The 55,968-nt window shown below is 69.3% G+C and carries 54 protein-coding genes (1 of these 54 only partly in view); 25 read left to right on the forward strand and 29 right to left on the reverse strand.

Features of this window, described 5'->3' with window-relative positions; translation table 11 throughout:
* Positions 1–212 precede the first annotated feature (212 nt).
* Positions 213–1,292 carry a trypsin-like serine peptidase gene (locus tag TR33_RS10645; RefSeq protein WP_042282938.1) on the forward strand — a complete coding sequence of 360 codons (1,080 nt, stop codon included), beginning with the start codon at positions 213–215 and terminating at the stop codon, positions 1,290–1,292.
* Positions 1,293–1,387: 95 nt separating this feature from the next.
* Here the strand turns inward: TR33_RS10645 and TR33_RS10650 are convergent, their stop codons facing one another.
* The gene (locus TR33_RS10650; protein ID WP_042282940.1) at positions 1,388–2,812 is read right to left on the reverse strand and encodes an aldehyde dehydrogenase family protein; all 1,425 of its coding nucleotides are present in this window, start codon (positions 2,810–2,812) and stop codon (positions 1,388–1,390) included.
* A 161-nt stretch (positions 2,813–2,973) separates the two neighbouring features.
* Between TR33_RS10650 and TR33_RS10655 the strand changes: the two genes are divergently transcribed.
* Both TR33_RS10655 and TR33_RS10660 read left to right on the forward strand, forming a co-directional pair.
* Positions 2,974–3,393 (forward strand): hypothetical protein, encoded by a 420-nt coding sequence (locus TR33_RS10655; RefSeq protein WP_042282941.1) that lies wholly within the window; start codon positions 2,974–2,976, stop codon positions 3,391–3,393.
* Between the two features lie 136 nt (positions 3,394–3,529).
* Positions 3,530–5,302, forward strand: a complete 1,773-nt coding sequence (locus tag TR33_RS10660; protein WP_042282943.1) for a hypothetical protein — start codon at positions 3,530–3,532, stop codon at positions 5,300–5,302.
* A gap of 7 nt (positions 5,303–5,309) precedes the next feature.
* Here TR33_RS10660 and TR33_RS10665 read toward each other — a convergent pair whose 3' ends face one another.
* Positions 5,310–5,906 carry an HD domain-containing protein gene (locus TR33_RS10665; protein WP_042282945.1) on the reverse strand — a complete coding sequence of 199 codons (597 nt, stop codon included), beginning with the start codon at positions 5,904–5,906 and terminating at the stop codon, positions 5,310–5,312.
* Between the two features lie 59 nt (positions 5,907–5,965).
* Between TR33_RS10665 and TR33_RS10670 the strand changes: the two genes are divergently transcribed.
* A complete protein-coding gene (locus TR33_RS10670; protein WP_394296998.1) occupies positions 5,966–6,901 on the forward strand; it encodes a 3-methyladenine DNA glycosylase in 936 nt (311 codons plus the stop codon).
* A 4-nt stretch (positions 6,902–6,905) separates the two neighbouring features.
* Here TR33_RS10670 and TR33_RS10675 read toward each other — a convergent pair whose 3' ends face one another.
* Both TR33_RS10675 and TR33_RS10680 read right to left on the reverse strand, forming a co-directional pair.
* Complete coding sequence (locus TR33_RS10675) at positions 6,906–7,298, reverse strand: SdpI family protein (RefSeq protein ID WP_042282948.1); 393 nt, start codon at positions 7,296–7,298, stop codon at positions 6,906–6,908.
* A gap of 17 nt (positions 7,299–7,315) precedes the next feature.
* On the reverse strand, positions 7,316–7,723 hold the full coding sequence (locus TR33_RS10680; protein WP_014912584.1) for a thiol-disulfide oxidoreductase DCC family protein: 408 nt from the start codon (positions 7,721–7,723) through the stop codon (positions 7,316–7,318).
* A gap of 135 nt (positions 7,724–7,858) precedes the next feature.
* Between TR33_RS10680 and TR33_RS10685 the strand changes: the two genes are divergently transcribed.
* Both TR33_RS10685 and TR33_RS10690 read left to right on the forward strand, forming a co-directional pair.
* Complete coding sequence (locus tag TR33_RS10685) at positions 7,859–9,145, forward strand: sensor histidine kinase (protein ID WP_042282950.1); 1,287 nt, start codon at positions 7,859–7,861, stop codon at positions 9,143–9,145.
* A complete protein-coding gene (locus tag TR33_RS10690) occupies positions 9,142–9,819 on the forward strand; it encodes a response regulator (protein WP_042282952.1) in 678 nt (225 codons plus the stop codon). The genes TR33_RS10685 and TR33_RS10690 overlap by 4 nt, the downstream gene beginning before the upstream one ends.
* Before the next feature lie 15 nt (positions 9,820–9,834).
* On the opposite strand, the gene TR33_RS10695 is transcribed toward TR33_RS10690, so the two are convergent.
* From TR33_RS10695 to TR33_RS10710, 4 genes are all read right to left on the reverse strand, one after another.
* Positions 9,835–11,439: a serine hydrolase domain-containing protein gene (locus TR33_RS10695; RefSeq protein ID WP_042282954.1), complete on the reverse strand. Its 1,605-nt coding sequence runs from the start codon at positions 11,437–11,439 to the stop codon at positions 9,835–9,837.
* Positions 11,440–11,563: 124 nt separating this feature from the next.
* Positions 11,564–13,201 (reverse strand): serine hydrolase domain-containing protein, encoded by a 1,638-nt coding sequence (locus tag TR33_RS10700; RefSeq protein ID WP_042282956.1) that lies wholly within the window; start codon positions 13,199–13,201, stop codon positions 11,564–11,566.
* Positions 13,202–13,362: 161 nt separating this feature from the next.
* On the reverse strand, positions 13,363–14,475 hold the full coding sequence (locus TR33_RS10705) for an ABC transporter ATP-binding protein (protein ID WP_014911026.1): 1,113 nt from the start codon (positions 14,473–14,475) through the stop codon (positions 13,363–13,365).
* Positions 14,472–15,548 (reverse strand): ABC transporter ATP-binding protein, encoded by a 1,077-nt coding sequence (locus tag TR33_RS10710; RefSeq protein ID WP_042283222.1) that lies wholly within the window; start codon positions 15,546–15,548, stop codon positions 14,472–14,474. Before TR33_RS10710 ends, TR33_RS10705 begins: the two co-directional genes overlap by 4 nt.
* Positions 15,549–15,668: 120 nt before the next feature.
* Between TR33_RS10710 and TR33_RS10715 the strand changes: the two genes are divergently transcribed.
* Positions 15,669–16,919 carry an RNA-guided endonuclease InsQ/TnpB family protein gene (locus TR33_RS10715; protein WP_014913477.1) on the forward strand — a complete coding sequence of 417 codons (1,251 nt, stop codon included), beginning with the start codon at positions 15,669–15,671 and terminating at the stop codon, positions 16,917–16,919.
* Positions 16,920–16,979: 60 nt separating this feature from the next.
* On the opposite strand, the gene TR33_RS10720 is transcribed toward TR33_RS10715, so the two are convergent.
* From TR33_RS10720 to TR33_RS10740, 5 genes are all read right to left on the reverse strand, one after another.
* Positions 16,980–18,041: an ABC transporter permease gene (locus tag TR33_RS10720; protein ID WP_026124832.1), complete on the reverse strand. Its 1,062-nt coding sequence runs from the start codon at positions 18,039–18,041 to the stop codon at positions 16,980–16,982.
* Positions 18,041–19,045 (reverse strand): ABC transporter permease, encoded by a 1,005-nt coding sequence (locus tag TR33_RS10725; protein ID WP_014910880.1) that lies wholly within the window; start codon positions 19,043–19,045, stop codon positions 18,041–18,043. Before TR33_RS10725 ends, TR33_RS10720 begins: the two co-directional genes overlap by 1 nt.
* A gap of 254 nt (positions 19,046–19,299) precedes the next feature.
* Positions 19,300–20,961, reverse strand: coding sequence for an ABC transporter substrate-binding protein (locus TR33_RS10730; RefSeq protein ID WP_014910343.1), 1,662 nt, complete (start codon positions 20,959–20,961; stop codon positions 19,300–19,302).
* Between the two features lie 392 nt (positions 20,962–21,353).
* Positions 21,354–21,845 carry a hypothetical protein gene (locus TR33_RS10735; RefSeq protein ID WP_234305821.1) on the reverse strand — a complete coding sequence of 164 codons (492 nt, stop codon included), beginning with the start codon at positions 21,843–21,845 and terminating at the stop codon, positions 21,354–21,356.
* A gap of 106 nt (positions 21,846–21,951) precedes the next feature.
* Entirely contained in the window at positions 21,952–22,467 is a 516-nt protein-coding gene (locus TR33_RS10740; RefSeq protein WP_014910156.1) for a gluconokinase, read from the reverse strand.
* Positions 22,468–22,602: 135 nt separating this feature from the next.
* Between TR33_RS10740 and TR33_RS10745 the strand changes: the two genes are divergently transcribed.
* A complete protein-coding gene (locus TR33_RS10745) occupies positions 22,603–23,313 on the forward strand; it encodes a FadR/GntR family transcriptional regulator (RefSeq protein WP_014908581.1) in 711 nt (236 codons plus the stop codon).
* Positions 23,314–23,341: 28 nt separating this feature from the next.
* Here the strand turns inward: TR33_RS10745 and TR33_RS10750 are convergent, their stop codons facing one another.
* The 4 genes from TR33_RS10750 to TR33_RS10765 form a co-directional block, all read right to left on the reverse strand.
* On the reverse strand, positions 23,342–24,718 hold the full coding sequence (locus TR33_RS10750; protein ID WP_042282958.1) for a GntP family permease: 1,377 nt from the start codon (positions 24,716–24,718) through the stop codon (positions 23,342–23,344).
* Between the two features lie 186 nt (positions 24,719–24,904).
* Positions 24,905–25,711: an aminoglycoside phosphotransferase family protein gene (locus TR33_RS10755; protein ID WP_042283224.1), complete on the reverse strand. Its 807-nt coding sequence runs from the start codon at positions 25,709–25,711 to the stop codon at positions 24,905–24,907.
* 163 nt (positions 25,712–25,874) lie between these two features.
* A complete protein-coding gene (locus tag TR33_RS10760) occupies positions 25,875–26,435 on the reverse strand; it encodes a dienelactone hydrolase family protein (RefSeq protein WP_042282960.1) in 561 nt (186 codons plus the stop codon).
* 51 nt (positions 26,436–26,486) lie between these two features.
* A complete protein-coding gene (locus tag TR33_RS10765) occupies positions 26,487–27,179 on the reverse strand; it encodes a haloacid dehalogenase type II (RefSeq protein WP_042282962.1) in 693 nt (230 codons plus the stop codon).
* A gap of 81 nt (positions 27,180–27,260) precedes the next feature.
* Here TR33_RS10765 and TR33_RS10770 point away from each other — a divergent pair, with 81 nt between their 5' ends.
* From TR33_RS10770 to TR33_RS10785, 4 genes are all read left to right on the forward strand, one after another.
* Positions 27,261–27,815, forward strand: a complete 555-nt coding sequence (locus TR33_RS10770; protein ID WP_042282963.1) for a CGNR zinc finger domain-containing protein — start codon at positions 27,261–27,263, stop codon at positions 27,813–27,815.
* 128 nt (positions 27,816–27,943) lie between these two features.
* On the forward strand, positions 27,944–29,257 hold the full coding sequence (locus TR33_RS10775) for a PQQ-binding-like beta-propeller repeat protein (RefSeq protein WP_042282965.1): 1,314 nt from the start codon (positions 27,944–27,946) through the stop codon (positions 29,255–29,257).
* A gap of 106 nt (positions 29,258–29,363) precedes the next feature.
* On the forward strand, positions 29,364–30,491 hold the full coding sequence (locus TR33_RS10780; RefSeq protein WP_042282967.1) for a PQQ-binding-like beta-propeller repeat protein: 1,128 nt from the start codon (positions 29,364–29,366) through the stop codon (positions 30,489–30,491).
* A gap of 90 nt (positions 30,492–30,581) precedes the next feature.
* Positions 30,582–31,730, forward strand: coding sequence for a hypothetical protein (locus tag TR33_RS10785; RefSeq protein WP_152472782.1), 1,149 nt, complete (start codon positions 30,582–30,584; stop codon positions 31,728–31,730).
* Between the two features lie 13 nt (positions 31,731–31,743).
* Here the strand turns inward: TR33_RS10785 and TR33_RS27420 are convergent, their stop codons facing one another.
* Positions 31,744–31,869, reverse strand: a complete 126-nt coding sequence (locus tag TR33_RS27420) for a hypothetical protein (RefSeq protein WP_017533591.1) — start codon at positions 31,867–31,869, stop codon at positions 31,744–31,746.
* A 507-nt stretch (positions 31,870–32,376) separates the two neighbouring features.
* On the opposite strand from TR33_RS27420, the gene TR33_RS10790 reads away from it, so the two are divergent.
* The 3 genes from TR33_RS10790 to TR33_RS10800 all read left to right on the forward strand — a co-directional run bounded on the left by TR33_RS10790 (position 32,377) and on the right by TR33_RS10800 (position 35,601).
* Complete coding sequence (locus TR33_RS10790) at positions 32,377–32,832, forward strand: hypothetical protein (protein ID WP_042282970.1); 456 nt, start codon at positions 32,377–32,379, stop codon at positions 32,830–32,832.
* 81 nt (positions 32,833–32,913) lie between these two features.
* Positions 32,914–34,827 (forward strand): YncE family protein, encoded by a 1,914-nt coding sequence (locus TR33_RS10795; RefSeq protein ID WP_042282972.1) that lies wholly within the window; start codon positions 32,914–32,916, stop codon positions 34,825–34,827.
* 222 nt (positions 34,828–35,049) lie between these two features.
* The gene (locus TR33_RS10800; protein ID WP_042282974.1) at positions 35,050–35,601 is read left to right on the forward strand and encodes a hypothetical protein; all 552 of its coding nucleotides are present in this window, start codon (positions 35,050–35,052) and stop codon (positions 35,599–35,601) included.
* A gap of 79 nt (positions 35,602–35,680) precedes the next feature.
* Here the strand turns inward: TR33_RS10800 and TR33_RS10805 are convergent, their stop codons facing one another.
* On the reverse strand, positions 35,681–36,433 hold the full coding sequence (locus tag TR33_RS10805; RefSeq protein WP_199806131.1) for an SDR family NAD(P)-dependent oxidoreductase: 753 nt from the start codon (positions 36,431–36,433) through the stop codon (positions 35,681–35,683).
* A 382-nt stretch (positions 36,434–36,815) separates the two neighbouring features.
* On the opposite strand from TR33_RS10805, the gene TR33_RS10810 reads away from it, so the two are divergent.
* The gene (locus tag TR33_RS10810; RefSeq protein ID WP_042282975.1) at positions 36,816–37,358 is read left to right on the forward strand and encodes an NUDIX hydrolase; all 543 of its coding nucleotides are present in this window, start codon (positions 36,816–36,818) and stop codon (positions 37,356–37,358) included.
* A gap of 422 nt (positions 37,359–37,780) precedes the next feature.
* Here the strand turns inward: TR33_RS10810 and TR33_RS10820 are convergent, their stop codons facing one another.
* From TR33_RS10820 to TR33_RS10830, 3 genes are all read right to left on the reverse strand, one after another.
* Positions 37,781–38,143, reverse strand: a complete 363-nt coding sequence (locus tag TR33_RS10820) for an HU family DNA-binding protein (RefSeq protein ID WP_369386042.1) — start codon at positions 38,141–38,143, stop codon at positions 37,781–37,783.
* A 157-nt stretch (positions 38,144–38,300) separates the two neighbouring features.
* On the reverse strand, positions 38,301–38,648 hold the full coding sequence (locus tag TR33_RS10825) for a hypothetical protein (RefSeq protein ID WP_042282978.1): 348 nt from the start codon (positions 38,646–38,648) through the stop codon (positions 38,301–38,303).
* Positions 38,649–38,761: 113 nt separating this feature from the next.
* On the reverse strand, positions 38,762–39,325 hold the full coding sequence (locus TR33_RS10830) for an ATP-binding protein (RefSeq protein WP_042282980.1): 564 nt from the start codon (positions 39,323–39,325) through the stop codon (positions 38,762–38,764).
* Positions 39,326–39,557: 232 nt separating this feature from the next.
* Between TR33_RS10830 and TR33_RS10835 the strand changes: the two genes are divergently transcribed.
* From TR33_RS10835 to TR33_RS10865, 8 genes are all read left to right on the forward strand, one after another.
* A complete protein-coding gene (locus TR33_RS10835) occupies positions 39,558–40,418 on the forward strand; it encodes a helix-turn-helix domain-containing protein (protein ID WP_084570243.1) in 861 nt (286 codons plus the stop codon).
* Positions 40,415–40,591 carry a DUF397 domain-containing protein gene (locus TR33_RS25990; RefSeq protein ID WP_084570244.1) on the forward strand — a complete coding sequence of 59 codons (177 nt, stop codon included), beginning with the start codon at positions 40,415–40,417 and terminating at the stop codon, positions 40,589–40,591. The genes TR33_RS10835 and TR33_RS25990 overlap by 4 nt, the downstream gene beginning before the upstream one ends.
* A 240-nt stretch (positions 40,592–40,831) precedes the next feature.
* A complete protein-coding gene (locus TR33_RS10840) occupies positions 40,832–41,143 on the forward strand; it encodes a DUF397 domain-containing protein (protein ID WP_084570245.1) in 312 nt (103 codons plus the stop codon).
* Positions 41,144–41,312: 169 nt separating this feature from the next.
* On the forward strand, positions 41,313–41,945 hold the full coding sequence (locus tag TR33_RS10845) for a DJ-1/PfpI family protein (RefSeq protein ID WP_026124830.1): 633 nt from the start codon (positions 41,313–41,315) through the stop codon (positions 41,943–41,945).
* A gap of 75 nt (positions 41,946–42,020) precedes the next feature.
* On the forward strand, positions 42,021–43,025 hold the full coding sequence (locus TR33_RS10850; RefSeq protein ID WP_042282982.1) for a threonine aldolase family protein: 1,005 nt from the start codon (positions 42,021–42,023) through the stop codon (positions 43,023–43,025).
* A gap of 150 nt (positions 43,026–43,175) precedes the next feature.
* Positions 43,176–43,964 (forward strand): IclR family transcriptional regulator, encoded by a 789-nt coding sequence (locus TR33_RS10855; protein ID WP_014908277.1) that lies wholly within the window; start codon positions 43,176–43,178, stop codon positions 43,962–43,964.
* Between the two features lie 275 nt (positions 43,965–44,239).
* A complete protein-coding gene (glpK, locus tag TR33_RS10860) occupies positions 44,240–45,739 on the forward strand; it encodes a glycerol kinase GlpK (RefSeq protein WP_042282984.1) in 1,500 nt (499 codons plus the stop codon).
* 221 nt (positions 45,740–45,960) lie between these two features.
* Complete coding sequence (locus TR33_RS10865; RefSeq protein WP_042282986.1) at positions 45,961–46,710, forward strand: MIP/aquaporin family protein; 750 nt, start codon at positions 45,961–45,963, stop codon at positions 46,708–46,710.
* An 81-nt stretch (positions 46,711–46,791) separates the two neighbouring features.
* Here the strand turns inward: TR33_RS10865 and TR33_RS10870 are convergent, their stop codons facing one another.
* Positions 46,792–47,646: a helix-turn-helix domain-containing protein gene (locus TR33_RS10870; RefSeq protein ID WP_042282989.1), complete on the reverse strand. Its 855-nt coding sequence runs from the start codon at positions 47,644–47,646 to the stop codon at positions 46,792–46,794.
* 425 nt (positions 47,647–48,071) lie between these two features.
* Here TR33_RS10870 and TR33_RS10875 point away from each other — a divergent pair, with 425 nt between their 5' ends.
* Positions 48,072–49,640: a glycerol-3-phosphate dehydrogenase/oxidase gene (locus tag TR33_RS10875; RefSeq protein ID WP_042282991.1), complete on the forward strand. Its 1,569-nt coding sequence runs from the start codon at positions 48,072–48,074 to the stop codon at positions 49,638–49,640.
* Positions 49,641–49,896: 256 nt separating this feature from the next.
* Here the strand turns inward: TR33_RS10875 and TR33_RS10880 are convergent, their stop codons facing one another.
* The 6 genes from TR33_RS10880 to TR33_RS10905 all read right to left on the reverse strand — a co-directional run.
* Positions 49,897–50,100 carry a cold-shock protein gene (locus TR33_RS10880; protein WP_014912876.1) on the reverse strand — a complete coding sequence of 68 codons (204 nt, stop codon included), beginning with the start codon at positions 50,098–50,100 and terminating at the stop codon, positions 49,897–49,899.
* 276 nt (positions 50,101–50,376) lie between these two features.
* The gene (locus tag TR33_RS10885; protein WP_042282992.1) at positions 50,377–52,863 is read right to left on the reverse strand and encodes a glycoside hydrolase family 2 protein; all 2,487 of its coding nucleotides are present in this window, start codon (positions 52,861–52,863) and stop codon (positions 50,377–50,379) included.
* Between the two features lie 35 nt (positions 52,864–52,898).
* Positions 52,899–53,810 (reverse strand): ATP-binding cassette domain-containing protein, encoded by a 912-nt coding sequence (locus TR33_RS10890; RefSeq protein WP_014912448.1) that lies wholly within the window; start codon positions 53,808–53,810, stop codon positions 52,899–52,901.
* A 4-nt stretch (positions 53,811–53,814) separates the two neighbouring features.
* On the reverse strand, positions 53,815–54,768 hold the full coding sequence (locus TR33_RS10895) for an ABC transporter ATP-binding protein (RefSeq protein WP_014913533.1): 954 nt from the start codon (positions 54,766–54,768) through the stop codon (positions 53,815–53,817).
* On the reverse strand, positions 54,768–55,676 hold the full coding sequence (locus TR33_RS10900; RefSeq protein ID WP_017533573.1) for an ABC transporter permease: 909 nt from the start codon (positions 55,674–55,676) through the stop codon (positions 54,768–54,770). Before TR33_RS10900 ends, TR33_RS10895 begins: the two co-directional genes overlap by 1 nt.
* On the reverse strand, positions 55,673–55,968 hold the end of the coding sequence (locus TR33_RS10905) for an ABC transporter permease (RefSeq protein WP_014908617.1). It continues 700 nt past the right edge of the window; only the last 296 of its 996 coding nucleotides appear in the window; the start codon falls outside the window, past its right edge; the stop codon is at positions 55,673–55,675. The genes TR33_RS10900 and TR33_RS10905 overlap by 4 nt, the downstream gene beginning before the upstream one ends.

Below are 55,968 nucleotides of genomic sequence, written 5' to 3' on the forward strand. Positions count from 1 at the left end.
AGCAGGGTGTAAGGGTGACACGCCCTCCCACCCCGACCACAGGGGGTGACGGGGTACCTGCCCTCCCCCTCACCCCCTCGAGGGCCCTCGTTCAAGAGAAGAGCCAGAACGAACACGGCCGGGCCAAAACCGGACACTCGGGTGCCCGAAAAACCTGCGACACAAACCCGAAGTAGCTAAAGGGTTACTCCGGGTATGGAAAGATCGTGGGCATGACCTCGTCCACCACATACAAGATCCTCGCCCCGTTGGCCGCGGCCGCGGTGGCCCTCGGGGGGCTGGCGATGATCGACCGGCTCCCCGAGCCCGCATCGGCCGTCACACAGGCCCTCTACACCTCGTCCGAAACCCCGACCGAATCCTCGGACCCCTCCGACGATCCGGCCCGTTCCCCCCAGGCCGCCGCCACTCGTGTGGACGGGGTCGCCCACCAGACCGGGGCCCTCACCGAGGCCCAGAACACCCGCGTCCTCGACTACTGGACCAGCGAGCGGATGGCGTCGGCCCAGCCGATCACCAGCCTGCTCGACTCCACCCTCGACCTGGCCTCTCCGGGCGGCGCCACCGAGACCGAACCGCAGGCCTCCCGCCCCGACAGCGACGGCGAGCGCTGGAACGACGGCGGTCTGGTCACCCGCACCACCGGCAAGGTGTACCTGACCATGGACGGACGCGACTTCACGTGTTCGGCCTCGGTGGTGGACTCGGCCAACAAGAGCACGCTGGTCACCGCCGGCCACTGCGCCAAGGACGGCCGCGGATCCTGGGCCCGCAACTGGACCTTCGTGCCCGGCTACGCCGACGGTGAGAGCCCCCATGGCAAGTACACCGCCCGTGACCTGATGGTCCCGCCGCGGTGGGCCGACAAGGCCGACGACAGCTACGACTTCGCGATGGTCGTGCTGAACAAGAACGGTTCCACCGCGGTGCAGGACGAGGTCGGCGCGCAGCGGATCTCCTTCGACACCTGGACCGACGAGCGCGCCCGGCAGGGGGTCCAGGTGTACACCTTCGGCTACCCCTCGGCCTCCCCGTTCGACGGCAGCTCGCTGCACTACTGCTCGGGCCGGACCGTTCCGGACACCGGCGGCACCACCGCCAACGGCGTGCGCTGCACGATGACGCAGGGCTCCAGTGGCGGCCCCTGGTTCTCCGACTTCGACCCGGCCACCGGGCAGGGCACCATCTCCTCGGTGGTGAGCTTCAAGTACGCCGACGACCGCAACACCCAGTACGGCCCCCGGTTGGGAGCCGAGGCCCGGCAGCTGTTCGAGCACGCGAGCGGGGTCTGAACCGCCCTCCTCTCGAACGGCGTGAACACGGCCGGCGGCCACCCTCCCCGGGTGACCGCCGGCCGTTCGTCGTCCGCCCTCAGGCCGGATCGCCCCTACAGGTCGATGCCGGTGAGGACCATGACGCGCTCGTCGGTGAGGTCGGTCATCGCGGCGCGCACGCCCTCCTTGCCCACGCCCGAACCCTTGACGCCGCCGTAGGGCATCTGGTCGGCGCGGAAGGTCGGCACGTCGCCGATGACCACGCCGCCCACCTCCAGCTCGCGGTGGGCCCGGAAGGCGGTGGGCAGGTCGCGGGTGAACACCCCGGCCTGGAGGCCGTAGTCGCTGTCGTTGACGGCGGCGAAGGCGGCGTCGGTGTCGGCGACGCGCTGGACGACCAGGACCGGCCCGAAGACCTCCTGACGCACCACCTTGGCGTCGGCGGGGGCGTCGGCCACGACAGTGGGGGCGACGGTCACCCCGTCGCGGGCACCTCCGGTGAGCACGCGGGCGCCTCCGGCGACCGCCTCCTCGACCCAGGAGACGACGCGCTCGGCGGAGACCTCGTCGATCAGCGGGCCGACGTCGGTCTTGGGGTCGGCGGGGTCGCCGGTCCCGAGCGTCTCCACCTCGGCGACCAGGCGCGCCACGAAGTCGTCGTGGACGGCGTCGGTGACCACGACGCGCTGTACGCCGATGCACACCTGCCCGGCCTGGTTGTTGCCGAACAGCGCGATGCGCTTGGCGGCGTGCTCCAGGTCGGCGTCGTCCAGCACCACGGCGGCGGCGTTACCGCCCAGTTCGAGGGTGACGTGCTTGTGCGGAGCGCGTCGCTGGATCTCCCAGCCGAAGGCGCCGCCGGTGAAGGAGACCACGGGCAGGCGCTCGTCGACGATCAGGGAGGCGGCCGACTCGTTGGGCATGGGCAGCACCGAGACCATGCCGCGGGGCAGGTCGGTCTCGGCGATGATCTCGCCGAGGATGAGCGCGGTCATCGGGGTGGCGGGCGCCGGCTTGAGGATGATGGGGGCGCCCACGGCGATGGCGGGGGCGATCTTGTGCGCGACCAGGTTGATCGGGAAGTTGAACGGCGAGATGCCCAGGATCGGGCCCTTGGGCACGCGCCGGATCAGGGCCATGCGGCCGACGCCGCCGGCGTCGGTGTCCAGACGCTGGAGCTCTCCACTGTCCCGGCGGGCCTCCTCGGCGGCCCAGCGGAAGACCGACACGGCGCGTCCGGCCTCGGCGCGGGCCCACTTGATGGGTTTGCCGCTCTCGGCGGTGATCACCTGGGCGATCTCCTCGGCGCGTTCGCCGATCCGCCGCTGGATGTGGTCCAGGGCGGAGGCCCGCACGTGCGCGGGCAGGGCCGCGGCCTCGGCGGCGACCGCGTGGGCGGCGGCCACGGCCTCCTCGACCTGCTCCGGGGTGGGCACGGAGACGGTGCCCGCGGCCTCGCCGGTGTAGGGGTTGAGAACGGTCATCTCGGTGTCGCCGGTCGCGGCGGTGCCGGCCAGCCAGAACGGGTGCGTGGTCATGTCGGCGACGCTAACCGCCGCTCCGGCCGGTCCGCCTTGTCCACCCTTGCCAAACGAGGGCCCGCTCTTGGCCACAGTGGAGTAGTGGCCGGTCTCCGAGGCCGGATCGTCGGTGCTCGGCGGCATGATGGCCGTCCACGACCCGGGAAGGGACCCACAGGATGAGCGTCGGCCTCTACTACACCGCCCATCGCGACACCCCGCTGTCCGACGACGAGCACGCCGTCCTGACGAGGATCGTGGACGAGGGAGAACGGGCCCTGTTGGAGGAGGCCCGCCACAGGCTCGCGGAGTGGTGGGAGAGCGGTGAGGTCCCCGAGGACCTCGTCGGCCCCGGGGAGATCTTCGAACCCCTGGCCCCGTACTCGATCGGTGAGCGCCCTCGCGAGCTGTTCGCCGGGTCGAGCAGACTCTCCTCGCCACGCGCGGGGTTCGAGACGCTGATGGCGCAGGTCCGCCACTACCTGGCCGCCCTCACCCGGCTCCGCGAGGCCCTGCCCGACGCGGAGTGGCGGGTGCACGTCGACGACCTGGACGTCCCCTGGGTCGAGGGACGCTACGTCCTGGAGGCGAAGATGTGAGCGTCGGGCGATGATCTTCGGTCAACCGCTGGCGTCCGGGCGATCCTTGGTGGACAGTGGTGGGTGAGGGTCCCGTCGAGGTGTTCGGTCGGACCCTCGGGTCCACCGCAGTCGACGGGAAACCCGGGAGTGCCCATTGCCGCTGGTCCACCGCACGCTCGTCACCGTCCCGGGGGACGACGGAGACCTGGTCGCCGTCACCTCCTCCGTCCTCTCACGGTGGTTGAGCAAGCGCGGTAGTTCCGGCGCGCGCGTGGGTTTCGACGTCTCGGGGCGGCACGATCTCAGCAACCGTTCCCGCGCTCTGGTGGTACGGCACGACAACGCCGACGAAGGCCTCACCTTCCTGCGTCTGACCACCGAATCCGAGAAACCCGACGGGCTGTGGCGCACCCTGATCACCGTGGTGGTCGACCCGGCCCTGTCCCCGAAACGGCACCTGTGGCTGGACATGACGGTCGACCCGGACCCCGGCACGCCCTCGGAGATCTCCCGGTTGGACGTGATGCCTCCCGAGGCGGCGCGCATGCTGTTGGACGCGGTCGACGCCCACGACGGCGCGTGCCCGATGCCGTCCGTGCCGCGCATCGTGCGCGGTCGTGACGAGGCCGACGTGGCCGCGCTGCACGCCTCCGTGCTCGATCCCCTTCGGCGGGCGGCGATCGTGGCGACCGGGGCTCCCCCGGACGTGACCGTCGCCGACTGGCGCGACTCCATGGCCGGGGCCCTGGCCCGATGTACCGGCATGTGCGCCGGATACGTGCTGGACGCGGCCGCCCTGGAACGGATGGAGCGGCTGCTCCCTCCCGGGCTGGACATCCCCGACGGCGGGATGCGCACCTTCCTGCCGGGGGTGGACCCCGACGACGAGGAGGACGCCTCACGCCACCCTCGGATGGGTCCGGCCACGCTGGACACCGCCCGGCAGGGGCCCCGGGTCCGCAACTGGGTGGGGGCGACCCTGGCCCGAGGCGTGCGCGACAGCGCCCTGGCCCAACGGCTTCCGGGGCCGCTCCGGGCGATCGACGCCCTGTTGAGCGAGGAGACCGACGATCTGCGTCGATCCCGTGCCTCGCTTCCGCCCGCCCCTTCCCCCGTCCGACTCCAGAGCCCGGATACGGAGTCTCCGCCGGTGCCGGAGCAGGCCGAGGCGGTGGCCCGGGAGAGACAGGCGCGAAGACTGCGCGAGGAGGTCCGCAGACTCAACGCGCGGCTCGCCGAGCTGGCGGAGGAGCACCACCATCTGCTCGCCGAGACCGCCGACCTGACCGAGGAGCTGGACACCGAACGCGAGAACGCGCGGCTGGCCCGCTACGAGGCGCGGTGGCTGCGCGAGCGGATCCGGGAGGAGGGGCTGTTCCGGTTGGCGGCCTCGCCCGCGCCGCGCGACCCCGAGCGGCGACCGCCCACGGGCGTGCCCGAGTTGTTGGAGCGGATCACCGACGACACGGCGCTGCCGCACCTGTTCTTCACCATCGAGGACCACACGGTGTACGAGCTGGCCGACAGCCGTAAGGAGAGTCTGTGGGTGACCCGGGCCTGGGAGGCCCTGACCGCCCTGAACGACTACGCCCGCTACCAGTTCGACAACCCGGGGAGCGGTCTGGGCTTCCACTCCTACCTGCGCGATCAGCCCGACGGCTATCGGGTGATCCCGGTCAAGCGGTTGGCCTCGCAGGAGTCGGACCACGTGCGCAATCGGGGCAAGCTCAACGAGAAACGTCTCTTCCGGGTGCCGACCGAGGTGGATCCGACCGGTCGGGTCCCGATGTACGCGCACATCAAGCTGGACATCGAGTACGGGATCTGCCCCAGGCTGTACTTCTATCCCGACCTGGGTCCGGACACCACCAACCGGGTCTACGTCGGCTACCTGGGCCGGCATCTGCCGGTCCAGCAGTCCAACTGAGCGCCGGTCAGATCACCTCGTGGCCGAAGAGGCGGGCGATCGGGTCCAGGTCGGGCGCCCCGTGGCGTTCCACCATCTCCTTGAAGCGGATCTCCTTGTCTGCGCCGAACCGGCGGACCTTGGCCGCATAGGTGTCGACGGTGAGGAAGGTCGGCGGGTCGGTCTTGCTGTGGAACTTGTCGGCGTACATGACCAGCTCCTCCTCGGCGGTCTCGGCGAGGTAGTCGGCGACCGGGACGGGGAGCCCCTGTTCGCGGACGTCGCCGCTGGTGACCCCGACACCCGTGTGATGCGAACAGAACCGGCACAGGGTCTCGGGCAGCCCCTCGCCGGCCAGGAGTTCGTGACCGAGCACCCCGTGGGCGACGTAGCGGGAGGAGTCGATGTTCCCGGAGGCGTCGATCAGCCGGTAGACGCCGATGTCGTGCAGGAGGCAGCCGGCCCGGACCAGGGCGACGTCGACCCCCGGGTCGGGGCGGTCCAGGAGCCGTTCGGCCACCGCGCACACCGCACGGCAGTGCGTGTACACGCGCTCGAAGGCCTCGGCGGTGGGGGCGTACTTCTCGTGGAGGGCCCGGATCTGGTCATCGGTGGGGATCAGCACTCTCGGAAGCCTAGACGCACGGCCGCGGCTCCGGCGACCGCGCGTACCCTGGGGCCGTGATGGGAACGACGACCGCGACCACCGGGACGGAGACCGTGCCGACCGAGAACGCCACCGCCACGACCGTGCTGGCCGAGGCGGAGTGGCGGGAACGCGCCGAACGCCACGCCGCGCGCGTGGACGCGGCCACCTCCGAGCATCTGCGACGCCGGAGCGCGGGCGAGCGCCATCCGGTCGAGGACTTCCTGTTCACCTACTACAACCTCAAGCCCGCCCGGCTGCGCCAGTGGCATCCGGGTGCGGGCACGCTCCTGGCCGGCGAGGCCGCCCGGGATCGGCTCTCGGAGCGCTTCTACACCGAACCGCGCGGCGCCGACGGCGGTGTGGGGCTGGACGTGCCCGCCTTCCTGGCGGCCCGTCCGATCCTGGACTTCGTGGAACGGCTGCTGTCGTCGGTGGCCTCCCGCCCGGCGCATCTGGGCTGTTTCGGGTTGCACGAGTGGGCGATGGTCTACCGCACCTCCGAGGTGCGGCACGGCCAGGTGCCGCTGCGGTTGGGGCACGAGGGCACCGACCGGGTGGTGGAGTCGCACCGGATCCGGTGCTCGCACTTCGACGCCTTCCGGTTCTTCACCGAACCGGCGCGCCCCCTCAACACGCTCCGACCCACCAGGGAGGCCCAGGCCGATCTGGACCAGCCGGGCTGTCTGCACGCCAACATGGACCTGTACAAGTGGGCGTACAAGCTCGCCCCGGCGGTCCCCTCCGAGCTGGTCATGGACTGTTTCGACCTGTCCCGGGAGATCCGCGCGCTGGACATGCGGGCCTCCCCCTACGACCTTCTCGCGTGGGGATACGAGCCGGTGCGGATCGAGACCGCCGAGGGCAAGGCCGCCTACATGGAGTACCAGCGCGACTTCGCCGAGCGCGGCGCGGTGCTGCGGGAACGGCTGCTCGACGTGTGCCGTTCCCTGCGCGCCCACGCCTCCGTCTGACCCCTCAGGGCCGACGCCGCCGGGCGACGCGGTGTCCCCGCCAGGAGCCCACCAACAGCAGGACGACGCCCACGCCCATCGGCACCAGGACGGCGGCGATCTGACCTCTCGGGTCGGGGATCAGCGGGGGCAGGATCGCGGCGGGCAGGAAGAGCAGACCCGCCACGACCGTCCAGCGCGCGGAGGCCTCGTGGACCGCGTACCAGGCGTCCTCGCTCGACCTGGTGTAGGCGGTCCGGATCCCGAAGAAATCGTTGGGCCGGATCCTCCGGCGTGCCCCCATGACCCCCATCACGATCAGCAGGAGCGCTCCGCCCGCCGTGGTCAGCGTCAACAGGACGAGCGGGCCGAGGGGGATGGTCTCTTCGGCGGCCCGGAGCGGGAGGCTCGCGATCACGCGGTCCCCTTCCGTGTTCAGGCGCCTCTGGGAGGCAGGGCGCAGGCGGCGGTGCCGCCGGGCAGGCGGTACCGGTTGGCGGCCACCGCCCGATAGGCGAGGCGGGTGACCACGCGGACCCCGGGCAGCGCGAGGAGACGGCCCAACGTCCGGTAGGGGAACCGACCGTGCGCCAGCACGCCGGCGATCGCGTCTCCCCCGGCGACCGGGTCTCCGTCGCTCCGGATCAGCCAGGCCTGCTCGTCCGCCTGTTCGGGGGTGAGCCCGAAGGCCGAGAGGTCGACGTCCTGCCAGGCCGCGAACGCGGTGCGGGTGCGCACCCGCTCACGGGCGAAGTCCACCGAACGCCGGCAGAACCCGCAGTCCTCGTCGTAGAGGAACAGGCCGGCGGAGGGGATGTGGGGTGTCTCGCGAGAATGTCCCATACCCCCTTCCTACCCGGGGCCGGGGTCCGTCGCCCATTCTCCCGCCGAACGGGAACGAGGGGTAGGTCACGGATGTCATGGGACCTCCGTCATGGGCGGGACGCGCGTTCCGTCGGATTTGGGAGAGTGGACGGTATGGCTGCCCTCCTCCGACGGCTCACCGGGCCCGGGCTCGACCCCCGGGGCCCTCGCCCCCACCCTGTGGCGCACGTGGCGTTCGTCGTCACGGTGTTCCTCTCCGCCCTGGTCCGCGTGTTGGACTCCCTCTTCATCGGGGTGGTGGTCCCACCGGGCCTGCCCTACCCCGACGCGTTCTACGTGGGCATGATGCTCTGCGTGGTACCCCTGTGCCTTCTGTGGCCGTTCACGGGGTGGAGTCCCGAGGCCCCCGCCCGGCGCCGGGCCGCCACCGCGTTCTTCCTCGTCCTGTCGATCCCGGTCTTTCCGATCATGGGCTTCGGCGGCAACGCGCTCGTGGCGATCTCCGTGGCCATGGCGGCCTGTGCCTTCGGGGTGCGCGGAGGACTGTTCCAGGCCGCGCTCGTGGGCGCGGTCAACGCCCTGTTCGGACTGTCCCACCCCGCCCTGCCCAACGGGTACGCGCTGGTCAACGGCGCCATCATGATGGGTTACGGCCTCTGCGCGGTCGCCGCGGTCGTGCTGCTCGTGCGCTCCGCCGAGCGGGCGCGTCGCACCCGCGAACTCCTCTCCGAACTGGAACACGCGCACGAACTGCTGCGCCGGCACGCCGCTCGGGATCGGGAACGCGCCATCGACGACGAGCGCGCCCGTATGGCCCGCGAGATGCACGACAGCACCGGACACCACCTCAGCGCCGTCCATCTGTGCCTGGCCAACGCCGAACGGGCCCTGGCGGAACTGCCCGACCAGGTCCCCCACGACCTGCGCGAGGAGCTGCGCACCGACGTCTCGCAGGCACGTGGGCTCACCAAGGAGGCGCTGGCCGACACCCGCCGCTGGGTCCGGGCGCTCAAACCGCTCTCCCTCACCGAACGTTCGGGCCCCGAGGCGCTGCGCTCGCTCACCGAGTCGTTCGGCCGGCTGGGTGTGGCGACCTCCTTCACCACCACCGGCGTCTGGCCCGAGGGGACGGACGGGGAGGCCGACCTGATCGCCTTCCGGTGTGTGCAGGAGGCCCTGACCAACGTGCTGCGCCACTCCGACGCCGACCGGGCCGAGGTCCTGGTGCGCGCCCTTCCCGACGGGCTCGACATCACCGTCTCGGACGACGGGCGGGGGCCCGGCGACCGGGTTCCCGGGTTCGGGCTGACCGCCCTGCGTGAACGGATCGGCGCCTTGGAGGGGACACTGGAGGTCGGCCCGGGCGAGGAGGGCGGGTTCCGGTTGCGGGCCCGGATCCCGACCGCGGCACACGAACGACGGACGGAGGCGGCGCGGTGAGCGAGCGGGTACGGGTCCTGTTGGTGGACGACCATCGGATCGTGCGGCGCGGCCTGGCCCGGCTGTTGGCGGCGGAGGGCGACATCGAGGTGGTCGGTGAGGCCGCCGACGGAGTGGAGGCCCTGGAACTGCTCGCCGACACCGCGCCCGAGGGTCTCCCCGACGTGGCCCTGGTGGACGTGCACATGCCCCGGATGGACGGCACCGAGCTGGTCCGGCGGCTGGCCGTCGAGTACCCGGGGACGTCCGTCGTGGTCCTGACCGGGCTGGCCGAGGACGAACACCTTCTGGCCTGTCTGGGCGCCGGCGCCCGGGGCTACCTGCTCAAGGACGCCGAGCCGGAGGAGGTCGCGGAGTCCGTCCGGCGCGCGGCCCGTGGGGAGAGCGTGCTCTTCGGGCACGCCGCCGAACGGCTGATCGCCACCCTGGCGCCGTCCCCGTCCTCCCCGTCGGCGGGGCCGGAGGCCGCTCTTTCGCCTCCGGCCCGCCACGGGCTCACCGAACGGGAGATGGAGGTGACCCGTCTCGTCGGCGGGGGCTCCACCAATCGGGAGATCGCCCGAACGCTGCACCTGTCCGAGGGCACGGTCCGCAACCACGTCACGAACATCCTGCGCAAACTCGACCTGCGCGACCGCACCGCCCTCGCGCTCTGGCACGCCGAACGCTCCTGAGCCCGACGGCTCCGATCACCAGGTGGTCAGGAGCGACCAGCCGGAGAGGCCGGCCAGGGTCAGCGAGAACAGCGTCGAGAACACGAAGACCGTCACGTGCAGCCACCGGAACCGGCCGGCCTCCACCGGGACCCGACGCCACTGCCACACGCCCAGCGCGAGTCCGGCGACGGCCAAGGCGACCCCAGCGGCCCACACCGCCGGAGGTACCGCGCTCCAGGCGCCGTTGCGCAGGATGTACAGGAGCCAGGCCAGGGAGCCCAGCCCCAGCGAGACGATCCGCAACCGGTCCAGGGGACGCTGTGTGATCAGTGTGCGGCGACGCAGGGTCAGGGCGAACAGCAGCACCGGGGCGAGCAGGGACAGGGCCACCGTGAGCACGAGCTGCGCGGGCGCCGTCCGGACCGAGGGAACGGGTTCCGGGTCCTCGCCCAGCAGCGCGAAGCCGAGCGCCGGGGCCTCCACTCCGAAGCTGTTGGCCATGATCACGACGGAGCGTTCGCCGTCGGTGGCGATCATGGAGCGGCTGCCCAGGGTGCCGCCGCTGTGCCAGGACACCTCGCCGACGTCGGGCACCTCCAGAAGGTGCCAGCCCAGCCCCATACCGAGGCCCTCGGGGGCCGCGCCGGGCAGGGCGGGGTCGACCCGCTCACGGACCGGATCGAGGGAGGCGAGACCGGGCGCCTCCTCGCGGGCGACGGCGGCCATGAGCCGGGTCAGATCCTCGGGGGTGGACCACACCGCGATCCCGGCGGCGGCGTAGTCGGTGTTGCGCCAGTCCTGGATACGGGCGCCCGCCTCGCCGTGCGGTCCCGCGCCGCCCTCGGGGACCCCGTCGGCGAGGGCGACGGTGGAGTCCATGCCCAGCGGTTCCAGGATCCGCTCCCGGAGCAGATCCGCCCGGTCGATCCCCGCCTCGGTGGCCAGCGCCTCGCCGAGCACCGCGTATCCGGCGTTGCTGTACTGGTAGGAGCCCCACCCGAACGAGGTCGTACCGGCGACGAACTCCAGCGGGTCCCGGGCCCAGCGGTACATGTCGGCCTGCACCACGGCCAGGAGAGAACCCGCCCCCGTCTCGGTCTCGGTGACCAGGCCCGCGTGGTGGGTCGCCAGCTCCTCCAGGGTGATCGAGGCGACCTCGGGGTCGGCGAAGTCCATGTCGGGGAAGACCTCGGCCAGGGTCCGGTCCGGGGACGTCTCGCCCCGTTCGACCATGTCGGCCAGCAGCATCCCGGTGAGGACCTTGACCACGGACGCGGTCTCGAAGGGGGTGTCGGGGCCGACCGGGGTCGACCCGTCGGCGGTCCCCGCGAAGACCCACTCCGCCGCGTCGGGATCGTCGTTGTCGAAGCGGGCCACGGCCAGCCCTTGGACCTGGGCGGGATCGAGGGCGGCCTCGACGTCCGCCGCGAGCCCCGGATCCCCCTCGACCGAGGCGCCGGTCGCGGAACGGTGGGGCAGGAGAGGCAGGAGCAGAAGTGTCAGGAGGGCGACGGCCACCCCCGCCGCCAGGGCGATGAGCAGCACACGTCGGGGGGCGGCGGGGGCACGGGGGCGCCGCCGGGGCGCGGAGGTCGGCGGGGTGTCGGCCGGTACCGGGGGCGATGCGGGGAAGGACATGCCTCGATCCTTCCGAGGCGTGCCCCTCCCCCACCAGTCACGGACGTCATGCCGGTGTCACGTCTTCGACGATGCCCGATGTCACGTGTCGTTCCCCGACCCGTCCACGGCCGGGGAACGATCGTCAGACGTAGGCGACGGCCAGGGCGTAGGCCATCGTGCCGAGCAGGGTCAGCGAGAACAGTGTCGAGAGCACGAACACCGTGACGTGCAGCCACCGGAACCGGCCCGCCTCCACCGGGACCCGGCGCCAGTGCCAGACCCCGACGGTGATGGCGGCGGCCACCGCGCCGAAGGCGAGCGGGAACGCCACCGAGGGCAGATCGGTCCAGACCCCGCCGCGCTGGAGGTAGACCATCCAGGCCAGGTTGCCCAGGCTCAACGAGACGATCCGCATCCGGTCCAGGGGACGCCGGGTGATGAGGGTACGGCGGCCGATCATCAGGGCGAGCAGCAGGACCGGCGGGACGACCAGGAGGAACACGGTCATGCCGAGGACGAACGGTACGGCGGTCGAGGGTTCGGTCAGGGGCTCTCCCGACTCTCCCTCGAGCAGGCCCAGGGCCAGTCCGGTCTCCTGGAGCGTGTAGGAGTTGCCCATGAGGACCACGGCGTGTTCGTCGTCGAACATCACCGTCGTGGAGGAGCCGTAGACCTTGCCGTTGTGGAAGGTGACCTCACGGCCGTCGGGGAACCGCAGGTGATGCCAGGCCATCCCGAGGGACATGACCGTCTCCTCGTCCCCGCCTCCGGCCGGCTCCTCCTCGGACACCTCCCCGGCCGTGGTCACCGCCTCCCACAGAACCTCGACCGACGAGGCTCCCGGGGCGGTGCCGTCGTCGACGGCCGCGGCCAGGGTGACCAGGTCGGAAACGGTACTCCAGGTGGCGACACCCGCCGGGGCGTAGTCGACGGCGGTCCAGGGGGCCACCCGCACACCCGGTTCGAAGTAGGGCAGGACCCCGCCCTCGGGACGCTCGGCGGATACCTCGGTGTCGTCCATGCCCAGCGGGTCGAGAATCCGTTCGCGCACCAGTTCGGGGTAGGTGCTGTCGGCCTCCGCGGCCAGGGCGTGGCCCAGGACCGCGAAGGCGTGGTTGGAGTAGAGGTAGTGCTCCTTGGAACCGGCCGTGCTGTGGACCAGCCCCTCCACCGGCGGGGTGGCGCTCTCGTAGGGGCCGATCAGGAGCAGGGAGTCGAGGAGCACGGTGTTCTCGTCCCCGGTGGGGACGGCTCCCAGCCCGGAGTGGTGGGTGGCCATCTCCTCCAGGGTGATGGAGGCGACCTCGGGGTCGTCGAAGTCGATGTCGGGGAAGATCTCGGCGAGGGTGCGATCCAGGGAGGTGTCGCCCCGCTCGACCATCTCGGCCAGCAGCATCCCGGTGATCACCTTCATCACCGACCCCGTCTCGAAGGGGGTGTCGGGGCCCACCGGGGTGGATCCGTCGGCGGTGCCGCCGGAGGCCCATTCGACCGCTTCGGGGTCGTCGAGGTCGAAGCGGGCCACGGACAGCCCCTGCACCTCGACGATCCGGTCGCCGAGGATCCGTTCGACGTCGGCGGCCAGCGTCTCGTCACCCTCGATCCCGGTGGCCGGGGTGGCCCGGGCGGGGGCGAACAGGTGGGCGAGGACCGCGGCGATCACACCCACGACCAGGGCGAGCAGCCAGATCCGTCCGGGTGCGGCCGGGCTCTTGCCCCGGCTCCGGGGAGAGCCCGAAGGGGGCGATGGTGGCGCGGTGAGGGTGTCGGAGGACGTCATGCTCCCAGGGTGGTGGAGAGGCGCCGCCCCGGGCCAGTCGCCGCTGTCATCGACGACGCCGTGCGTTCCTCCCCACCTCCACGATGACAACCGTCATATCCCCGGAGAAACCGGTGGTGGGCGCGAGTGCCGCCCACCGGCACCCGCGCCCCCGTGGCCGTTCAGCCCGTGCCGTGCACGATCCGTTCGGCGCGTTCCGCGCTGGGGCGGATCTCCCCCGACAGGATCCGCTCCGCGTAGTGGCAGGCCACGCGGTGGGTACCGCTGCCCTGCTCACCGTGGAGCGGACGCAGTTCGGGGCGTTCGGTGTCGCAGCGCTCCTCCTGGCGCCAGGGGCAGCGCGTGTGGAAGCGGCAGCCGGACGGCGGGTTCGCGGGCGAGGGGAGGTCGCCGGCGAGCAGGATGCGCTCGCGGGTGTCCTCCACCGTCGGGTCCGGAACCGGCACCGCCGACATCAGCGACCTGGTGTAGGGGTGCGCGGGGGCCGCGTACAGCTCGTCACTGGTGGCCTCCTCCACGAGGGAGCCCAGGTACATGACGCCGACGACGTCGCTGACGTGCCGCACCACCGCGAGGTCGTGCGCGATCACCAGGTAGGTCAGGCCCAGTTCGTCCTGGAGCTCCTCCAGAAGGTTGAGCACCTGCGCCTGGATCGACACGTCCAGCGCCGAGACCGGCTCGTCGCAGATGATGAGGTCGGGGCGCAGGACCAGCGCTCGGGCGATACCGATGCGCTGACGCTGACCACCCGAGAACTCGTGCGGATAGCGCTTGAGCGCCTTGGCCGACAGCCCGACCCGCTCCAGGGCCTCCACGACACGGGCCCGACGGTCCTCCTCGACCAGGCGCCGGAGCTCCTTGGCCCCGATGCCCTCGGGCACGTCCTCCTTCGACGGGCCGCCGATCCCGTGGGTCTGGAGCCCCTCCATGAGGATCGACCCGATGTTCTGGCGCGGGTCGAGGCTGCCCAGTGGATCCTGGAAGACCATCTGGAGATTGGCGCGCTCGCGGCGCATCTCCTCGGCGGGCAGCCCCGCCAGGTCGCGGCCGTCGAACCAGACCTCGCCCTCGGTGATCTCGTTCAGGCGCAGGACCGCCCGGCCCAGGGTGGTCTTACCGCAGCCCGACTCCCCCACCAGGCCGTACGTGCTGCCCCGTTCGATCTCCAGCGAGACCCCGTCGACCGCCTGGACGTGCCCGACGGTGCGGTCGAAGAGCACCCCGCGCCTGATCGGGAAATGGACCTTGAGGTCCTTGATCTGTAGCAGGCTCATCGCCGCTCCTCCTCGTCGTCACCGACCACGGCCGGGCCGTCCAGGACCGTCCGGTCCACCACCTCGGCGTGTTCGATGGGGTTCACGCAGCGGTGGACGTGCTCCGCCTCGTCGCCGTTCTCCAGGCGGACGAGCGGGGGCGGCCCCTGGAGGCACTCCATCGTGTAGTGGTCGCAGCGGGGGGCGAACGCGCATCCGTCCGTCCACGCGATGTTGTCGTTGACCGAGCCGCGTACGGGGGTCAGCGGTTCGCCGCGCGGGGAGTCCAACCGCGGGATGGATCCGAGCAGCCCCACGGTGTAGGGGTGGGTGGGGGCGGCGAACAGGGGACGCCGTTGAGCGGTCTCCACCGCCCGCCCCGCGTACAGGACGTTGATGTCGTCGCACATGCCGGCCACCACGCCCAGGTCGTGGGTGATCATCAGCAGGGCGGTGCCCTCCTCGGTGACCAGGTCCTTGAGCAGCTCGAGGATCTGGGCCTGGATGGTGACGTCCAGGGCGGTGGTGGGCTCGTCGGCGATCATCACGCGGGGCCGGCAGGCCACCCCCATCGCGATGAGCGCGCGCTGGCGCATACCGCCCGAGAGCTGGTGCGGGTATTCGCTCAGGCGTCGGGTGGGGTCGGGGATCCCCACCCGGTGCAGCAGGTCGGCCGCCTCCTTGCGCGCGGCCGCTCCGCGCATCCCCCGGTGACGTTGGAGGATCTCGGTGACCTGGCGTCCGATGGGGATCACCGGGTTGAGCGAGCTGAGCGGGTCCTGGAAGATCATCGCCAGTTGGGAGCCGCGCAGGTCGCGCATCCTTCGGCGTGAGGCCTTCAGCAGGTTCTCGGAGCCGTCGGGCAGCCGCATGACGGCGCTGCCGCCGACCTCGACCCCCCGGTCCGGGAGCAACCCCATCAGGGCCAGGGAGGTGACGCTCTTACCGCAACCGGACTCGCCGACCAGACCCGTGACCCGGCCCTCCTCCAGGGTGAAGGAGACCCCGTCCACGGCCCGTACCTCACCGGACCCGCGTCCGCGGAACACCACGGACAGCTCGTCCACCGCCAACAGCGGCGTGCTGGAACTCATGGTCACCAGGTCCTCTCAGAGGATGCCCCGGCCTTCGAACCGGGGAGAAACCCGGGAAGCGCACCTGCACCTGTCCCAATTTGCTTACTCATGACCTTCCCTTGGTGTAAAACTTGGAGCATGCGGACGGCGTACAAGGTCCGGGCCTACCCGGACTCCGAACAAGCGGCTCAGCTGGGCCGCACGTTCGGATGCGTGCGCCTGGTGTGGAACAAGACGTTGGCCGAACGGCACGCCGCCTACGACCAACGCGGAGAGAAGACCTCCTACAAGCAGACCGACCAAGCACTGACCGAGTGGAAGCGCGGAGAAAACCTGGCGTTCTTGGCCGAGGTGTCCTCTGTACCGTTGCAGCAGACGCTCCGCCACCAGCACACCGCGTTCACTAACTTCTTCTCCGGACGTGCCAGGTACCCTCGGTTCAAGAACCGCAACGGCCGCCAGTCGGCGCACTACACCCGCAGCGCGTTCCGCAACAAGAACGGCGAGCTGTTCCTCGCCAAGCACAAGACGCCACTTCGTGTGGCGTGGTCGTTCGACGACGTCGACCTCGCCTCTTTGAACCCGACCATGGTGATCGTCTCCCGTGAGCCCGATGGCCGGTTCTACGTGACGTTCGCGGTGGAGACCGACGACCCTGAAGCCCGACCGGAGACCGGCGGTGAGGTCGGCGTCGACCTCGGAGTGAAGGACTTCGCGACACTGTCCACCGGGGAGAAGATCGCCAACCCGCGACACTTGGAGCGTAAGGCGAAGAACCTGGCCCGCTATCAGCGGATGGTGGCCCGTAAGCAGCGCGGCTCCGCCAACCACCGCAAGGCGAAGAAGAAGGTCGCTACCGCGCACAGGAAGATCCGCGACGCACGCCGGGATTTCCTGCACAGGACTTCCACCCGCTTGGTAGACGAGCACGACGTGATCGTCATCGAAGACCTCAATGTGCGTGGTATGACCGCCTCGGCGAAGGGCACCACTGACGAACCAGGCGAGCAGGTCCGGCAAAAGGCCGGGCTGAACCGGTCGGTGCTGGACGCCGCACTCGGTGAGTTCCGCCGACAGCTGGAGTACAAAGCCGAACGTGCGGGACGAATCCTCGTTGTCATCGACCGGTGGTTCCCCAGCAGTAAAACCTGCTCCGAATGCGGGTACCTGCTCAAGAAGCTCGCGTTGAACACCCGGGCGTGGACGTGCCCGGCCTGCCGCACCCGACACGATCGGGATGTGAACGCGGCGAAGAACCTCCTTGCGGCTGGTCGAGTCGCAGCCCGCGATGCGGGTGACGCCTGTGGAGCTGGTGTGAGTCGGCAAGGGTCTTCCCTTCCGCTGTCGGCGACGAAGCAGGAAACCACTGTTGTGAGGCAGTCCGGCTGAGCCGGGATCGTCCCGGCAGGGACGGTCGGAATCCCCCCTCCCTCAGGAGGGGGGAGAAAGTCAATTCCTCAGCTTCGGGTCGAGCGCCTCACGCAGCGACTCGCCCATGAGGGTGAAGCCGAGCGCGGTGATGATGATGCCCAGGGCCGGGTAGACGGCCAGAGAGGGTGCCGTGGACAGGAACCTCTGGGCTTCGGAGAGCATCGTGCCCCATTCGGGGAAGGAGGCGTCCGGGTTGCCCAACCCCAGGTAGGACAGGGCGGCCGCGTCGATGATGGCGGTCGCCAGGGTGAGCGTGGACTGCACGATCACCGGTCCCATCGAGTTGGGCAGGATGTGGGAGATCGCGATCTTGTGTCCGCGCACGCCCAGGGCCCGGGCGGCCAGCACGTACTCGCGGTTGCCCTGGGAGATCATCGCGCCGCGCAGCAGGCGGGCGAAGATCGGCACCTGGGCGATACCCACCGCCAGCATGACGGTGGTGAGGCTGGGGCCGACGAGCGCGGCGACGGTGACGGCGAGCAGCAGGGTGGGCAGGGCCAGCATCATGTCGATGACGCGCATGATGACGTTGTCCACCTGGCGTCCCCAACGGCCGCCGAGGACCGAGCAGGCCCCGGCGGTGCCGCCGAGCAGGGCGCCGAACAGGAACCCGACGAGGGTGGCGACCACGCCGACCATGAGGGTCTGGCGGGCGCCGATCACCATGCGGGAGAACATGTCCCGGCCCAGGTGGTCCAGGCCCAGCCAGTTCTCGGCGCGGGGGCCGACGAACTCGTTGCGGTTGGGGAAGACCTCGCCGCCCCAGGCCTGTGAGGTGGGGCTGTAGGGGGCGATGAGCGGCGAGAACAGCGCGACCAGGAGGAACACGGCGACGATGACCGCGCCGCTGATGGCCATGGGGCTGCGGCTCATGCGCCGGAAGGCCTCGCGCCACACCCCGGCGCCGTGGCCGTCGTCGGAGCGTTCGCCCATGAGTTCGGCGAGCCGGTCGACCTTGGCCGCCTTGCGCCGGTGGAGCGGGACCCGGTCCTCGGTGGACTCTCGGGGCACGGTGTCCTCTCCGCCGCCCCGGGTCTCGGGGCTCTCGGAGGGGTTCTGGGAGCTCGGTGTCGTTGGCATCACTGGGCCCGCACTCTCGGATCGAGGAGGCTGTACGAGATGTCGACCAGGAGGTTGATGAACACGTACATGGTGGCGATGAGCAGGATGAAGCCGGTCAGGACCGGATAGTCGCGTTCCTGGGTGGCCGCGTAGACGAACGAGCCGATGCCCGGGAAGGCGAAGACGCTCTCGGTCAGGACCGCTCCCGCGAAGAGGCTGCCCGCCAGCAGACCCACGGCGGTGACCACCGGCAGCAGCGCGTTGCGCAGTACGTGGCGGGTGCGCACGGTGTTACGGCGCAGCCCCTTGGCGTCGGCGGTGCGCACGTAGTCCTCGCCCATGACCTCCAGGACGCTGGCCCTGGTCATACGGGTGATGACCGCGAGCGGGATGGAGGCCAGGGCCAGTCCGGGCAGCACCAGGTGGGCGAGCGCGTCCCAGACCACGTCCCACTCCCGGGTCATGAGGCCGTCCAGGACGACGAACCCGGTGATGTCGGTGCGGCTCAGCCCCGGGGAGAGGCGGAAGGCCGAGGGGAACATGCCCAGGCGCTCGGCGAAGATCACCTTGAGGATGAACGCCAGGAAGAAGACCGGCGTGCAGATGCCGAGCAGGGATCCGCCCACGGCCGCGAAGTCCAGCGCGGTGCCGCGTCGGCGGGCCGCCAGATAGCCCAGCGGCAGGCCGATCGTGACGGCGATGATCATGGCGCTCACGGCCAGCTCGAACGTGGCCGGGAACCGGAGGAAGAACTCGTCCAGGACCGGTCGTCCGGTCTGGAGGGAGGTTCCCAGATCGCCCTGCGCGATCCTGCGCAGGAAGGACAGGTACTGCACCGTGAACGGTTGGTCCAGGCCCAGTGAACGGCGCAGCGCCTCGCGCTGTTCGGCCGTCGCGTCGTCGGGAAGAAGGGCGTACTCCGGGCCGCCCGGCAGTCTTTGGAGCCAGACGAACAGCAGGATCGACAGGCCGCCCAATGTCGGGATCAGCTGTAGGAGTCGCCTGACGATGAATCGCAGCACCTTCGCCGCCTTTCGCCAGTGGTGATGAGAACGGACGCCGAGGCGTCCCCCGCCGGTTCGCGACGGGTCGGGCATGGAGGGAGGGGTCGTCCCCCGGGGGTGAGGCGACGAGGACACCGCCGCGGGAGGGGCACGGGTCACGGGGACCCGTGGGCCGTGAGGGTCGTGACCCTCGTGGGGCCGGGCCCGACCGGTTCGTCCGAACGCGGTCGGGCCCGGGAGATGACCTCACCTCGGATCGGGGAGGCGGGTGTCTACTTCCAGGAGGCCTCGGCGAACATCTCCTGTGTGAGCGGGCTCACGTTCGGGGGCTGGACCTCCGAGGAGAAGACGATCGAGGGCGGGGAGCTGGAGATGGGCAGCCCCGGCAGGACGTCCATCACCATCTCGTTGAGCTCCTGGTAGCCGGCGATGCGCTCCTCCTCGTCCGGGTTGGTGCTCACCTCGGCCATCAGGTCGAACAGCTCCGGCTCGTCCAGGCCCCAGGCGCTGTTGGGGGTGGAGAACCAGGTGCCGATGAAGTTGTAGGCGTCGTTGTAGTCGCCGGTCCAGCCGAGCAGGTAGAGCGGGCAGTTGCCGCTGTCGGTCTGGTTGATGTACTCGGCCCACTCGTAGCTGCTGGCGTTCACCGTCACACCGGCCTCCTGGAGGTCCTCGGTGATGACGTCGAAGATGTCCTTGGGCGCGGGCATGTACGGGCGGGTGACCTCGGTCGGGTAGCAGAACTCGACCTCGAGGTCCTCGTAGCCGGCGTCGGCGAGCTTCTCTCGGGCCAGCTCCGGGTCGTACTCGATCTCGCGCACGTCCGGGGACCAGCCGTCGAGGGTGTCCGGGTGGAACTGCGAGGCGACCTCGCCGCCCTCGGGGAGGATGGTGTCGACGATGCGCTGGCGGTTCACCGCGTGGGAGAGGGCCTCACGGACCTCGAGGTCGGCGAGCGCCTCGTCGTCCTGCTGGTAGGCCAGGTAGAGGACGTTGAAGACGCCTCGGGTGGGCACCTCGAAGCCGGCCTCCTGGAGCGGGCCGACGTCGGCCGGGGCCACCAGGTCGTAGCCGTGGATGTCACCGGCCTCCAGAGCCTGGCGACGGGCGTTCTCGTCCGGGATGGTGCGCAGGAGCATCGTCTCGAAGCCCGCCGGGTCGCCCCAGTAGTCGTCGAAACGCTTGAGGGTGATCTCGGACTGGTCCTGGTCCCAGTCCTCGACGGTGAAGGGGCCGGTACCGGCGACGGTGCCCGCGACCTGGGTGTACTCGGGCAGGGTGAAGTTGCCCTCGTCGCCGCTGATCTCGGCGTCGGCGATGTTCTCCAGGGTGGTGGGGCTCATGATGCCGAAGGCGGCGAGGCTGAAACCACCGGGGTAGAGCGAGGAGTACTCGGTGACCTCGATGACGGCGGTGAGCTCGTCCTGGGCCTCACAGGAGACGTAGCGCGATTCGGGGAGCGAGTCGTCCTCGTTCTCCGCGAATCCGCCGAAGATCTTCTGCCAGTAATAGGAGTTGTTGGAGCTCTGATATCCGCCGCTCAGGTTGTGCCAACGGTCGAAGTTGGCGCAGACCGCCTCAGCGTCGAGGTCGTCCCCGTCGTGGAACTTCACCCCGTCGTGGAGTTTGAAGGTCCAGACCGTTCCGTCCTCGGACTGTTCCCATTCCTCGGCCAGTCCGCCGACGATCTCGGTGCCACCGGATTCGTGTTCGAGAAGGGTGTCGAAAACCTGCCGACTGTAGCGGAAGGTCTCGCCGTCGCTGGCGAGGAAGGGGTCGAGTGCGGTGATGTCACCCGTGGCGGCGAATACGAAAGGCCGGTCGTCGCCTCCGGCGGAGTCGCGGTCGCTCTCCGCGCAGGCTGTCGCCACCAGCGTGAGCGAGGCCGCCACGGCCAAGAGGCCCAGCGGCTTTCGGGGAGTCTTCGTGAACATGGTCCACCTCAGGGGACGGGGGGTTTGGAGACCCGGAACGATGGTGTGGACCTTAGACCGCGCACGCTCCCCCTGGGAAGATAGACGGCTGGGTATTAATACAACCGTTTCACTTCTGTGCCGTGACCCGATGTGGTATTTCGACGCCCGAGTGTCCAGCCCCTTCCCATAAACGAAGAGGGAAAACCTGATCGATCAATCATGCGTTTTCGAATACCTCCGAAAAGAGCATGACCCGATGATCCCATGAATTGACCTTTATACCCTGATGTCTGTTTTCCAGGCCTCAGGAGATGCCTTCACCCTCACCGGGAACACACTTCACGGACATACGGAAGGGCCCACCGGGACGAGCCGGCGGACCCTTCGAACGGACACGGAGACCTCGGACGCTAGCGGGCGCACCAGGAGCGGATACCGGTGCTCAGCAGGGCGATGTTGACGGTGATGGACAACAGGGCCGCACCCGAGCCCGCCAACATCAGCCACGTATCGGCGAGCACCGCCGCCTGGTACAGGGCGTACAGCGCCGTCCCGAAGGCGATCACCGCGCCGAGCCGGGAGAGACGCCACAACGCGTGACCGGCGCGACGCAACGCGAAGACCGACACCACCAGACCGAGGGCGACCAGCACCGACAACGAGATCAGCAGCCACAGGTCCGCCGTTCCGGCGGCGGGGACACCCGCGTCCAGGAGCGCCCAGGCGCGGTAGGACGTCAGGAGGTGCCCCACGGCGGCCACGCACATCAGGACACAGGTCTGCCGCACGTCCAGCGGGGGCCTCACTCCAGGGTGACGCGCGGCCAGCAGGCTCTGCCGGGGCGCGGGCACCACGCTGAAGGGTCGGGAGGCGGAGGGAGGGGACGTTCGGGAGTCTTGCATGACGAACAGGGTCGCGTGCCTCGGCTCGGGACACAAGTGGATCAATGCCACACTCGCCCCACCGTCACCGCGCCGTGACCACCACGATCGACGGTGCCCGAGGGGATCAGACCGCCGCCGACCCGAGCCGCCCCCGCACGTACTCCAGGGCCTCCTCGGCGAGGGGATCCAGGTCGGAACGTACGTCGAACTCCCTCCCCGCCTCGTCGGGGTCGAGCCGCTGCAACGCCTCCAACTGGGAGCGCAACAGCGCGGGCGGCATGAAGTGGCCCTTGCGCGCGGCGATCCGCGCCCGGATCACCTCGTCCGGTCCGTGCATGTGCAGGAACTCCACGCCGGGGGCACCGGTGCGCAGCACGTCGCGATAGTCGCGCTTGAGCGCCGAACAGGCCATGACGGTGGACTCGCCGAGCACCTCGTGAGCGCCGATCCAGTCGGCCAGTTCACGCAGCCACGGTCGACGGTCCTCGTCGGTCAGGGGGTCTCCGGCCGCCATCTTGCGGATGTTGGCCGGGGGATGGAAGGCGTCGGCCTCCGCGAAGGGCAGGTCGAGACGGTTCGCGACCCGTTCGGCCACGCTCGTCTTACCGCTGCCCGACACCCCCATGAAGACAAAGTGCATGGTCTCTCCGTCCGTCGGCACGCCGCCCCCGCGACGCCGCCATAAATAGTGTTACCAATCAATCCGGCTAGGCTTCGACCTGACCCCGCCCCACACCGTCGCGACGGGCAGACCGGGAAGTTCGAGGAAACGACGATGGGCACGACGCATCGCACACTGCACAACCGGGTGCTGGCGGTGCTCGGACCGGCGATCGCCGCGGGCGAGTACTCCGTCGGCCACACCTTCACCCTGAGCGGCCTGGAACAGGACTTCGGGGTCTCCCGAACCGTGGCCCGCGAGGCCGTCCGCGTCCTGGAGTCGATGGGGCTGGTGGTCAGCCGCCCCCGCACCGGAGTCAAGGTCCGCCCCCAGACCCAGTGGAGCGTCTTCGACCCCCAGCTCATCCGCTGGCGCCTGGCCGGAGCCGGACGCATGGCCCAACTCCGCTCCCTCAACGAACTGCGCGCCGCCGTCGAACCCGCCGCCGCGGCCCTGGCCGCCGAACGCGGCTCCCCCGAGGAGCGGGCCCGGCTCGTGGACGTGGCCGAGGAGATGACCCGGACCGGCGACGCCGGCCTGCTGGACACCTTCCTGGAGCTGGACGTGGCCTTCCACCGGCACATCCTGGACCTGTCCGGCAACGAGATGTTCTCCGGCCTGGCCGAGGTCGTGTCCGAGGTCCTCATCGGCCGGACCTCCTACGACCTGATGCCGCACCGCCCCCGCCCGGAGGCGCTGCGCCTGCACACGGCGGTGGCGCGGGCCGTCCGGGACGGGCTGCCCGACGTGGCCGAGGCGGCGATGCGCTCGATCGTGACCGAGGTGAGCGACGCCCTCAAGGAGCCCGGACCGGACCCTCGCTGAACCGTCGCCCCGCATCGCCGCCACCGGTTCACAGCACCAGGGACAGACCGAAGGCGAGCCCGAAGCCGATGAAGCCGATCAGCGTCTCCATGACCGTCCAGGTCTTGAGCGTGGTCTTGACGTCCATTCCCAGGAAGCGGCCGACCAGCCAGAACCCGGAGTCGTTGACGTGCGACAGGGCGGTGGCGCCCGAGGCGATGGCGATCACGATCAGGGCCAGGTCGATGGAGCTCAACCCCGAGGTGGCCTGCACCGCCGGGGCGATCAGACCGGCCGAGGTGGTGATGGCGACCGTGGCCGACCCCTGCGCCACCCGCAGGGCCAGCGCGATGATGAAGGCCGCGACGATCACCGGCATGCCCGTCGACTCCAGGCTGCCCGCGAGCGCGTCGCCGATCCCGCTGGTGCGCAGGACCCCGCCGAACATGCCGCCGGCGCCGGTGATGAGGATGATGCCGCAGACCGGGCCGAGCGCGCCGCCGACGATCTCCTCCACCCGCTGACGGGTGAAGCGGCCCCGGCTGAGCACGACCATCGTGTAGAGGGCGGTGATGAGCAGCGCGATGGGCGTCTCGCCCACCAGGCGCAGGGACTGGACCCACACGGCGCTCTCGGAGACCGCCCCGGTGGCCACGGCCGTGCCCATGCCGGTGTTGGCGAAGATGAGCAGCATCGGCAGCAGCAGGATGCTCACGACGGTGAGCAGACGCGGCGGGTCCTCGTGCTTCACCTCGCCGCCGGGCAGGAGGTCGTCGGGGGCGGGCAACTCGAAGCGCTTGCCGGCCCACAGGCCGAACAGGTAGCTGGCCAGGTACCAGGTGGGGATGGCCAGCAGGGTGCCGACGAGCAGCGTCAGACCCATGTCCGCGCCGATCTCGACGGCGGCCGTGACCGGACCCGGGTGGGGCGGCACGAAGGCGTGCATCACGGCGAAGGCGCCGGCCGTGGGAAGCGCGTAGAGCAGGACCGAACCGCCGACGCGTCGGGCGACGCTGAAGACGATCGGCAGCATGACGACGAGGCCGACGTCGAAGAAGATCGGGAAGCCGAACAGGAGCGAGGCGACACCGAGCGCGAGCGGGGCGCGTCTTTCGCCGAACACCTTGATCAGGGCGGAGGCCAGGACGGCGGCGCCGCCGGTGATCTCCACCATGCGGCCGATCATGACGCCCAGGCCCACCAGGAGGGCGACGTTGGCCAGGGTGCCGCCGAAGCCGTCGAGGAGGGTGGGCACCACCCCGTCGACGGGGATGCCCGCGGCCAGCGCGGTGAGCACGCTGACCAGGACGAGGGCGACGAACGCGTGAAGTCGGAAACGGATGATCAGGAGCAGCAGGAGCGCGATGGCTCCCGCGGCGATCCCTAGGAGGGGACCCGTGCCGTAGACGGGTTCGAAGTTCTCCACGCCGGGGCCTTCCGGTGGACGGGGTGAGGACGGGGGCGGCGGTGCCCTCGGACACGCCGTGACACCGCCTTGACCTGCGCTTGAAACAGGCTCCGAGAATGGTAATACCATTTGTGAGCCTCTGTGAACACCCCCGTGAGAACCTGTGATCCCGAAACGCGACCCGACGGGACCCCGAGCGGAGGATCAGTCGAGCAGCGCCGCGAGACGCTCGGCCTGCCGATCCACCGTCCCCGGCGGGTTACGCCGCACGCCCTCCGCGTCCCGGCACAACAGCAACAGCCACCCCAGGGCCAGCAGACGACGGCACCCGACGAGCCGTTCGGACTCCGCCGATGTGAGCGAGAACCCCTTCAGAAAGAGATCCACGTCCAAGGGGTGCTCCACCCAGCTCCCCACGTGCTCGACGATCTCCGCCAGCTCGAAGGCCCGATCACTGCGCCCGAAGTCCTCGAAGTCGACCCGCAGGACCCCGGAGCCGTCCCACAGATAGTTGGCGAGATTGCCGTCCCCGGCCCCCAGCACCTGGGAGACCGGGGCCCTGACCGGAAAGTAGGAGAGCCGGTTCAACGCCTCGTCCGTCACCCGGGCCACATGGGGCGCCATACGAGGACGCAGCTCGGCGACCCCGACTCGTACCGACTCCAGGGCCGTCGCCACCTGCCACGGACGCGGGGCGACCTCGGCGAGGACGTCGGCGGGAAGCGCGGTGTGGATCCGCTCCACCGCCTCGGAGAACGCCCGGACCAGTTCCTCCCGCAGAGGTCGGCCGCGCAGCGTCTCACCGTTCAGCCGCGACATCACCACCACCGGCTCCTCGGCGTCCAGATCCGCCCGCAGCGGGGTCGGAGCCGTACCCGGCGCGTACTCGGCGAGCAGGGTGAGCGCCCGCCACTCCCGGGCGCACTCCTCGTGATGACCGCGCCTGAACCGCTTGGTCACCTCTCCCGGGCCGAACCCGATCGTGTGGGTGTTCCACTGGGTGAAGTTCATGCCGCGCTCCTCGTTCCGGTCGATCGTGCCTTCGGTAGCCGATACGACCACCAAGGGCGGGATCGTTCCCGGACGGCGACATCCCAAGCGATTCGAGGACAACGCCGACGAGGGTCCTACTCCGGACGCCCCCCGTACGGATCGAGCGGCGTCGAGGCCCTGCTCAGGCGAGGAGGTCCAGCACCCGGCGCCAGGTCGGCTCGGCCGCCTCCGGGTCGTGGTCGGGGAGGGTGGGGTCGGTGTAGAAGTGCCCGGCTCCCGGATAGCGGAAGACCTCCAGGTCGACGCCGCTCTCCCGGGCCGCCTCGCGCAGAGCCTCGACGTCCTCCGGAGGCGCGAAGTCGTCGGGGTCGGCGGCGTGCAACTGAACCCTGGCGTCCGGGCGCACCGACGCGGGCGGGACGGCGGCGGCGTGCAGCAGGACGACGGCCTCGGCGTCGGGACGCTCGGACCACAGATCGGTGACCACGCCCGTCCCCATCGAGACGCCGATGAGCACGGTCTCCGCCGGCAGGCCCTCGACGGCCCGCCGGGCGCGTTCGATCACCCGCCCCCAGCCGACCCGGTCGAGCAGCCGGAAGCCCTCGTCGAGGGTGGTCGCGACCTCGCCTCCGAAGAGGTCGGGCACGACGACCTCGTGTCCGGCGTTCCGGAGCCGGTCGGCGGCGGAGAGTTCGACCGGTCGCAGACCGAGGATCGAGTGGAACAGTGCGATGTGGGCCATTCCGGCATTGTGTCGCACCGCGCTTCCGGCCCTTCGCGCGAGGCGCCCCGGTCACCCCTCGGTCAGCGCGGCCGCCAGTTCGTCGAGGTTCTCGAAGTGTCCGTCGAAGGTGTCGGAGTCCTGCGGCGGATCCCCGACCGGGCGCCGGACGTAGGTGGTCCGCATCCCCACCGCCTGTGCTCCGCGCAGGTCCCAGGCGTGGGCGGCCACCATGAGCACGCGTTCGGCCGGGCTTCCGGCGACGTCGACGGCGAGCCGGTACACCTCCGGCGCAGGCTTGTACGCCTGGACCTCCTCGGCGGACAGGACCTGATGCCAGCGCAGCCCCGCGTGGGCGTCGAGCCGTAGGAGGGCGGACCGGCTCGCGTTGGACAACCCCAGCACGGGGTAGTGCCGGGCGATCCGGTCCAGGCCGGCCACGGAGTCGCCCCAGGGGAACAGACGCCGGCCGGCCGTGACCAGGTGGGCGACGGCCTCCGGATCGTCGATCCCCGCGTGGTCCGCGACCCGTCGGGCGGCCTCGGCCTCGATGAACTCGGAGTTCGCGTACGGGCGGATCCCCCGGACGACGCGTGCCTGTTCGGTCTCGACGTGGCTCCCCCACAGGGCGAGCAGCTCGTCGACGGTTCCGTCATCGGCCGTCGGCAGCAGCGCGCGGATGTGGGCGCGGAGCCCGCCGGGTTCGTCCACCAGCGTTCCGAGGACGTCGAAGACGACGGCGTCGATGTCGCGGATCTCTGTCACTGTGTCCCCTTACGCGGAAGCGTCACCGGTCGAACCGGTGACGATCTTGTCATCGGCGCCGTAACCGGTCAAGATGGTGACGTGAATTTCTCCTTCGTGAGCGGCGACCCGGCCCTCGACCTGGCGGGCACCGTGGGTTCTCGTCGCAGCACCCCCGTCGACCTTCTGAATACCCCGTCCGACCTGGAACGATGGGTCGCCTCTTGTGAGGGTCTTCCCGACGCGGTCGCCGCCGACCCGGAGGGCCTCGCCTCGGCGCTATCACTGCGCGAGGCGATCTACCGGCTCGCCCTCGACCGGATCGCGGAGAGGCCGTTCACCCCCGACGACCTCGCGGTCCTCAACACGACGGCGGCCGGTCCCCCGCCCACCGTCGAACTCGACGACGAGGGGGTACACGTCTCGGGCACCCTCGCCCAGGCGCTCGCCCAGGTGGCGCGCGGCGCCATCGCCCTGCTCGCCGACCCGGAGATCGCCCTCAAGGAGTGCGGGCGACCCGACTGCACCCGCCTCTACCTCGACCGTTCGCGCGGTGCACGACGGACGTGGTGCGGGATGGACGAGTGCGGCAACCGCATGAAGGCGGCCGCCTACCGGGCCCGCCGCCGCGCCCGAGCCCACCCCGACGCCGGGTAGGTGTGGATACCCGTTCACGGACGGCCGGATTCGGTCGCGCGCGAGAAGACCCCTACGATCGGGACGCCCCGTCCTGCGGGGCCTCCAGCCCGAACCGACGTCCACATTCCTCGATTGGTCCGGTCGATATGAAGAGATTCGCGGCGCCGGCGGCGCTCTCCGCCATCGTCCTGGGAACCTCATGCGGCCTGGTCGAGACGGGCGATGATTCGGGAGACGACGGCTTCCCCGAATATCCGAGGCCCGATTCCGTTTCGGAGGTGACCTGGGAGTGGTCGGCTCCGGAAGGGCTGTCGGTCGCGGAGGTTCTGCCCGTGCCCTCGGGGGCCGCTCTGGCGGTGACCGACGGTGTCATCGTTCTGGACGGGCGCGAGGGTCGGGAGTTGTGGAGTCATCGGGAGTCGGACACCTCGACGCCCGAGGTCGACGTCACCCCCGATGGTGGAACGTTGGTCCTGGATCATCCCTCGTCGCAGGCGGGTTCGGCGACGCTCGATCTTCGAACGGTGGTCCTGGACGCCCGTACCGGTCGGGTGAGGGGCGAGTACGAGCGGACGGGGATCGAGGATCCCGGCCAGGATCCCGTGCAAGGGTACGAACACGCCGGTGTGCTCTCTCGGGAGCATCGGATCCGCTGGGACGAGGCCGAGGGGGCGCTGGTCGCCCACGACCTGGTGAGCGGTGACCAAGCCTGGACGCTGGATGACGACCACGCGTATATGTCGGTGGTCGACGTGGCGGCTTCATCGGAGACCGTCTTCCTACTGGGCGTCGGTTACGACGGCTCGGAGCCTGACGACGGGGAGAACGAGGTGGGGGTCTACGTCACCGCCGTGAACGCTTCCGACGGCGAACCCCTCTGGCGGGAAGGGCATGAGGTGGAGGTCTCCGACTTCGGGTTCCGTATGGAGGTCGACGAGGAGGACGGTTCACTGTCCTTCCTCTCACCCGGCTTCGGGTGGACGATCCTGGACCTGGGGTCCGGCGAGCCCATCTCCACCGATGAGGACGAGGGAGAATGGGATCCGATCCTGGAGAGGGGAAGCCGGGGCGTTCTGCGATCCGACATCTCCACGGACGAGGAATCGGTGTCCTACCACTGGACCGATCTCTCCGGCGAGGTGGAGCGGAGGGTCGACGTCACCGGTCGGCCCGCGGAGAGGGATGTCGTCGCGCCCGTCGATCTGGGTGATCAGATCATCCGGTTGGACTACCTGGTGGAGGACTCCCTGGAGCGGGGTCCGGTCACCTTGGAGGCGATCTCCTGGGACGACGGCACGATCGAGAGCATCCCGCTTGGCTTCGACCTGCGTGGAGGCTCGAGCGACGGTGAGGGTTCCCCGTACAGGCTGGGCGCCCCTCCCGGTCTGACCGTGGTCCCCGGGGCCGTGGTGGTCGGTGAACGCGCCTCCGTCACGCAGCACCTGATCGGAATCGGCTGACCGATCATCGCGGATCCGAACCACGACAGCGCATCCCGGCCGGAGGGACGAAGGCCGGGGCCAAGACCCGAAGCCCCTGGAACAGAGCACCCTGGAACCCCTGGATATGACCTCGAAGTTCACGATCCCCTCGTTCATCGCCGTCACCGTTCTTCTCGTCGCCCTTCTCGGAGTCGCCCTGGGGGTGTTGCCGGCCTATCTGGCCGGGAAGTTCGAGTCGTCGGGCCATGAGGTTCCGGAGTGGCTGATCCCGGGCGACGCGGACGCGGTGGTCGAACTCCTGGAGGACGATCCTCGAGGTCCGGTGCGGGAGCTCTCGACCACGAACGACGGTGTGCTGGTGGTCTTCGACGAGGGGGTCGCCTTGTTCGGCACCGCCCCCGTCGTCGAGGTGTGGAGCCGACACGACCTGGGCGGGGCGACGGCCGCCGGGGTGACCGCGGACAGGGAACGGGTGGTGGTGGCCTACGAGGGCTCGGCCCTGCTGTCCGGTCGCACGCGATGGCTCGTGCTCGAAGCCGACACCGGGAAGGTCGTCGACGCGCACTGGACCGCGGAGGCCCCTCGGGACGTGGTGTCCGTACTGACGGCCGAGGCCAGGATCGTGCTCTCCGACGACGGACGGATCGAGGCCAGGTCGCTGGGCAAGGACCGGGAACTGTGGAGCCACGTCCTGGGCTGCGAGAGCATCGAGGTCGCGGCCGTGGGGGCACGGGTGACCGTGGTGGGTGTCTGCGGGGACGAGGTGCGGTCGGTGGAGTTGTCCGCCGGCACCGGCACGGTGTTGGAGAGCCGTTCCTGGCCCGGCACCGAGACGCCCGAACTGCTCGCTCTCACGCCCACGACGATCCCGGGCGGCGCCGACGATCCGGTGGAGCGACTGTTGGACGGCGAGTGGACCCAGGGCTATCTGGACCTCGGTGACGTCCTGGGCGAGGCCGACTACCTGCCTCCTCGGGTGGAGGAGGGCCGAGCGCCGGCCCGTCTTCTCCTGATCGAGGACCCCCAGGACGCCCGGAACCGGTTCGCCCTGGAGATCGCCGGGCTCCTCCTGGAGCGGGGGACGATCGATCCGGAGGCCCTCGAAGAGGCGGGTCTCCTGGTCGACGGGGCGCTTCCCGACACCCTCCAGGGGTGGGACACCGGTGTGGATCTCCAGAGCGCGCGGCTGCACGACCTGCTCACCGAGGTGGTGGCCGAGCAGGGCTCACCGTGGGAGGACCTCGATCGCTGACGGGCCCCGGGGAGAGCGCTCCCCCGCCCCATATCCGTGATCGTCAGGCTGCTCGCCGTACGATCCCCCGACGCCGAAGGTCTCCCCCGTATGTCTCGTCTGCCGGCCCTGGCCCTGGGGCTCTCGATCGTTCTCGTCGTCGGATGCGCTCCCCCCGTCGAGCCGAGGTTCAGCGAGTCGGCGTCGAGCGGTACACACCCCGCCTGGACCCGGGAGGACCTGGACGCGGTCGTCACCTACGCCGAGGAGGACGGCCACGGCCCGGTCCAGGACACGTCGATCTCCCGCCACGGGGTCGTCGTGGTCTTCACTGAGACGGTGATCTCCTACGGGGTGGATCCGGTACGGCGGGTCTGGCGGCACGACCTTCCCGGGGAGGTCGTGGCCACGGCGCTCTCACCCGGCGGCGACGTTCTCCTGGTCCGGCACCGGGACGACATCGGGCCCTTCGGCAGGGAACGGCTTCTCCTGGTGGACACCGCACGGGGCCGTGTCTCGGTCTCGGAGACCGTCGACGCTCTGGAGGAAACGGCCGAGATACGACTCGCCGCTGAAGAGCAACAGGTGACCCTCGCGGACGGACTGGTGGAGGTGAGCACTCCCCCGTTCAAGGAACCGGACTGGACCGTGGACCTCGATGAGGCCTGCGAGGAGGGTAGAGCCCGAGAGATCGCGTTGGCCTCCCACACTTCGACCGTGCTCTCGGCCCACGGCTGCGAGGGCGAGGACGCCGCCCATGTACGCGCGTTGCGCACCGAGAGCGGAACGGTGTTCTGGGAACAGCGTTGGGAAGGGGCCGAGCCGCCCCGGCTCCATTCACTCTCCTCTGAGCAGGTGACCGGTGTCGACGGGGACTCTCTGACCCTCCTGTTCGGCGAGGGCACCATCGGGGACTCCCTGTTCATCGACGCGCGAACGGGCTCCATACCGGCCGAGGTCGCGCCTTGGTCCCAGGTCCCGGAGCTGTCCTCCCATCTGGAGGCACCGCTCCAGGACTCGGAGGCCGCTCCGAAGGAGATCGTTCTCTTCGATCCTCTGCCGCGGGAGGGGCGTGGCCGCCTGTACCTGGCCGCCGCGCGAGCGCTGATCGACGATGAGGAGTCACCGGTCGCCCTCGAGGATCTCGACGAGAGCCTGCTCATCGATGGTGAGCTCATGGAGCACCTCGGCCAGTGGGGTGACAGTCCGGATCTGATGTTCGGGAGGCTGGAGAACAGTCTGAACGAGGCCTTGGGGTAAGGGCCCTCCCCTCCTACCCGGCCACCGCGACCGTGCTCCGCACGGCGGTGGGGTCCTCCAGCACGTCCAGCATCGCCCGCGCCAGGTCGGCCCGTCCTGCCTCGGCACCCGTCCCCCGCGCGCATCCCCTCATCGCCATACCGCTCCGATCTGAATTCCAGGATCGGCGCTTCCCGATTTCGAATCGAACCGCTGAAATTCCCACGCGGCCCCAGAGAAGAACTTTCTGGGCGAGTGTCTTATTTCAGACTTTCCAGACCACTTGCGAGATTCCCCGACTTTAACCGGGAAACCGCATGCCGAACCCGAGTGAATCCTTCACCATGGGGGTATGGACGGACGCGGATCCGTCACCTCTCGTCCCATGGCGGAAGGAGCCGCGAACACCCCCGCACGGAACATGGCGCATGGCCTCCCTCGGCGAACATGACGCGCCCCTGAAACCCCTCACCCCCGACCACTGACCTCTTCCGGGCGAAGGCGCCCTTCCTCTGGCACCCCCTTGCCTTTTTCAGGAAAACCGCGCCCACCCGAGCGATAACGGCCGGTCCGCACCCATGCCCGAAGAGCGAAGGAGAGCCATTAATCGAAGAACCTCGCAAAAGAATCCGACCCCCGAGATCCGAAACGGAGCGAAGGCAGGGACATGACCTTCAAGAACATCTTCGGCAATGGAGAGAACGAGGCCCGAGCCGCCGAGGAGTCCTCTCGGAACGTGCACGAGAAGATCCCCGGCGCCCGCCCCGAGTGGGAGGGGGTCGACCCCGAACTCCTCGAAGGGATCCCCGAGGTCGAGCGCGACCCCAAGCTCGTGCGCGAGACCTCGCCCGAGGCACTGGCGATCCTGAACGGCTTCGTCACCCCCCTGTTCCAGAACACGCAGACGGCCGCCTCCACACAGCAGGACGCCAGTGAGGACCCCGCCTCGACGAGCGATATGGCCTCCGGCGCCAAGGACAAGGCGTTCGAGGACGTCGAGGTGGAGATCGACGAGAAGGACCGGCCCGATATCGACGCGGAGGAGCGGGAGCGACTGAAGAACGACAACTACGAATCGACGAAGAACGTGCAGGGGTTCGACCGTAAACCTCCGAAGGAATGACCCCATGGGCGGTTCTCCCACCGCACCCTCCGATTCCGATAGCGAAGACCCCGAGTTCCACATACGAGGAGGACGAAGAACATGGGCGGCCCCACGAAGAACCATGTGAGCACGACTCACCTGGGCGAACGGTTCATCCGCCACCCGTTGACGGGAAGGAATCTGAAGGAACTCGATATCGCCGCCAAGGCCCCCGTCATTCTGGAGAGGGACAAGGAGAAGCTGAAGCGCAAGGCCGAGAAGAGGACGTCCGACGGTAAGGACCGCTACGTCTATCCCACCGGCTTCTCCCTCAACAAGGGAAGGTTCGGCGATTTCCCCACCCGCGAGGAGACCGCCCATCAACGCGGGTGGCGCGCCTATATGACGGTGGGCGTGCCCCTGGTCGAGGAGCGCGGCGACATCACGCAGCCGCCGCCCGACGTCGTCTCCAAGCAGACCTACATCAACCGGACCGACCCCACCCCCACGACGTGGTCGCACACGGTCGAGTTCTCGATCTCGAACACCATCAGCTGGTCGCTCCAAGGACAGGTGCAGCTCACCTTCGGCGCGAAGACCACCGCCTCTCTACAGCAGCAGTTGCAGAAGAGCATGGCGATGACCAACTCCCAGAAGACCACCCTGAAGAACAGCAAGGACAACCAGGGTGTCGACATGGAGTCCCAGTCCCAGTCGACGAGCACGACCACGGCCACGAGCACCGCGACGGGCACCGGAGAGCTGTCGGCCCAGCTCATGCTCGGGATCACCGGCTCGGTCAGTGGTTCGCTGACCACCGGGTTCAAGACGTCGTCGACGCTGAACGGCGAGGTCGGCAGTCGGGTCGACGTCCTGGCCACGCAGCGGCGCCAGGTGCGGAGGTTCGACTACGAGTTCCCCATCTCCTTCGGCGGCTGGGTCGCGCTGCACTACCCCGAACCGGTCGAGGTCAAGGAGGTCGAACCGAACGGTCCACAGGCCAAGGAGCCGAAATACTCCAGGGTGCTCGCCTGGAAGCTCGGCGAGACCGGCCCGGACACGGAATCCTTCGACCTGACCGACGACGGCAAGCCCTTCATGCAGAAGGGCGAGGCCGAGGTCGTCTCCACCCTGGCCGGTGAGCACGAGGTCTTCGAGCTGGAGAACCTCGTGTTCGAGGAGAAGCACCACCCCCTCCACAAGGAGGACGCCACGGAGCCGGTGGCGCCGAGGGCCGCACCCGTCGAGATCGCCACCGGCCTGGGCACGGCCGAGGGGCTGGCCCTGGACCTGGAGAACCGGAAGGCCTACGTCGTCGAACGCCCCGGAGGCAACCGGGGGCGGCTGTACAAGGTGGACCTCGACAGCGGGGCCGTGGAACGGATCGCGGAGAACCTGGGCGACACCAACGACGTGGCCCTGGACAAGGCCGGGGGCAAGGCCTACGTCACCGACTACGGCGGACGCCTGCTCACGGTGGATCTGTCAGACCCCTCGGCCGCTCCGGTCGTGGTCGCCGAGAAGATCCGGGCCTACGGTGTGGCGCTGGACCTGCCGAACCACAGGATCTACGTGAGCGACTACTCGGCCGGAAAGCTGGTCGAACTGGATCTGAGCGGCGGGTCCGCCGAACAGCGCCGCAGCTGGCCGGTGCGGAACGCCGCCGGGGTGGCGCTGGTCGGGGACAAGGCCTACGTCGGCCAGCACGGCAGAGGCGAGTTCTACGAGATCGACCTGGCGGCGGAGGGCGAGGAACCTCCGCGGGAGGTGGCCTCGGCTCTGGGGCAGAGCGTTCGTGTGGCGTTGGACGGAGAGAGCACCGCCTATGTCTCCGACCCGGGTGGCAGCCGGTTGCACGAGATCGTGCTGGCCGAAGGTGCGGCCAAAGGGCACCAGCGCGTGGTGGTCGACGGCATCGGCTCGATCTGCGGCGTCGCCCTGGACCGTGACGAGGACCTGGTCTACCTCACCACCCGCGAGGGCAGGCTGTTGAAGGCCTCCGGGGTGTTGAAGGATCCCTCCGCGGAGGCGTAGCGAGGGAACGTGATCCGGACCGGTCGTCGCGAGGGTTTCGGGGCGGCCGGTCCGGCACCGTGATCGGGTTCCTTTTCGACGGTGTCGCCCCCTCTCGTACCGATCTCCTAGCAGGGGCAGAGCACAGGATGATCACAAAGAGGAGCCATATCGATACTCTGAGCACTCGCGCGGCCGTGACCCCGACGGCCGACGCTCCTCTCAAGATCGGAAGGATCCCTCATGCTGCCCTCCGTCGGCGACGAGATCGTCTACACCCTGCGCGCCGAAGACGTCGCCTTCTCCTACCTCGACACATGGATGTACCTCGACTTCGAAGGCGAGGTACGCCAGACGGTCGAAGCCGTCCCCGAGGACCTGGGAGAGAACAACGATCCCGATGACCCCGAGAGCTACATCCGCCTCAGGACGGACTCTCTGTCCCTGAAGGGCGAACGCGACGGGGCCCACCATGTCTCCCTCGACCTCGCCGGCGGAGCCTCCGAGTTCGAGAGCCGTCTACTGGTGGAGCAGATATCGCCGCCCCGGTTCATGCACCGGAGCCTCCTGCTCCTCAAGGCCAGGGTCCACACGAAGGACGGCACCGTCGAGTTCGAGGCGGACACGCCGCTGCTCCTCGACGGCCTGATCACCCGGTTCCCGCCGGAGGACGACCACTACAGGGCCGCCGACTCCGTGAACTTCAGCGGCCCCGACGAGCGGGACGACCCGTACGGCCTGTACAAGACCCCGGCCGTCCTGGACAGGTTCCAGGGCAGGATGAGCGCGAAGTAGGCAAGGGCACCGGTACCGAAGGAGGGGTCCGACGAATGAACGTTCGGACCTCTCACTGGGATTCAGTACCCGAGGGCGGTCACAACGCGTGCCCGCCGGCGACCTGAAGAACCTGACCGGTCACCCATCGTGCCTGATGAGAGGCCAGATAGACCACGGCGTCGGCGATGTCCTCCGGATCTCCGGCACGGCCCATCGGCACGATCTCCTCCACACGGGCGAGGATATCGTCATCCATCCAGCCGGTCTGGACAGGGCCGGGCGCGATGGCGTTCACGCGCACACCACGCGCCGCCAGGTCCAGCGCCGTGGAACGGGTGAGTGCCTCCAGCGCGCCCTTGGAGGTTCCGTAGCCGGTCTGCCCCGGGAAGGCACGGGCGGCGTCGGTCGTGATGTTGACGACGCACAAAGGGGTGTCGCCTCGACGGAGCCGGACCGCTTCGGCCGTGAGGACCGCGGGGGCGATGGCGTTCACTCGATAATGACGCTCCAACGAGGCGTGGGTCAGGGTGTCGATGTCATTCGGCAACTCGCAGTGGGCCGCGTTGTTGACCAGGACGTTGATCGCCCCGGCCCCCTCGACGACCTCTCGCAGCAACCGGACCGGACCCTCCGGTTCGGAGAGGTCGGCGCTGACCGCGAAGGAGCCGTTGCCGAGCTCTTCCGCGAGCCGCGCCGCCTCACCCTCGGCCGGGGTGACATGAGCCCATTCGATGCCGGCCGGGCTGGACGGGTCCTGGGCCAGGTAGTGGATCGCCACGCGTGCGCCCTGCGCGGCGAACGCGCGGGCGATGGCCGCGCCGACGTTCCCAGAACCGCCGGTGACCAGCACGGTCCGGCCCGCGAGGCGGGGGTCGATCTTCGTCTCTCCTCGGTAGTGGTTCCGTGGGTCGGGTGGTGAACGTCCCCGGAAGGAGCCCTTTTGTCTCCGGTGACGCACGTTTTCCACGATCCTCGCCCGCCCCGAGGGGCGGGGCAATCGAATATCCATGACGGCCGGCGGGCACGCGGGAGAGAACCGCCCACCGGTCGCTTCCGGCCCGGAGCCCCTCATGGAATGCGGAGGCGAAGGGCACCCCGCCTCCCGTAAGGCCGGGGGCTACGCGGCGGGACTCTCCAGGACCGGCCGCCCTAGGGGATGGGTGCGCTGAGGATCTCCCATTCGAGGGCTGTGGTTGGGTGGGGGCACGTGTCGCCGATGTCGGGGAGTAGCCGTGCGCTGGACCGTCCACTCCGAGGAAGAGCTCTACCGGGACCGGTGGCTGGACATTCGGGTCGCGGACGTGGAGATCAGCGGTGGCCGTCACCTGGAGCACCGGCTCATACGCTCCTCGCCCGGGGCCGGCGCGGTCGTGATGAACGATCACGGCGCCGTGTTGTTGGAGTGGCGGCACCGGTTCATCACCGATACCTGGGGCTACGAGATCCCCATCGGCGGTATCGACGACGGTGAGGCCCCCGAGGAGGCGTCGGCTCGCGAGGTGGAGGAGGAAACGGGCTGGCGTCCGGGGCCTCTGTACCCGCTGGTGTACGTCCAGCCGACTCCGGGGATCTCGGACTCGGAGCACCACATCTTCTTCGCCGACTCCGCCGAGCACATCGGTGATCCCCTGGAGGACTGGGAATCCGAGCGTATCGAGTGGGTGCCTCTCGCCGATGTCCCGAAACTCGTGGCGGAACGGAAGCTGGTCAGCGGCACGACGATGACGGCGTTGCTGTACCTGTACGGAGTGGGCCGTCCGGCGGCGCGGAGCTGAGACGGGTCGACCTACGCTCTTCGGACGGTTCGCCCTCCGGCAGCAGGACGTGCGAGCACCGGACCACCCGTAAAGCGGTGGCCGTGGGCCGGACGGCGCGCGGCGGGAGTGAGCGGGCGCCGTCCGACCTCGTCCTTCCCCGGCCATCCCCGCATGCGCGAGGAACAGGCACCCGCTTGCTCTCCGTCCGGCTGAACGATCGGGCCATCTCCACGGGTGCGGGGAACGGGTACGCCCTCTAGGGAGTGTTTTTTGGATGCTTTCGCTGGGCATCGGCGGAGCCGATCCTCGGCGAGCGGCCGCCGGGCGATCTCTCGCCAGACGACGAGCGAAGGTCAGCCCGGGTTTGGCTGTCCGAGTGATGTCGGCGCCGCGAGAGGAAGCCCGGCCACGCGAGCGCGGAATGATCCAAAAAACACGACCTAGTTGACGGCGTCCTTGAGGCCCTTGCCCGCCTTGAAGGAGGGCACCTTCGCCGCGGGGATCTTGATGGCGGCACCCGTGGAGGGGTTGCGGCCGGTCCGCTCAGCACGCTCCTTGACGCTGAAGGTGCCGAAGCCGACGAGGACCACGTCGTCGCCCTGTCGAAGGGCCCCGGTCACCGAGTCGACGAACGCGTCCAAGGCCTTGCCGGCGACGGCCTTGGGTATGTCGGCCGAGGCCGCGATGTTGTCGATGATCTCGCTCTTGTTCATGTGATCCCCCTGGACGAGGCAGCCGTATGCGTACGGCTCATACTGGCGCTTTCGACCCTCACGCGGGGGCCGAACGCTCACATCGCTCACGCCGATTTCCTGAGGTCATCCCGGGGATACACGAAAACGAACATCACCTTTATGTCGTAGATTTACCTCTTGTCCGATTTGAGCCGAACGAAAAGCCGGCAGGCGGGCCGAGAAGGTGAGAGGGTCACCCTCGCTCTTCACGAGGGCGACCCTCGGTTCATGCGGCCCGGGCGAAGCGACCCCGACGGATCCACAGCAGAGCCAGCAGATGGTCGAGGGTTTCGGCCTCCATCATCCCGGTGGATGTCGCCACCCAGAACGACTGGGTCGCCTCCCCGAACCAGACGACCACCCCCGGATGGTGCGCCTGGATCCGGGCGGCCTGATCGTGCTCGTGCGCGAACTCGGCACGGTGTCCGCCCAGGCGAGGCAGGGTCTGAGCCCGATGGGTGCGACAGGTGCGGTGCGCGCAGGAGGCGCAGGCCGGGCCCGGGGCCCGAGAAGGAGCCGAGAAGTTCGGTCGATGGTCGGCCGGATTACGCGGAGCGGGGATAGGATGCGTCATCGATCCTGCTTTCTTGGGTGGAAGTCGGGTTCGTTCGGGCTCGGAAGACGTTGCAGCGTCTCGCCGAGCCCTTTTTCATGGGTACGCCGGTCCCACGGCGCGAAGAGCTGCGGCTAAAGGTGGTTCCAAGCGCTGTCCCGGAGGTCGTAGGCCAGGAAGAACCACACCTTGCGGTAGCCGGCGCGCCCGTCGTCACCCCAGCGGGTGGACAGGGCGTCGACCATCGCCAGACCGCGTCCGGCGTCGCTCTCGGGGTCGAGTCCGCCCGGGTCGGGCGCCAGGTAGCGGCGTTCGTGGCGGTCGAGGCTGCGCCAGAGCGAGCGGTCGCCGTCGTCCCGGCAGGTGAGGGTGATGCCGTCCCGGTGGCGTTCGGCCAGCAGGGAGTAGGTGTTGCCGGGCAGCCCGGAGTCGGAGTGTTTGAGGGCGTTGGTGGCCAGTTCGGTGCCCAACAGGGTGAACAGGTACCGGAACTCGTCGTCGCGGTGGGCGGTCAGGGTGTTCAGGTAGGCGCGGACCAGCGGAAGGAAGCGCCCCGAGGGGCCGAAGTCGTAGCGGCGGATCCGGTAGGAGGCGTCATCGGCACGGCAGGTGAAGTAGTGCCGCTGGTAGGGGTGGACCAGCTCGTTGAGCGGGAGGGTCACCTCGGGCAGGACCGGCATACGAGCGAGCGAAGGCATGACGAACAGACTCCTTGACATGGCAGAGCACGGTTGGGGGTGAAGCCGAGATGCCCGTTGGAGGATTCACGGTTCCCGTGACACACGGAACGGGCCGGTCATAGCCTGACCAGGAAGGACTTGAGAGCTTCTGCAAGGCAGCAGCCCTGGCTACGTCTCCATAGTGAAACTGAGACTCTCAGTTGTCAACGAATAGCTGAGAATCAGAGAAGAAATTGCTAGGTTGTCCCTTATGCACCGGCCCTACAGCCCGACTATCCGTCGGCGTCGCCTTGGTTTCGAACTTCGACGTCTGAGAGAGGAGCATGGACTCACCTTGGACGCAGCAGCCAAGAGCTCAGGGGTACCCCGAGCTACCGTTGGCAAAATCGAAACGGCTGAATCGCGACGAACACGGACTCGCGATCTCGACGCACTCGCCGACCTCTACGAGGTAGACCGGGATACAAGAGAAGCCCTTCACCGCCTCTCCCGAGAGTCGAAGGAGAAGGGGTGGTGGTCCAGGTACAAGGATGTCTTTGAGGCCACGGGGCTACCGGCGTTCGAGGTAGAAGCATCGCTCATCAGGACCTACGAAGCTCAGGTGGTTCCTGGGCTGCTACAGACTCCGGAGTACACTCGCGCAGTCTTCACCGGCACCAACACCTACGCCGAAGCGGAAATCCAACGCCATGTAGAAGCTCGAATGGAGCGACAAGGCATCCTGGCACGCTTCTATCCACCTGAGTACGCAGCGATCATCGACGAAGCAGCCTTACGGCGCCCAGCAGGGTCCTGCGCAGTGATGCGTGAACAGATCGATCATCTTGCTCACATGGCCACTCGACCCAACATCTCCATCCATGTACTGCCGTTCTCCGCAGGGATGCACGCCGCGAACCTCGGAGGCTTCCAGATCATGGAGTTCAGCGAGCTCACAGACCCCACCGTGTGTTTCGCTGAGATCCCCACGGCCGGACTCTTCCTCGAAGAAGAGAACGAGGTACGACGCTACGATGCCCTCTGGCGAGAAGCCCACAACGCGTCTTTGACAGCATCTCAGAGCATAGACTTCCTCCAAGAAGTAGCAGCGTCTCTAGAGGATGAAACGTGACAGATCTCGACTTCCGCAAGAGCAGCTACAGCGGAGCCGGCCAGAACTGCGTCGAGGTCGCCGACCTCCCCTCCGCCGCCGCGATCCGGGACTCCAAGCACCCCGAGAACGGCCACCTCACCTTCTCCACCACCGAGTGGGCCGCCTTCCTCACCACCTCCCTCACCCGCTGACCCCGCCGTTCGACCACCCGGGTGACCGCCCTCAGGCCACCCGGGTCCTTGCTGCGCCCTCGCCCCTCCGTTCCGCCATCACCGGGTCGGCTCAACGGTGATGTGGCCGTCTCGCACTCTTGACAGGCCGTGAGGGTCGATCAGAGTGGAGATGGCCGCGGCGACCCTCAGGACCGGCTTTCCCCACCCCGCCCGATCCGTACGAGACGCCGTGAATCCCCTGAAGCCCGAGGAGAGCCCATGGTGAACAGCGCACTCGTCTTCCGGAAGAGCAGCCACAGCGGCCGAGACCAGAACTGTGTGGAGGTCGCTCAGATCCCGACGACCTTCCGGAAGAGCAGCTACAGCGGTCGTGGGCAGGACTGCGTCGAAGTCGCACACCTGCCCACGGACTTCCGCAAGAGCAGCCACAGTGCCCAAGGCCAGAACTGTGTCGAGGTCGCCGGTCTCCCTTCCGCCGCCGCGATCCGCGACTCCAAGCACCCCGACGCCGGCCATCTCCCCTTCCCCGCCGCCGAGTGGTCCGTGTTCCTGCGCGCCGCGCGCGGGTAGGGGTCCCACCGCCCTCTCCCCCGCCGGCATTCGTTCATCACGGTCTCCGGGCGGGCAGAACGGTTTTTTCGCGGCGACGACGAATAAAACCGGAAGCCCACGGTGCGAACTCCGGAAGTCGTGCTTCCGTAAATTGACACCCCCGCCTCCCACCCTCCAACCTCATGCCATGAACGCTGACCTGCGCGCCCCCCTGCACCTCGCCGTCCATGACCAGATGGCCGACTGGCAGTTCGGCCACGCGACCGCACACGTGCGCACGGGACCGGGCCCGCACGAGTTCGGACACCGTGATGTCGTCACCGTGGGTCTCACCGGCTCCGCGGTGACGACGGCGGGCGGTCTGACCGTCCTGCCCGATATCTCCCTGCCACGGCTCAAGCCCTCCCAGAGCGCGATGCTCCTGTTGGTGGGTTCCCCTCAGTGGGAGGACTCCCCCGACTCGCTGGCCCCGCTGGCCTCGGCCGCGGGCATCTTCCTGGACGCCGGGGTCCCGGTGGCGGCGATCGGCTCCGCCACGGTGGGCCTGGCCCGGGAGGGCCTGTTGGACTACCGGGACCACACGGGGCTCGACCCCGCCGAGCTGTTGGCCACCGGTTACGCGGGCGGGCACCGCTACCGCGCCGATCCGGTGGTCTCCGACGGCGATCTGCTGACGGCCGGACCCAGCGCGCCGCTGGCCTTCGCCCGGGAGATCCTCCTGGCGCTGGGCGACCATTCGACCCGTGAGCTGGACTCCTGGTACCTGGAGCAGGGCGGCTACCAGGAGGACGCCTGGGCGTTCCTCACCGACGAGGGCTGACCTCCCGGCCTCCCGTCCGGGGACCCGCGCGCAGTATCGTCGTGCCGACGTCCCCTTCACCACTCGGGAGCACCCATGATCGACCTGCGTTCGGACACCCTGACCCGCCCGACCGAGGAGATGCGCCGGGCGATGGCGAGCGCGGAGGTCGGCGACGACGTGTGGGGCGAGGACCCCACGGTCCGTGCGCTGGAGGAGGAGACGGCCGCCCTGTTGGGCCGGGAGGCCGCCCTGTACGTCCCCTCCGGCCACATGGCCAACCAGTTGGGGCTGTACGTGTCGACCCGCAGCGGCGAGGAGGTGTGGGCGCACGAACACCACCATCTGATCGGCGACGAGCAGGGCGCGGCCGTGGTCCTGTCCCGTGTGCTCCCCCGCCTGTACTCGGGCGATCCGTTCCCGCCGCAGGAGCTGCTGGAGAAGTGGATCACCGGCCTGGGAGACGTGCACCGGGCCGATCCGGCGCTGCTGTGGCTGGAGAACACCTTCACCGGCCGGGTCGTGCCGTTGGAGGAGCAGCGTCGGGTGACGGACTTCGCCCATGAACACGGTCTGCTCGCCCATCTGGACGGGGCCCGGCTGTGGAACGCCGCCATCGAGCTGGGGGTGGACCCGGCCCGTGTGGCGGAGGGCTTCGACACGGTGTCGGTGTGCTTCTCCAAAGGCCTGGGCGCCCCGGTGGGGTCGGCCCTGGTGGGCGACGTGGACACGATCCGGCGGGCCCGGCGGGGCCGCAAGCTGTTGGGCGCGGGGATGCGCCAGGCGGGGATCATCGCGGCGGGCGCCCTGCACGCGCTGCGCCATCACCGGGAGCGGCTGGCGGAGGACCACGCGCGGGCCGCCGTGTTGGCCGAGCGGCTGAGCGGTCTGCCGGGGCTGGAGGCGGTGGCGCGGACCAATATGGTGCTGCTGACCACCGCCGAGGGCGAGGCCGCGCGTTACGCGGAGGCCTTCGCCGAGGAGGGCGTGCGTGCGCTGGGCGGCGGCGATCGGATCCGGATGGTGCTGAGCCTGGAGGTCACCGACAGCGACGTCGAGAAGGCCGCCGAGGCGATCACCCGTGCCGTGTCCCGGTTGTGACGACGGGCGAGATCCCAGGTCAGGGCGGTGGCCCGTCGGTAGACTTCGCCGTACGCGCGTGGGTCCCGGGATCCGATCGGTGTCGAGCGTCACATCGCGTAGTAGCATTTGGCGTATGACATTGTCGTACTAGAGAGTGGTAGCACCGCAATGCCGGGAAGAATCCAGTCCATCGAACGCGCCGCCGCGATCCTGCGGCTCCTGGCCAGTGGCGCCCGGGGACTGAGCCTGGCCGAGATCTCACGCTCCCTGGAACTGCCCAAGGGCACGGTCCTGGGCATCCTGCGCACCCTCCAGCACGTGGGGTTCGTGGAGCAGGACCCCGAGTCGGGCCGCTACCGGTTGGGCGGGGGCATGCTGAGCCTGGGCACCCGTTACCTGGACGGCAACGAACTGCGCACCCGCGCCCTGAACTGGGCGGACACCCTCGCTTCCCGGAGCGGTGAGAGTGTGCGGATCGGCACACTGCACAAGCATCAGGTCCTGGTGGTGCACCACGTCTTCCGCCCCGACTCCACCCGCCAGACCCTGGACGTGGGCACCCTGCTGCCCCTGCACGCGACGGCGTTGGGCAAGGTCCTGATGGCCTTCGACCCCTTGGCGGTCCCGGAGGAGGTCTCCTCGGTGGAGACCGACGCCCCCGTGGAGCTCACCTCCTTCACCCGGCACACGGTGACGTCGATGGCGGCCGTGGAACGGCAGCTGGACGGGATCCGGGAGAACGGCTGGGGCTGGGAGGCCGAGGAACTGGTCGACGGCGAGGTGTCGATCGCCGCGCCGATCCGCGACCGACGCGGGGTCACCGTGGGCGCGATCGGGGTGCGCGGCGCGGTCGAGCGGCTGCGCGACGCCTCCGGGAACCCCGACATGGAGCAGGTCTCGTACGTGCGCGACGCCGCCCGCGCCGTCTCCCGCGACCTCGGCGCCACTCCCTACTGACCCTCCGCCGCAGGGTTCGGTGACGCAAAACCCGCACCACCTCGGGGTCATGCCCGGAGTGGTGCTCTTCGCGTGCCCGCACTCCCTTGAGACAGTGGGCCAAGGGAGTGTGATCCAGGCGACACGATTGCGTCACACGCTCTTGACATGAACAGGAAGAACAGTCGAAACTAACGCCTATTCATACGTCAATGTCGTACATCGTGCGGTGAATACCGCCCACCACGCTGTGTACAACCCCCCGTCCCCAGACACGTCACCTGAAGGCGAGACCGATGAGCCAGCAGTACGTCGCCGCGATCGACCAGGGAACCACGTCGAGTCGCTGCATCCTCTTCGACCGGGACGGTCGCATCGTCTCGGTGGATCAACGCGAGCACCGACAGATCTTCCCCAAGCCGGGGTGGGTCGAACACGATGCCCTGGAGATCTGGACCAACGTCGAGGCGGTGGTGCAGGACTCGCTCCGCAAGAGCGACATCACCCCCGACCAGATCGCCGCCATCGGTATCACCAACCAGCGTGAGACCACCCTGCTGTGGGACCGCGAGACCGGCGAGCCCGTCTACAACGCGATCGTCTGGCAGGACACCCGCACCGACGACCTGGTCCGCGAACTGGGCGCTCAGGAGGGCCAGGACCGCTTCCGCGCCAAGTGCGGCCTGCCGCTGGCCACCTACTTCTCCGGCCCCAAGATCCGCTGGCTGCTCGACAACGTCGAGGGCGTCCGCGAGCGCGCCGACCGCGGCGAGCTGATGTTCGGCACCATGGACACCTGGCTCATCTGGAAGATGACCGGCCGGCACGTCACCGACGTGACCAACGCCAGCCGCACCATGCTGATGAACCTGGAGACGCTGGCCTGGGACGAGGAGATCCTGGCCGCCATGGACATCCCGAGGAGCCTGCTCCCCGAGATCCGTTCCTCCTCCGAGGTCTATGGCGAGTCGGACGGCTACCTGGCCGGGGTCCCGGTCGCCTCCTCGCTCGGCGACCAGCACGCGGCGCTGTTCGGCCAGACCTGCTTCGACCCGGGCGACGTCAAGGGCACCTACGGCACCGGCACCTTCCTGGTGATGAACACCGGCACCGAGCCCGTCACCTCCAACAACGGCCTCCTCACCACCCTGGGCTACAAGATCGGCGACGCCCCCGCCGTGTACGCCCTGGAGGGCTCCATCGCGGTCACCGGTTCGCTGGTGCAGTGGCTGCGAGACAACCTCGGCCTGATCAGCAGCGCCCCGGAGATCGAGACGCTGGCGCGCACGGTCGACGACAACGGCGGCTGCTACATCGTCCCGGCCTTCTCCGGCCTGTTCGCCCCGCACTGGCGCAGCGACGCCCGAGGCGTCATCGCCGGTCTGACCGGCTACGTGAACAAGGGCCACATCGCCCGCGCGGTCCTGGAGGCCTCGGCCTGGCAGACCCGCGAGGTCGTCGACGCGATGAACGCCGACGCGCGGATCGACCTGACCACGCTCAAGGTCGACGGCGGCATGACCGCGGACAACCTGCTCATGCAGATCCTGTCCGACGTGCTCGACGCCGAGGTCGTCCGGCCGATGGTCGCCGAGACCACCTGTCTGGGCGCCGCCTACGCCGCCGGTCTGGCCGTGGGCTACTGGCCCGACATCGAGACCCTGCGGGCCAACTGGCACAAGGCCGCCGAGTGGAACCCGAAGATGCCAGCCGAGGTCCGCGACCGCGAGTACCACAACTGGAACAAGGCCGTGCGCCGCACCCTCGACTGGGTGGAGCACGAGGACCAGGCGTAACCACCGCCCCACCACCCCGCACACGACCGTGTCCCGGGGCTCCCGGACGACCACCGGGGGTCTCGGAACACGGTTCGGGGCACCCCCGACGGGTGCCCGACCCCGTCCACCCGTGACGGGTGCGCCCGACAACGTCCACGTGACGGCGAGGCCCGACCGGACCCCGCTCGCGGTACGGGCCCACCCGTGACCCGGCTGCCCCGTAGGGGGCGGAGGTCCCCATGGTCTATCTGGCAGAGTTCCTCGGAACGGCGATCCTGATCCTTCTCGGCGGCGGTGTCGTCGCCGGTGTCTCCCTGGCACGCTCCAAGGCCCTCAACGGGGGCTGGATCGTGGTGACGTTCGGCTGGGGTATGGCGGTCGCGATGGCCGTCTACGTCGTCGGCGCCATCAGCGGCGGCCACATCAACCCGGCCGTCACGATCGGTCTGGCCAGCATCGGCGAGTTCCCGTGGGCGCAGGTGCCCGGCTACATCGCCGCCCAGATGGCCGGTGCCTTCGTCGGCGCCTGCCTCGTCTTCCTGGCCTACTACGCGCACTGGAAGCCCACCGAGGACCCCGAGGCCAAGCTGGGCGTCTTCAGCACCGCGCCGGGCGTGCGCAACCCGATCGCCAACCTGACCACGGAGATCATCGGTACCGCGATGCTGCTCCTGGGCATCCTCGGCATCGGCGAGAACGCCGGTGCGGTGTCGGCCGGCGACGCCGACCTGTCGGCGCTGTTCGCCATGGGCTTCGCCCCGCTGATCGTCGGTCTGCTGGTCCTCGCGATCGGTCTGTCCCTCGGTGGTCCCACCGGGTACGCCATCAACCCGGCACGTGACCTGGGTCCGCGTATCGCGCACGCGCTGCTGCCGATCCCGGGCAAGGGCTCCTCGGACTGGGGCTACGCCTGGGTCCCGGTCGTGGGCCCGATCATCGGCGGCGTGATCGGCGCCTTCATCTGGAAGCTCACCAACTTCGGCGCCTGAGCACGAGGTCCTCGTACGAAGGGGCGCCCGGCGGTGGCCGGACGCCCCTTCGGCGTTCACGGCGCCCGATCCGGACCCTCTTCACGGGTCCAGGTGGACCTCGCGCAGGTACTCCTCGGTCTCCCCCGGCCGCAGCGCCACCAGCCGCAGGTGGTTGAGCAGATTCTGGTAGCGCGCCACCTCGTCGGGCTCCTCCAGGTAGATACCGTCGGTGGCGGTCTCCAGGTAGACGACGGTGGGGTCGATGGTGTCGGGGAACTCCAGGAGCACGCAGGAGCCGCCGGAGCCCGGGTTGAGTTTGTCGGCCCGGGTCATCTGCACGGTGATGTTGGGTCGCTTCACCATCTTCAGCAGGTGTTCGACCTGCGCGCGTTTGGTCTCGGGGTGGTCCTTCAGCCGCAGGAGGGAGCCCTCGTCGAAGATCGCCCACAGTTCGGGCGGGTCCTGGTCCTCCAGGATGCGCTGGCGGGTCATGCGGGCGTCGATCGCCCGCCGCACCTCCTGGGGGCCCGCCAGACAGGCCAGGGCGTTGGCCCTCATGTACTCGGGCACCTGGAGCAGCCCGGGGATCATGATCGGCTGCCAGGTGGTGATCGCCCGCGCCTCGGTCTCGAAGCCGACGAAGCGCGGGGCCAGGACGTCGCGGTAGCGGGTCCACCACCCCCGCTCCAGGGACTGTCGACACAGGTCGAGGATCTCGTCGTACTCTCGTCCGGGCGGCACCTCGCAGGCCTCCAGGATCGCCTTGACCTCGGTGACCCGCGGGCGTTTCTTCACCCCCGACTCGATGTTGGAATAGGTGGACCTGGACATCCCGGCGGCGACCGCGACCTCTTCACTGGTCTTACGGACCTTGAGCCTGATCCTCCGGAGTTCGGCGGAGAGACGGCGGCGCCGGATCGTGGGTGAGTACCTAGTGGCCATGATGGGGCTCATCGTAGATCCGGGAACCCCTTCCGAGGGGGTGATCGGCAGAACCCGGAGTCCAGGAGGCGAATCCGTTCGCGGAAGCGGAAGGCCCGTTCCGAAAACCCTGGATTCCCGGGCCCGGTCGGACACTTCGGGCGTTCACCCCGGCACGACCCACAAGAGACCTCTCACGAAGCCCCTCACCCCTTCACCATGCGACAATGCCGAACATCAGTAACACCCTGAGACCACTCTGTTCTCTGGAGTCACATCCACACCACCCTCGATGGTGATGTTCACCCCCATACCCGGCAGGTCCCGGCCAACGTATGGCCGACCTTGGGTGGCGTTCGGCATTGTCGTATTATGCAGGTGACACCAGCCTGAAACGTGGAGTCCGTTCAGGTACGTGCGGCACTCGCCACCCCTCCCCTACGGACGGAGCACCAGCCATGACCGCCAGCATCCACCGCAGCGACGCCCCCGTGATCCGGGCACGCACACGCGAGGAACTCACGCGGGGCACCTTCGACCTCCTCGTCATCGGCGGCGGCATCCTGGGCACCTCCATCGCCTGGACCGCCACCCAGGCCGGCCTGAGGGTCGCCATGGTCGACGCCGGCGACTTCGCCGGAGCCACCTCCAGCGCCTCCTCCAAGCTCGTCCACGGCGGGCTGCGCTACCTCCAGACCGGCAACGTGAAACTGGTCGCCGAGAACCACAAGGAACGTCGCGCCCTCGCCGCCGACGTCGCCCCGCACCTGGTCAACCACCGGCCCTTCCTCGTACCGATCTACTCCGACGGCCCGCACGGCGCCGCCAAGATGGGCGCCGGGGTCTTCCTGTACTCGGCCCTGTCGGCGTTCGGCGACGGCATGGGACGCCTGCTCTCCCCGCGCCAGGCCACCCGCCTGGCCCCGGGCCTGCGCACCGACGGCCTGAAGTCGGTCGCCGCCTACAGCGACCACCAGATGAACGACAGCCGCATGGCCGTGATGACGGTGCGCGCCGCCGTCGACGCCGGCGCCGTCGTGCTCAACCACGCCGAGGTCCGGTCGCTGCGCACCACGCGCGGCCGGGTCACCGGGGCCGACCTGCGCGACCGGATCGCCGGCGACGAGTTCGGGATCGACGCGAAGCTGGTCCTCAACGCGACCGGCCCGTGGGTCGACCACCTGCGTCGCATGGAGAACCCGGGCGCCGACCCCAGCGTGCGTCTGTCCAAGGGCGCCCACCTGGTGCTGCGCACCCCGGAGCCGTGGAGCGCCGCGCTCACCATCCCCGTGGACAAGTACCGCGTCTCCTTCGCCATCCCGTGGGAGGGCCACCTGCTGCTGGGCACCACGGACGAGGCCTATGAGGGCGACCCGGCCCAGGTCGGCGTGGTCTCCACCGACATCGACCAGATCCTGGCCGAGGCGTCCCTGGGCATCGACGCTCCTTACCTCGACCGCGACCACATGACCTACTCCTTCGCCGGCCTGCGCGTGCTGCCCGGCGGACCCGGCGACACCAGTTCGGCCAAGCGGGAGACCGTGGTCACCCAGGGCCGGGGCGGCATGCTCTCGGTGGCCGGCGGCAAGTGGACCACCTACCGGCACATCGGCCGGACGGTCCTGGAGGAGCTGCGCAAGGTGGCCTCGGTCCCGCTGGGCGAGGACATGGCCGACCCGCTGCGGACGGTCCCGCTGCCCGGCCTGGCCAGCCCCGACGCGGTCGCCCAGCGTCTGATCACCGACCGCGAGCCCGGCACCCGGCTCGACCCGCTGGTCGCCCGGCACCTGGCCTCGCACTACGGCAGCCTGGCCATGGACATCGCCGCGCTGGTGCGCGACGAGCCGGCCCTGGGCGAGCGGATCCACCCCGACGGGCCGGACGTGTGGGCGCAGGTGGTGTTCGCCCGCGACCACGAGTGGGCGGTGACCGTCGACGACGCCCTGCGTCGCCGCACCACCGTGACCGTGCGCGGCCTGGACACCCCCGAGGTGCGTGAGCGCACCCGCGCGCTGCTGGAGTCCTAGATCGTGTTCTTCGGATCATTCCTCCCGCGCCGTCGCCCGCCACCACCCTCAACGGTCGCGCTGACGCGCGCGGTGCTTCACACGGTGCCGGGCTTCCTCTCGCCAAGGATCGGCTCCGCCGATGCCGAACGAAAGCATCCGAAGAACACTCCCCAGCGAACATGAGAACACCCCCGGCGGGCGATGCCCACCGGGGGTGTTCAGGTGACGTTCACACCCCCGTGAACGGGGGTGACGACACCACGTCTATGCGGTCTTAGATCGCGACGACGTTCTCGGCCTGCGGGCCGCGGGTGCCGGCGACGATCTCGAACTCCACGCGCTGGTTCTCCTCCAGGTTACGGAAGCCCGTGCCCTGGATGGCGCTGTAGTGAACGAAGGCGTCGGGGCCACCGTCGTCGGGGGAGATGAAGCCGAAGCCCTTCTCGCCGTTGAACCACTTCACAGTTCCCTGAGCCATGTTCTCTCCTTCAGCTCGGTGTACACGGACGCATACTCACGCCCGAAAATTGCCGCGAGCCGACTCCATGAGAAACCGCCCGCCGGTCACAAACTCCGCGGGCAAGACACCAACTGCGAAATTCAACGACTAACAATCCCCTTGAACGTACCACAGCCACACGACATGGCGAGGGATTTCGATGTGGCAACCCGCACGGCGCGTCGAGGAATATCGACGGGTGCCGAAGGGAACGCGTGTGATTCACGTTGCGATCACCGGACGGTCACGAGATGCTCACGAAGGGGTCGCCATGGTGTCGTTGACGCACCTCAGAACGGGTGGGGACAGCACCGCCTCCGGATCCAGCCCCGCGCCACCGAGCACCGTGAAGGTATGGGACTCCCCCGGTAGCAGGGTCACCAGAGCGCTGTCCGCCTCCACCTCCGGATCGATCCTGTCGACGTTCAGGACCAGATCCCGCAAGAGCACTCGGGCCCTCACCTTCACCCGCAAATCCGAGCCGAACGTCTGTGTTTCTCCATCGAATTCCGGTTTACGGTAGGCCAGATCCCGATCCCTGGAGAAGAACCACCAGGCCCGTTCTCCGGCCCCGTCCACGGTCAACACCTCCGCCGTCGGGTCTCCCGCGCGTCCCACCCCCTCGGGCACCGGGACGCGGAGCGCCCCGCGCGGCTCCACCCGTACCGATCGGGTCACCGAGGAGAGCACCTCGCCCGTGGAGATCTCCCGCCGGGCCACCGTCACCTCGGTCTCCCACATCAGGTCGGTGTCGTTGCCCAGGACGACCTCCACGTCCTCTCCGAGTGGTCGGACCACCGACACGCGGTCCGCGTGGACGCGGCGCAGCGCGTACCACAGGGGTTTGCGGCGACCGGCGCCGTCCACCGCCGACCAGGAGGTGACCGGCCAGCAGTCGTTGAGCTGCCAGACCACCGTGCCCGTGCAGTAGGGCCAGGTGGAGCGGAAGTGGCCGACCCCCACCGTCAACGCCCGAGCCTGGTTGACCTGGGTCAGGTAGTGCCAGTCGTCGTAGCCCCATTCCCGGTCTCCGAAGTGGGCGACCAGCCCGCGGGCCAGTTTGTCCTGCCCGTCGATGGCCTTCTGGTGGTGGCGGACGCCGGGCGAGGTCGAGGTGAGCGGCTCGTCCGTCACCGTCGCGCGCAGGGTGGCGTGCGTGGGCGGCGCCTGATAACCGAACTCGGCGGCGAAGCGCGGGGCGTGCTCGCGGTAGACGGTGTAGTCCCGTTCGTTCCACACGTCCCACAGGTGCGTGACACCGTGTCCGGGGGCGTTGGGGTGGACCCCCTCGCCCGGAGAGTAGGGGCTCCCCGGCAGGTAGGGGCGGGTGGGGTCGAGTTCGGCCACCACCCGGGGCAGCAGGTCGAGGTAGTAGCCGGCACCCCAGGGTCGTCCGTCCAACTCCTCCTTCCAACCCCAGTCCTCGTGTCCCCAGAGGTTCTCGTTGTTGCCGCACCACACCGCCAGGCTCGGGTGCGCCGAAAGGCGGGTGACGGCCTCGCGCGCCTCGGCCTCCACCTCCGAGTACAGGGGCTCGTCCTCCGGGTAGGCGGCGCAGGCGAACAGGAAGTCCTGCCAGACCAGCACGCCCCGCTCGGAGCACAGTTCGTAGAAGTCCTCGGACTCGTAGATCCCGCCGCCCCACACCCGCAGCAGGTTCACCCCGGCCTCGCGGGCCTGGTCGATCCGTGTCCGGTAGCGATCACGGTCGACCCGGGAGGGGAAGGTGTCGTCGGGGATCCAGTTGGCGCCCCGGATCAGGACGTCGCGGCCGTTGATCCGCAGCGCGAAGGAGGTCCCGTGCTCGTCGGGCTCCTCGTTCACCTCGACCCGACGGAACCCGATCCGACGTTCCCAGGTGTCGAGGACGCCGTCTCCGACCGCCACGGTCACCCTCAGCCCGTACAGCGGCCGATCGCCATGGCCGCGCGGCCACCAGAGGTCGGGGGCGGCCACGGTCGCCTCCAGGACCGCCGTGGTCTCCCCCGCGCCGAGCGTCGCGGCGACCTCCTCCCCCGCGATCGAAGCGGTCAGGGCGAGCGGCTCGTCGTGTCCGGCGTCGGTCCGCTCCACCTCCACGTGGGCCCGGACCACCCCGGTGGCGTGGTCCTCGGAGAGCGAGACCAGGGGCCGGACCGAGGCGATCCGCGCCGTGGACCAGGCGTGCAGCCGGATCGGCTGCCAGATCCCCGCCGTGACCAGCGTCGGCCCCCAGTCCCAGCCGAAGCCGCAGGCCATCCGACGGATGTACTGGTAGGGCTCGTCGTAGGCGCCGGGCAGAGGCCCCGTCCGCTCCCGGTTCTCCTCCGCGTACCGGTAGGGCGAGGCGAACTCCACGTCCAGCCCCGGTGCCTCTCCCTCCTGAACGAGGGCCTCGGTGACGTCGAACCGGTACGAGCGGTGCATGTCGAACGTCCGCCCGACCTCCCGACCGCCGACGCGGAGCGTGGCCACGGTGTCCAGGCCCTCGCAGACCAGGTCGATCCGCTCGGCCGCGCCGTCGGTCAGGGCGGCGCGCTCCCCCGCGAGGGAACGCGTGTACCTCCAGTCACCGCGGCCGATCCAGGCCAGCCGGGTCTCGTTGTCGTCGAGATAGGGGTCCTCGATCAGACCTTCGGCGAGCAGATCGGTGTGGACGCACCCCGGAACGGTCGCGGGGACCGTCCCGATGTCGGCGGCCCTCCCCGTCGGGGCCACCGGGGTCAGGGACCAGCCGTCGTGCAGGTCGAGCCACGTGCTCATCGTTCTTCCTCTCCTACCGGGGTGTGGTGGTGCGGTCAGCCCTGGTCGATACCGACGAAGTGCCCCTCCTCGACCTCGACCAGCGGGGCGGAGAAGTCGCCCTCGGCCACCGTGGGCAGGTCGATCTCCGGCGGCGGATGGGCCGCCCGCTCCGCGTCCACCTCCGCCCAGGTGCGGTCCATCCGGGGCACGCACGAGAGCAGGTGACGGCTGTAGGGGTGCAGCGGGTTCTCGAACACCCGGCGGGTCGGCCCCATCTCCGCGACGGCGCCCTTGCGCAGGATCACCGTCCGGTCGCTCACGTAGTTGCCCAGCGAGAGGTCGTGGGTGACGAAGAGGACCCCCAGCCCCCGCTCCTTCAGGTCCACCAGCAGATTGAGCACGTCGATCCGGGTGGAGGCGTCCAACATGCTGATGATCTCGTCGGCCACCAGCAGCCTGATGTCCAACAACAACGCCCGGGCGATGAGCAGCCGTTGGAGCTGCCCGCCGCTCAACTGGTGCGGGTACTTGTCCAGCACGTTCCCCGGATCCAGCCGGACCGTGCCGACCGCGTCCAGGACCCGCTCCCGCCAGTCGGCGTCCGACACCTTCGGGAAGTAGGAGGAGCGGATCATCTCGAAGACCCGGTCGGCCTTGAAGATCGGGTTGAAGGAGCTGAAGGGGTCCTGGAAGACGCCCTGGACGTGGCGGTAGTACTCCTTGCGCGCGGCGAAGCCCCTGATGCGGGAGACGTCGCGCCCCTCGAAGAGGATGCGGCCCTCGTCGGCCCGGGTCAGCCCCAGCACCATCTTCCCGATCGTGCTCTTGCCGCTCCCGCTCTCTCCGATCAGCGAGACCACCTGGCCGGGCTCCACGGTCAGGTCGACGTCGCGCACCGCGCGCAGCCGTCCTCCCCCGAACGCGCCCACCCGGTACACCTTGTGCACGTGGCTCAGTTCCAGCACGGCGCTACGCTCCCGTCTTCCAGCAGGCGACCCGGTGACCCGGCGCGACCTCCGTCAACGGAGGCGTTCGCAGACACTCCTCGGAGGCGAGGGGGCACCTGGCCCTGAACCGACAGCCGACCGGCGGATCGAGCAGGCCCGGCGGGGTGCCGGGGATCCCCTCCAGACGTGTGTCCGAGGTGGTCGTGCCGACCTCGGGCAGCGCCCCGATGAGCATCCGGGTGTAGGGGTGGCGGGGCGCCTCGATGATCGTGCGCGTCGACGCCTTCTCGGCGATGCGCCCCGCGTACATGACCATGACCGTGTCGGCCATCTGATGGACGAGCGAGATGTCATGGGTCACGAAGATCATGCTCTTGACGTAGCCGCGGTCGCGGAACCCCACCAGGGACTCCACCACCGACCGCTGCGTCGACACGTCCAGGGCCGAGGTCGCCTCGTCCGCGATGAGCAGTGAGGGGTCGAGCAGGGTCGACATGACCATGACCACGCGCTGCTTCATCCCGCCGGACAGTTCGATCGGATAGCGACCGAGCACGTCGGGCTCCAGACCGACCAGCTCCAGACGTCGCCGCAGCTCGTCGGCGACCTTACGAGGCCGTACCCCGCGCGAACGCAGCAGCTCGTCGATCATCCGCCCGATCTTGCGGGTGGGGTTGAGCGCGCTCATCGCGTACTGCGGGATGAGCGAGACCCGGTGGTAGCGGAACGGGACCATCGCCCGGTCGTCGGCGATGGGCAGCTCCTCGCCGTCCAGCTCGACCGTGCCGCCCACGTGCCGCATCCGCCCGTCGAGACGGATCAGGCTCTTGCCGAGGGTGGTCTTGCCGCAGCCCGACTCCCCGGCCAGGCCCATGATCTCGCCGTCGGCGAGTTCGAAGTCGACCCCGTCGAGGGCGTGGACGTCCCCGCGCAGGGTCCGGTAGTGGACCTTCAGGTCGTTGACGCGCAGGGTCATCACAGCTCCCGCAGCTTGGGGTTGAAAACCTCGTCCAACCCGACGTTGAGGATGTACATCGAACCGACCAGGAGGGTGATCCCGGCGCCCGGCGGGATGAACCACCACCACAGGCCCAGTTGCAGGGCGCTCCAGGCGACGGCGCTCTCCAACATCAGTCCGAGCGAGACCCCGCCGGCCGGGCCCAGTCCGATGAAGTCCAGCCCGGCTGCGATGAGCACCGCCCCGCCGAACAGGAGGATGAACGACATCACCAGGTAGGAGCTCATGTTGGGGGCCAGCTCGCTGGTGATGATCCGCCAGGTGCGACGACCGCTGAGCCGGGCCAGGTCCACGTAGTCGCGGGAGGCCAGGGACAGGGTCTGGGAGCGGACCGCCCGCGCCGCCCAGGGCCAGGACGTCAGGCCGATGAACAGCGCCTGCACGACCAGGCCGCGCACGTCCAGGTAGGCGACGGCGACGATGAGCACGACCATCCCGGGCAGGACCAGCACCACGTTGGTGAGCATGTTGAGGATCTCGTCGACGATCCCGCCCTTGTAGCCGGCGACGAAGCCGACGGTGGTGCCGATGAGGAAGGCGATGCCGCCGCCGAGGGTTCCGGTGAGGAAGGTCGAGCGCAGGCCGTGGACGAACTGGGCCCAGACGTCCTGTCCGAAGGAGGTGGTGCCCAGCCAGTACTCGCCGCTGGGCGGGGTGCTCTGCGGGCCGATGTACTGGTTGGGTCCGTGGTCGATGAACAGCGGCCCGATCAGCCCGATACCGAGCAGCAGGAGCACGATGCTCGCGCCGATGAGCAGTTTGGGGTTGCGTCGGGCGTAGTAGAGGGTCTCGGAGGTGCGGCGTTCGCCGCCCGCCCCCGTAGTGCCGGGATCGGCGGTGCCGGGGGTTCCGGGGACGTCGGTCACGACGCGCCTCCCGTCATCCGCACCCGGGTACGGGGGTCGACCAGGACGTAGACGATGTCGATGATGAAGTTCGCGATCAGCACTCCGACCACCACGAAGAGGAAGATCCCCTGCAACAGGAAGAAGTCGTTGTTGTTCAGGGAGTTGAGGATCAGGGTGCCGAGGCCGGGGTAGTTGAAAACGACCTCGGTGAGCAGCGCCCCGGCGATGATCGTGCCCAGTTGGACGGCCAGGCCGGTGATCTGCGGCAGCATCGCGTTGCGGAAGGCGTAGCGGCGGATGAGGCGGCGCG

Source organism: Nocardiopsis alba (assembly GCF_000710955.1).
Lineage (GTDB): Bacteria > Actinomycetota > Actinomycetes > Streptosporangiales > Streptosporangiaceae > Nocardiopsis > Nocardiopsis alba.

What these genes read in the sequence shown, in the direction of transcription:
- TR33_RS10645 (WP_042282938.1), top strand. Translation starts at nt 213, where the DNA reads ATGACCTCGTCCACCACATACAAGATCCTCGCCCCGTTGGCCGCGGCC.
- TR33_RS10650 (WP_042282940.1), bottom strand. Translation starts at nt 2,812, where the DNA reads ATGACCACGCACCCGTTCTGGCTGGCCGGCACCGCCGCGACCGGCGAC.
- TR33_RS10655 (WP_042282941.1), top strand. Translation starts at nt 2,974, where the DNA reads ATGAGCGTCGGCCTCTACTACACCGCCCATCGCGACACCCCGCTGTCC.
- TR33_RS10670 (WP_394296998.1), top strand. Translation starts at nt 5,966, where the DNA reads ATGGGAACGACGACCGCGACCACCGGGACGGAGACCGTGCCGACCGAG.
- TR33_RS10680 (WP_014912584.1), bottom strand. Translation starts at nt 7,723, where the DNA reads ATGGGACATTCTCGCGAGACACCCCACATCCCCTCCGCCGGCCTGTTC.
- TR33_RS10685 (WP_042282950.1), top strand. Translation starts at nt 7,859, where the DNA reads ATGGCTGCCCTCCTCCGACGGCTCACCGGGCCCGGGCTCGACCCCCGG.
- TR33_RS10695 (WP_042282954.1), bottom strand. Translation starts at nt 11,439, where the DNA reads ATGTCCTTCCCCGCATCGCCCCCGGTACCGGCCGACACCCCGCCGACC.
- TR33_RS10700 (WP_042282956.1), bottom strand. Translation starts at nt 13,201, where the DNA reads ATGACGTCCTCCGACACCCTCACCGCGCCACCATCGCCCCCTTCGGGC.
- TR33_RS10705 (WP_014911026.1), bottom strand. Translation starts at nt 14,475, where the DNA reads ATGAGCCTGCTACAGATCAAGGACCTCAAGGTCCATTTCCCGATCAGG.
- TR33_RS10710 (WP_042283222.1), bottom strand. Translation starts at nt 15,548, where the DNA reads ATGAGTTCCAGCACGCCGCTGTTGGCGGTGGACGAGCTGTCCGTGGTG.
- TR33_RS10715 (WP_014913477.1), top strand. Translation starts at nt 15,669, where the DNA reads ATGCGGACGGCGTACAAGGTCCGGGCCTACCCGGACTCCGAACAAGCG.
- TR33_RS10720 (WP_026124832.1), bottom strand. Translation starts at nt 18,041, where the DNA reads ATGCCAACGACACCGAGCTCCCAGAACCCCTCCGAGAGCCCCGAGACC.
- TR33_RS10730 (WP_014910343.1), bottom strand. Translation starts at nt 20,961, where the DNA reads ATGTTCACGAAGACTCCCCGAAAGCCGCTGGGCCTCTTGGCCGTGGCG.
- TR33_RS10735 (WP_234305821.1), bottom strand. Translation starts at nt 21,845, where the DNA reads ATGCAAGACTCCCGAACGTCCCCTCCCTCCGCCTCCCGACCCTTCAGC.
- TR33_RS10740 (WP_014910156.1), bottom strand. Translation starts at nt 22,467, where the DNA reads ATGCACTTTGTCTTCATGGGGGTGTCGGGCAGCGGTAAGACGAGCGTG.
- TR33_RS10745 (WP_014908581.1), top strand. Translation starts at nt 22,603, where the DNA reads ATGGGCACGACGCATCGCACACTGCACAACCGGGTGCTGGCGGTGCTC.
- TR33_RS10755 (WP_042283224.1), bottom strand. Translation starts at nt 25,711, where the DNA reads ATGAACTTCACCCAGTGGAACACCCACACGATCGGGTTCGGCCCGGGA.
- TR33_RS10760 (WP_042282960.1), bottom strand. Translation starts at nt 26,435, where the DNA reads ATGGCCCACATCGCACTGTTCCACTCGATCCTCGGTCTGCGACCGGTC.
- TR33_RS10775 (WP_042282965.1), top strand. Translation starts at nt 27,944, where the DNA reads ATGAAGAGATTCGCGGCGCCGGCGGCGCTCTCCGCCATCGTCCTGGGA.
- TR33_RS10780 (WP_042282967.1), top strand. Translation starts at nt 29,364, where the DNA reads ATGACCTCGAAGTTCACGATCCCCTCGTTCATCGCCGTCACCGTTCTT.
- TR33_RS10785 (WP_152472782.1), top strand. Translation starts at nt 30,582, where the DNA reads ATGTCTCGTCTGCCGGCCCTGGCCCTGGGGCTCTCGATCGTTCTCGTC.
- TR33_RS27420 (WP_017533591.1), bottom strand. Translation starts at nt 31,869, where the DNA reads ATGGCGATGAGGGGATGCGCGCGGGGGACGGGTGCCGAGGCAGGACGG.
- TR33_RS10790 (WP_042282970.1), top strand. Translation starts at nt 32,377, where the DNA reads ATGACCTTCAAGAACATCTTCGGCAATGGAGAGAACGAGGCCCGAGCC.
- TR33_RS10795 (WP_042282972.1), top strand. Translation starts at nt 32,914, where the DNA reads ATGGGCGGCCCCACGAAGAACCATGTGAGCACGACTCACCTGGGCGAA.
- TR33_RS10800 (WP_042282974.1), top strand. Translation starts at nt 35,050, where the DNA reads ATGCTGCCCTCCGTCGGCGACGAGATCGTCTACACCCTGCGCGCCGAA.
- TR33_RS10825 (WP_042282978.1), bottom strand. Translation starts at nt 38,648, where the DNA reads ATGACGCATCCTATCCCCGCTCCGCGTAATCCGGCCGACCATCGACCG.
- TR33_RS10830 (WP_042282980.1), bottom strand. Translation starts at nt 39,325, where the DNA reads ATGCCTTCGCTCGCTCGTATGCCGGTCCTGCCCGAGGTGACCCTCCCG.
- TR33_RS10835 (WP_084570243.1), top strand. Translation starts at nt 39,558, where the DNA reads ATGCACCGGCCCTACAGCCCGACTATCCGTCGGCGTCGCCTTGGTTTC.
- TR33_RS10840 (WP_084570245.1), top strand. Translation starts at nt 40,832, where the DNA reads ATGGTGAACAGCGCACTCGTCTTCCGGAAGAGCAGCCACAGCGGCCGA.
- TR33_RS10845 (WP_026124830.1), top strand. Translation starts at nt 41,313, where the DNA reads ATGAACGCTGACCTGCGCGCCCCCCTGCACCTCGCCGTCCATGACCAG.
- TR33_RS10850 (WP_042282982.1), top strand. Translation starts at nt 42,021, where the DNA reads ATGATCGACCTGCGTTCGGACACCCTGACCCGCCCGACCGAGGAGATG.
- TR33_RS10855 (WP_014908277.1), top strand. Translation starts at nt 43,176, where the DNA reads ATGCCGGGAAGAATCCAGTCCATCGAACGCGCCGCCGCGATCCTGCGG.
- glpK (WP_042282984.1), top strand. Translation starts at nt 44,240, where the DNA reads ATGAGCCAGCAGTACGTCGCCGCGATCGACCAGGGAACCACGTCGAGT.
- TR33_RS10865 (WP_042282986.1), top strand. Translation starts at nt 45,961, where the DNA reads ATGGTCTATCTGGCAGAGTTCCTCGGAACGGCGATCCTGATCCTTCTC.
- TR33_RS10870 (WP_042282989.1), bottom strand. Translation starts at nt 47,646, where the DNA reads ATGAGCCCCATCATGGCCACTAGGTACTCACCCACGATCCGGCGCCGC.
- TR33_RS10875 (WP_042282991.1), top strand. Translation starts at nt 48,072, where the DNA reads ATGACCGCCAGCATCCACCGCAGCGACGCCCCCGTGATCCGGGCACGC.
- TR33_RS10880 (WP_014912876.1), bottom strand. Translation starts at nt 50,100, where the DNA reads ATGGCTCAGGGAACTGTGAAGTGGTTCAACGGCGAGAAGGGCTTCGGC.
- TR33_RS10885 (WP_042282992.1), bottom strand. Translation starts at nt 52,863, where the DNA reads ATGAGCACGTGGCTCGACCTGCACGACGGCTGGTCCCTGACCCCGGTG.
- TR33_RS10895 (WP_014913533.1), bottom strand. Translation starts at nt 54,768, where the DNA reads ATGACCCTGCGCGTCAACGACCTGAAGGTCCACTACCGGACCCTGCGC.